The organism is Lacimonas salitolerans, from assembly GCF_042677865.1.
Classification (GTDB): domain Bacteria; phylum Pseudomonadota; class Alphaproteobacteria; order Rhodobacterales; family Rhodobacteraceae; genus Lutimaribacter; species Lutimaribacter salitolerans.
This window is the reverse complement of sequence record NZ_JBHUDD010000054.1, coordinates 1-52,291: the sequence shown is the minus strand read 5'-3', so window position 1 is coordinate 52,291 and position 52,291 is coordinate 1. Positions and strand designations below refer to the sequence as shown.

Here is a 52,291-nt window from a genome sequence, read left to right as displayed (position 1 = left end):
GGATCAAGGTCACCTCCCATTTGGCAACCTTGAATCACTTCGAAGCCGATATGGGAATCCTTAAACGTCAACAGACCCTAGTCTGAGAGGGGTCTTTTGCATATATCGGGACGGACCAAGGTAAGGAGCGTGCACATGTTCGCAGAACAGACATGGCTGGCCAAGGCGATCTGGGTGCTGCTGGCGCTGTTTTTTCTGGATGCGCTTTTCGTGCGCAACTGGCCGCTGGCTTTTGTGTCGCTGGCCACGTTGCTGTTGTCGATGGCGCCGGTTCTTGTGGCGCGGTGGGCGCAAATCCACATACCGCCCAGTTTTATCGCCGCGATCGTGATCTTCATCGGCAGCACGCTGTTTCTGGGCGAGGTGTTCGATTTCTACAACCGCTTCTGGTGGTGGGATGTCGCCATGCATGCAGGCAGCGCGGTTGGCTTCGGTCTGATCGGATTCGTGTTGGTGTTCATGATGTTCCAGGGCGACCGATACGCCGCACCGCATTATGCGATCGCGTTCTTTGCCTTCTGCTTTGCGCTGGCCATCGGCTCGATGTGGGAGATTTTCGAATTTGCCATGGATCAGCTTTTCGGGCTGAACATGCAGAAATCGGGGCTGGTGGACACGATGGGCGATCTGATCATGAACGCCCTTGGTGCGTTGATCGGGGCCGGGTCTGGCTGGGCCTATCTGAAGTGGCAGGGGCGCATCGGGCTGGGCCACCTGATCGAGGATTTCGTGGCCCGCAACCCGCGCTTTTTCAAACGCTTTCGCAAGTAACCCGCCTTGACGCCGGGCGGGCGATGCCGTCTGACTGCGGCCAATGGAACGCAAGCAACATATCGACCTGTTCGGCGCGGTATCGCTGGTGGGGTTCGCCGGGATCCTGGCCTTCAATCAAGTCGTCATCAAGGTCGGCACCGAAGGGTTCCAGCCGGTTTTCATGTCCGGCCTGCGTTCGGTCGGGGCGCTTGCGGTGCTGATCCTGTGGATGTGGGTGCGCGGCGTGCGCGCCGATTTCAGCCGCCGTTACTGGGCGTCTGGGCTGTTGCTTGGGTCGTTGTTTGCCTTCGAGTTCGTCTGCCTGTTCTGGGCGCTGGACAACACCACCGTGTCGCGCGCGTCGATCCTGTTCTACACCATGCCGATGATGCTGGCCGCGATCGCGCATTTCGTGCTGCCCGGCGAGCGGCTGACGCTGCGGCGCGCGGCGGGTCTCGCGCTGGCGATGGGCGGCGTGGCGCTGGTGCTGGCGGTGCGCCAGGGCGGCGAGGCCAGCGTGATGGGCGATATCGCAGCCCTTGGGGCGGCAGCAGGCTGGGCCGGGATCGCGCTGACGGTGCGGCTGACCCCGGTGTCCGAGCAGCGGCCTGAAATGCAGCTCATGTGGCAGTTGATCGTGTCGTCGGTGATGCTGATCGCGGCGGCGTTTTTCTTTGGGCCGTTCCTGCGCGATCCGCAGGCGGTGCATTTCCTGTCGCTGGCCTATCAGGTCGTCGTCGTGGCCAGCCTTGGCTACATGTTCTGGTTTTTCCTGATGTCGGTCTATCCGGCGTCAGGCGTGGCCAGCTTCAGCTTTCTGTCGCCGGTGATCAGCGTGTTCTTCGGCTGGGCCCTGCTGGGCGAGGATGTGGGCTGGAACACCATCGCGGCGCTGGTTCTGGTGGCGATCGGGCTGGTGCTGATCAACCGGCGGCACAGGCCGCAGGGCGGGGCCTGACGGGCAGGGCCGGAAGGTGGGTTGGCACCCACCCTACGATCAGCCACGCCAGATCCAGCCGCCGCCGAGGATGCGGCTGCCTTCGGTTTCATAGAACACGCAGGCCTGTCCGGGGCTGACGCCTTCCTCGGGGGTCAGCAGCTCGACCGTGGCGGTGGTGTCGGAAAGCGGGCGGATGATCGCGTCGCGTGGCGGACGGGTCGAACGCACCTTGACCGCCACGTGCCACTCCGCGCGCGATGTGAGCGGCGCATCCCCCAGCCAGTTGATCTCGCGCACCGGCACCTGCCGCGTGGCCAGCATGTCCTTGGGGCCGACGACCACGCGCCGCGTGTCCACATCCAGCCGCACCACATACAGCGGATCGGACAGCCCGCCGATGCCAAGCCCCCGGCGCTGTCCGATGGTGTAGTGGATCACGCCCTCATGAGTCCCCAGAACACGGCCATCCGCATGCACGATCTCGCCCGGCTCGGCTGCACCGGGGCGCAGTTTCTCGATCACGCTGGCGTAGTCGCCGTTGGGCACGAAGCAGATGTCCTGGCTGTCGGGCTTGTCCGCCACGGCCAGTCCGTATCTTGCCGCCAGTTCGCGCGTCGCCGCCTTTGACGGAAGATGCCCCAGAGGAAAGCGCAGATAGGCCAGTTGCTCGGGGGTGGTCGAGAACAGGAAATAGGACTGGTCGCGCGCCGCATCCGCCGCGCTGTGCAGTTCGGGGCCGGTGGCGCCCATCTTGCGCTGGATGTAATGCCCGGTGGCCATGCAGTCGGCCTCGAGATCGCGCGCTGTTTCCAGCAGGTCCTTGAACTTGACCCTCTCGTTGCAGCGGATGCAGGGCACCGGCGTGGCCCCGGCCAGATAGCTGTCGGCAAACTCGTCGATCACCGCATCCTTGAAGATGTTCTCGTAATCCAGAACGTAGTGGGGAAATCCCATTTCCTCGGCCACGCGGCGGGCGTCATGGATGTCGATGCCCGCACAGCACGCGCCTTTCTTGGCCAGCGCCGCACCGTGATCGTACAGTTGCAGGGTGACGCCCACCACATCATAGCCCTCGTCGGCCAGTTGTGCGGCCACGACCGAACTGTCCACGCCGCCCGACATGGCGACGACCACGCGGGTTTCTGACGGCGGTTTGGCAAAGCCCAGGGAATTGAGCGTCGTGTCGGTGTCGAGGGCCATCGCGGCCTCCCATGATCTGGATGAAACAAGCGGTGAATATAAGAAAATCCGACGCACTCTCAAGCCCCGGTTTCACCGGGCGTTAAGCCTGCCGCGGCCAGTTTGAACTGGTTCGACGAAAGGTGACTGCCATGTATCTGAAAAAGCTGGATGGCCCAAGGGCCGTGACGCTGCCGGATGGCACTGTGATGACGCGCGCCGATCTGCCGCCGCAGGATACCAGGCGCTGGGTGGCCAGCCGCAAGGCCGCGGTGGTGCGCGGTGTGTTGGCGGGGCTGATCACGCGGGACGAGGCTCTGGCCCGCTATGCGCTGAGCGCAGAGGAGTTCGACGAGTGGGTGAACGCCGTCACGCAGCACGGACTGGACGCGTTGAAGGCGACCGCGGTGCAAAAATATAGACAACCTTAGGAGGAGTGTCGTAAAGGTTGTGCCATGGTAACTTGTGGTTAACTATTTTTGTTCACGTTTGATTCCAACGCAAACTGACACATAACGGAGATCCTGGATGCGCGTGCTGCTGGTTGAAGACGATCCCACGACCTCGAAAAGCATCGAACTGATGCTGACCCATGCCAATCTCAACGTCTATACCACCGACCTGGGGGAGGAAGGGATCGATCTGGCCAAGCTGTACGATTACGATCTGATCCTGCTGGACATCGGCCTGCCAGATATGACCGGGCACGAGGTGCTGCGCCAGTTGCGGCTGGCACGGATCGCGACGCCGATCCTGATCCTGTCGGGCGCGGATGACACCGACAGCAAGATCAAGGGATTCGGGTTCGGGGCCGATGATTACCTGACCAAGCCGTTTCATCGCGACGAACTGGTGGCGCGAATCCATGCGATCATCCGTCGCTCCAAGGGGCATTCGCAATCGGTGATCCGCACCGGCAAGGTTAATGTGAACCTCGATGCCAAGACGGTGGATGTCGAGGGCAGCACGGTGCATCTGACCGGCAAGGAGTACCAGATGCTGGAACTGCTGTCGCTGCGCAAGGGCACGACCCTGACCAAGGAAATGTTCCTGAATCACCTGTACGGCGGCATGGATGAACCCGAGTTGAAGATCATCGACGTGTTCATCTGCAAGCTGCGCAAGAAGCTGAGCGTGGCCACTGGCGGCGACAGCTATATCGAAACGGTCTGGGGGCGCGGCTATGTTCTGCGCGATCCGCAACCCCTGACCGACCCTGCCGATAGCACCCGCCAGATCGCCATTGGCGCCTGAGGTCCGACACCGCCACTCACGGACTGGACCTTGACCGGCCGCGCCCCTATCACTTGCCCAAGGGTGACAGGGGCGCGACCATGGCGACGGACAAAGCGGTTGAGACACTGACGCAGGACGAAGCGGTGCAGGAACTGGCGCGGCTGGCGATGATACTGGAGGACGCCAATTCAGCCTATCACCGCGACGATGCGCCCGCGATTTCGGATGCCGAGTATGATCGGCTGAAATCCCGCAACATGGCGATCGAGGCGCGGTTTCCCGACCTCAAACGCACTGACAGCCCCAGCGATCAGGTGGGGGCAGCGCCGGCCGAGGGCTTTGGCAAGATACCCCACCGCGTGCGGATGATGAGCCTTGGCAACGCCTTTGACGCCGAGGAAGTGGCTGAATTCGACACATCGATTCGCAAGTACCTCGGTCTGGCGCCCGATGCGCCGCTGGCCTACACCGCCGAACCCAAGATCGACGGGCTGAGCCTGTCGTTGCGCTATGAAAACGGAACCCTGATCACCGCGGCCACGCGCGGCGACGGGGCGGTGGGTGAAAACGTCACCGAGAATGCCCACACCATCGCCGATATCCCCCAGCGCCTGAGCGGTGCGCCGGATATCCTTGAAGTCCGCGGCGAGGTCTACATGAGCCATGCGGATTTCAAGGCGCTGAACGCGCGGCAGGCGGCAGCTGGGCAAAAGACCTTTGCCAACCCGCGCAACGCCGCCGCCGGATCGCTGCGGCAGCTTGACCCGGGCATTACCCGCGCGCGACCTCTACGGTTCTTTGCCTATAGCTGGGGCGAGATTTCATCCCCTCTGGCAGACACCCAGATGAAGGCGCTTCAACGCCTGTCTGATTTGGGGTTTTCAACCAACCCTCTGACAAACCGCTGCGCCGATCTGGACGCAATGCTTGCGCATTACGCGCGCATCGAGCAGCAACGCGCCACGCTGGGCTATGACATCGACGGGGTCGTCTACAAGGTCGACGACCTGACCTATCAGGCGCGACTCGGGTTCCGCTCGACCACGCCCCGCTGGGCGATTGCGCATAAATTTCCCGCCGAACTGGCCTGGACCCGGCTGGAGGCGATCGACATTCAGGTCGGCCGCACCGGCGCGCTGTCGCCGGTGGCGCGGCTGACCCCGGTGACGGTGGGCGGCGTCGTGGTCAGCAACGCGACCCTGCACAACGAGGATTACATCGCCGGGCGTGACGCCAAGGGCAGCCCGATCCGCGACGGGCGCGACATCCGTCCGGGCGACTGGGTGCAGGTCTATCGTGCGGGTGATGTGATCCCCAAGATTGCCGATGTGGACCTGTCCAGACGGCCAGATGATGCGCAGCCCTTTGCGTTTCCCACCCTGTGCCCAGAATGTGGCTCCGAGGCGATCCGCGAAGAGGGCGACGCCGTGCGGCGGTGCAGCGGTGGCTTGATCTGCCCCGCGCAAGCAGTTGAAAAGCTGAAGCATTTCGTCAGTCGCGCGGCCTTTGACATCGAAGGTCTGGGTGCCAAACAGGTCGAGCAGTTCTACCGAGACGGCTGGATCACGGAACCTGCCGATATCTTCACGCTCAAGGACCGGTATGGCAGCGGCCTGCAGCAGTTGAAGAACCGTGAAGGCTGGGGCGAGAAAAGTGCGAACAATCTGTTCGAAGCGATTGAAGAGAAAAGGAAAATCCCGCTTGCGCGACTGCTGTTTTCGCTGGGTATCCGCCATGTCGGCGAGCAGGCCAGCAACCTGCTGGCGCGCAGCTATGGCAGTTGGGCCGAGTTCGAGCAGGCGATCACCGCCGCGGCCCCTCTTGAAGGGCCGGAATGGGAGCGGTTGCTGGGCATCGACGGTGTTGGTGCGGTGATGGCGCAAAGCCTGGTCACCGCCTTTGCGCAAGAGCACGAACGCGCCAGCATCGACCGGCTGGTCGCGCATCTTGACGTGCAGGACGCCGAGCGCCCCACGTCTGACAGCCCCGTGGCGGGCAAGACCGTGGTGTTCACCGGCACGCTGGAAAAGATGACCCGGGCAGAGGCCAAGGCCCGCGCCGAGGCGCTGGGGGCCAAGGTGTCGGGCAGCGTCAGCGCGCGCACCGACATACTGGTCGCCGGGCCGGGCGCGGGGTCAAAGGCGAAAAAGGCCGGTGAACTGGGCATCGAAACGCTGGACGAAGACGGTTGGCTGGCGCTGATCGGCGACGCATGAGCGGGCGGCCCGAGCAGCTTTTCCCGCTGTTTGCCGGGATCGAGACGCTGGATGGCGTCGGGCCGAAAACGGCGCAGTTGCTGGACCATATGGGCATCACCCGCCCGCGCGACCTGATCTTTACCCTGCCGCATACGGGCATCGACCGCCGCCGCCGCGACAGCGTAATGGGCGCGGATTTTCCCACCGTGGTCACGGTCGAGGTGACTGTGGGCCAGCACCGCGCGCCTGCGCGCAAGGGCGGGGCCTATCGCATCAATGTCGAGGATGCGCAGACCGCGTTCCAACTGGTGTTCTTTCACGCCCGCACCGATTACCTGCAAAAGCTGTTGCCGACCGGGCAGCGCCGGATCGTGTCGGGCCGGGTCGAGCTGTTCGACGGCATGGCGCAGATGGTGCATCCCGACCATGTCCTGCCGCTGACCGAGGCAGATGAAATTCCGGCGTTCGAACCTGTCTATCCGCTGACACAGGGGGTCAGCCTGAAACAGATGACCAAGGCCGTGCGCGGGGCGCTGACGCGGGTGCCGGAATTGCCCGAGTGGATCGACCCGTCGCAAAAGGCGCAGGCCGGTTGGCCCGACTGGCACGCCGCCATCGCCGCCGCCCATGCGCCCGAAACGCTGGCCGATCTGGCCGCCCATGCACCGGCGCGTGAACGTCTGGCCTATGACGAGTTGATGGCGCATCAGATGACGCTGGCCTTGGCGCGGTCGAAACTGCGCCGCGCCAAGGGGCGGCAGACCAAGGGCAACGGTGCATTGCAGGCCCGTGTGCTGACCGCGCTGCCCTATGCGCCCACGGGCGCACAGACCCGCGCGATTGCCGAAATCGCCGAGGATCTGGCCAATCCGTTGCGGATGAACCGGCTGTTGCAGGGCGATGTGGGCGCGGGCAAGACGCTGGTGGCCTTCATGGCGCTGCTGATCGCGGTCGAGGCGGGCGGGCAGGGCGTGATGATGGCTCCCACCGAAATCCTGGCCCGTCAGCATCTTGAGGGGCTGCGCCCTATGGCCGAAGAGGCCGGTGTTGTGCTGGAGATCCTGACCGGGCGCGACAAGGGGGCCGAGCGGCGTGCCAAGTTGGCCGCACTGGCGCGGGGCGACATTCACGTTCTGGTGGGCACTCATGCGGTGTTTCAGAAGGATGTGGAATTTGCCGATCTGCGGCTGGCGGTGGTGGATGAACAGCACCGGTTCGGCGTGCGCCAGCGGCTGGAGCTGGGACAGAAGGGACAGGCGGTCGATGTGCTGGTGATGACCGCCACGCCGATCCCGCGCAGCCTGGCACTGGCGCAGTATGGTGACATGGACGTCAGTGTGCTGGACGAAAAGCCGCCCGGGCGCAAACCTATCAAGACCGCGCTGGTCAGCACGGCGCGCATGGACGAGGTGGTCGAGAGCCTGCGCCGCGCGGTGGCCGAGGGGAAGCAGGCCTATTGGGTCTGCCCGCTGGTGGACGAATCCGAACTGGTGGACCTGACCGCCGCGGAAGAGCGGTTCAAACGCCTGCGTGCAGCATTGGGCGAGGGCGTCGTGGGGTTGGTGCATGGGCAAATGCCGCCTGCGGACAAGGACGCCGCGATGGCCGCGTTTCAGCGCGGCGAGACCTCGGTGCTGGTCGCCACCACGGTGATCGAGGTGGGGGTGAACGTGCCCAACGCCACCATCATGGTGATCGAACGGGCCGAAATCTTTGGTCTGGCGCAGCTGCACCAGTTGCGCGGGCGGGTCGGGCGCGGCGATGCGGCCTCGACCTGTCTGCTGATGTATCAGGCCCCCCTGGGCGATGCGGGCGAAAAGCGCCTGACCACCCTGCGCGACACCGAGGACGGGTTCCGCATCTCTGAGGTGGATCTGGAGATGCGCGGGGCGGGCGACCTGATCGGCACCGCGCAGTCGGGCCTGCCCCGGTTCCGGGTCGCCGATCTGGAACGACAGGCGGCGCTGATGGCGGTGGCGCAGTCGGATGCGCGCAAGCTGCTGGCGGATGACCCCGAGTTGCAGGGCGACCGGGGCCGTGCCGCGCGTGTTCTGCTGTGGCTGATGGAACAGGATCAGGCGATTCGTTTGATTTCAGTGGGTTAACTGAAAACCGCCTGCGCGTGTTCCAGAATGTTCCGAAATGTTCCTATAAAGTTCTTTACAGATGATTAAGGATATGAGAACAAAGAGGCAACACATAGGAACGAAGCAGGAGTAACCAAGATGCTGACCCAGATCGTTACCGCCGCGCGCCGCAACCGTGACACGCTGGCCTCCGATGCGCTTGGCATCGCTTCGCTTATGGTGATGCTGGTGGCCGGTCTGCACCTGCCCGTTCTGTCCTGAGTTTCTGCCTGCGCGACTGGCCCGAAGCGCGGCGCATCCCCATCCCCATAGGATGCGCTGCCGAGATATTGCCTGTCTCAATCCTGTCCCAGGGTCTCTGCCTCTGACCCGCCTTCGGATGACCAGATTGCGCCACTTTCCGCCGCCGTCCCTGTGACGCGCGGCGGTTTTTTTTTGTGTGGAGGCAGAGGGATCAGGCGGTGTGGTGTGCCTCGACCTCGGCCATCGCCTCGGCCAGCGCCTCGATCGACAGCAAGATCGAGGCATGGCGATTGCGGTATTCGCGTGCGGGGCGCAGCACCTCGAACCCTTCGAACGGGGCGGGTGGTGTCGGTCCGTCCTCTTTCAGCATGGCGCGCAGGGCATCGCGCGCCGCTTCGATCTGCGGCCGCGTGGCCCCGATCGCAGCCCCGCCGACGACAGCTGCGGCGGCCTGACCCAAGGCGCAGGCTTTGACATCCTGGCCGAACCGGACCAGCCTGCCATCCGCCAGGTCCACATCCACGGTGACCATCGACCCGCACACCGGCGAGCGTTTGCGCACCGTGGCCTGCGGATTGTCCAGCCTTTGATGATGGGGAATGTCCGCTGCCAGTTCCAGGATGCGCCCGGAATAGAGCTTGATCATATCGGTTTCGGCACTCATGGCTTTTCCTTCGTGGCTTGTCGCCATAGATAGGCCCTGCCGCGCCCGATGCCAAAGGAAAATGCCATGCCCTTCGATCCCGACAGTCTGACCTATGACGACCGTGGGCTGATCCCCGCCATTGCGCAAGACGCCGAAACCGGCGAAGTCCTGATGATGGCCTGGATGAACCGCGACGCCGTGTCGCGCACGCTGGAGACCGGGCGGGTGACCTACTGGAGCCGCTCGCGGCAGGCGTTCTGGATCAAGGGCGAAAGCAGCGGCCATGTGCAGGAGCTGGTTGAGATGCGGGTGGATTGCGACCGCGACTGCCTGCTTGTTCTGGTGCACCAGACCGGACCGGCCTGCCACACCAACCGGCGCAGTTGTTTCTATACCGCGCTGCGCGAGGGCGCAGAGGTCGAGATCATGACGCCGATGGCCTAGGGGGCGCTGCCCCCGGCGCGCGTTCCGCGCGACTCCCCCGGAGTTTACGGGCAAGATGAAGATCAGGACCCAACCATGCGGCGGATGTCCTGTGGGCTGGCCCCGTCGGCACGAAAGGTGGCGATGGCGCGGGCGTCGTCGCGCTTGGCCAGCCGTTTGCCTCCGTCATCGCGGATCAGCCTGTGATGGTGATAGACCGGGGTGGGCAGGCCCAGAAGCCGTTGCAGTAGGGCGTGGACCGGTGTGGCGCTGAACAGGTCGTGGCCGCGCGTCACATGGGAGATGGCCTGCGCCGCGTCATCGACGACCACCGACAGGTGATAGGAGGTGCCGAAATCGCGCCGTGCGATCACGACGTCGCCGATGGTGGTTTGTGCGGTGCCGGTGGCAAGGACGATGCGACCGGTCTCGCCTTTGGGGCCGCTGCCGGTTTCGGTGAAGCTGACCGGTCCGGCGCGCTCCATCGCGCGGGCCATGTCCAGGCGCAGGGCGCAATCTGTCGGTACAGGGCCTGTCGGCGGCGTGTCGGGGCGGCATGTGCCGGGGTAGACGATGCCATCGGGGCCAAGCATCGGCGCGCCTTCCTGCGGGGCGCTGGCGGCCTGGGCGATGTCGCGCCGGTTGCAGTGGCAGGGGTAAAGAAGGCCAGATTGCCACAGGGTATCAATGGCTTGGGCGTAGGCCTTCATGTTGTCGGACTGGCGCAGGACGGGCTGCGGCCAGGTCAGCCCCAGCCAATGCAGGTCGTCGTAGATCTGCGCCTCCCATTCAGGTCTGGCGCGGGTCTGGTCGATATCCTCGATCCGCAGCAGGCATCGCCCGCCCTGCGCCTGCGCCATGTCAAAGGCGACAAAGGCGGCATAGGCGTGGCCCAGATGCAGCGGGCCGGTGGGCGATGGGGCAAAGCGGGTGCGGATCGTCACGCTTTTTCAAGCACATAGACATTCGCGCCCAGATCGAGGGCGGCGATATGCGGGCCATGCTCGCGCATTTTCAGGCGGGCGGCGGCGGTGTCGAGCCACTCGTTCAGCTTGGCCTCGTACTCGGGGCGTTCCAGCGCATGATCGTTGAACGAAAAGGCAAACAGGCCGCCCATGGGCAACAGGTGCATGATGTCGTCAAACACCGACAAGGGCGCCGCTCCGACACCGATGACGCCGACGGCGGCAATCATCGGATAGCTTTCGGCGCTGACCGGGGGCGGGGTGTCAGGATCGGCCAGCAGAACATTGCGGTAGATGCCCTTGTCCCTTGCCACGTCCAGCATCTCGGGTGTCACGTCGAGCCCGTCAACACAGGTGAAGCCGGCCGTTGCAAAGGCGTCGCCCGACATCCCCGTGCCACAACCATAGTCCAGCAGAGGCATCGACGGGTCGGGGGTGAACCGCCTCAGCGCCTTGGCGATCCGCAGCGGTGTGGCATAGCCGTTGGCCTTCAGATCAGCCTCGTAGCTGGTGGCCCATTCGGCGTAGAGTTGGCGGGTATCCCCGTCCTCGGGGATGTCGTAGACGCGGTCAAAGAAAGTCTTGGTCATGCCCCCAGTATAGGCTGCAGGGTCAGGCTGCGTCCAGTGCGCCGTTCCCCAGCCACTCTGACCATGCCGCCTTGGCCCGGTCGGTATAGGCCTTGTAGCGGTCCTTGCGCCCCTTGCGCCCGCCTTTCAGCCCATCCAGCGGGCGGAACAGGCCGAAGTTCACGTTCATCGGCTGAAACGTCTTGGCCTCGGCCCCGCCGGTGATGTGATGGATCAGCGCCCCCATTGCGGTGTCCTGCGGCACCTCGGGCATGGGCCGACCCAGGATTTCGGCGGCGGCCATGCGCCCGGCCAGCAAGCCCATGGCCGAGGATTCCACATAGCCTTCGACCCCTGTGATCTGACCGGCAAAGCGGATGTTGGGCCGCGATTTCAGCCGCATCTGCGCATCCAGAAGGGTGGGCGAGTTGATAAAGGTGTTGCGGTGGATCCCGCCCAACCGTGCAAAGCTGGCATTCTGCAAACCCGGTATCATTTTGAAAACAGCGGTTTGCGCGCCGTATTTCATCTTGGTCTGGAAGCCCACGATATTGTACAGCGTCCCCAACGCGTTGTCGCGGCGTAGCTGCACCACGGCATAGGCCTTGGTGTCGGGATCATGCGCGTTGGTCAGGCCGATGGGCTTCATCGGGCCGTGGCGCAGGGTTTCGCGGCCGCGCTCGGCCATCACCTCGATCGGCAGGCATCCGTCGAAATACTTTGCCGTTTCGCCCTCGTGAAACTCGGTCTTGTCGGCGGCCAGCAGCGCGTCGATGAAGGCCTCGTACTGATCGCGGGTCATCGGGCAGTTGATATAGGCCTTTTGCTCTGCCTCGGTCTCGCCCTTGTCATAGCGCGACTGCTCCCACGCCACCGACATGTCGATGGTGTCGGCATAGACGATGGGCGCGATGGCGTCGAAAAAGGCCAGCCGTTCCGCCCCTGTCTCATCTGCTATGGCCTGCCCCAGCGCGTCCGAGGTCAGCGGCCCGGTGGCGATGATCCAGTGGCCATCGGTGGGCAGATCGGTGATTTCCTCGTGGCTGACGGTCACGTTGGGCAGGGCGTGCAGGGTATCGGTGACGGCCTGCGAGAACACGTCGCGATCCACCGCAAGCGCGCCGCCTGCGGGCAGGCGGTGGCGGTCGGCCATGGCCATGATCAGCCCGCCGGCGGCGCGCATTTCCCAATGCAGCAGCCCGACGGCGTTCTGTTCGTCATCGTCCGAGCGGAACGAGTTCGAGCAGACCATTTCGGCCAGATTGCCGGTGCGATGGGCAAAGGTTTCGACTTTGGGGCGCATTTCGTGGATCACCACGTCTACACCCGCCTGGGCGGCCTGCCATGCGGCCTCGGCACCGGCCATGCCGCCGCCTACGATATGCAATGTCTTTTTCATGCCTGTGATCTAGGGGATTGCGGACGATTTGGCAAAGGGTAAGCGATAATCGCCGTCAGCACCGGCGCGGTCGATCCAGCGCGGTCGCAGTGGTGTTTCAGCGGAGCTGACGTGGGTCGCCGTACATGGTTTCCCGGCAACCAGTGAGAGGCTGGCCTGGAGAGACGTAGGCCGACAATCCTGCCGGCAACCCACACACGCATACCCACCGAGCGCATCCGGAGCATGCTCCGAGCTCGATCGCTAAAGTTGTAGCAACAAAGGCCCGTACGGGAAAGCGCCGACGGTGGAAACTATGGGGCACAATTGTGGAAACAATGGCATCACTGCGGCCAGATTGGCGGGCGTTTTTCCAGAAACGCGGCGATGCCCTCGACCGTGTCGCGATACAGCATGTTCTGCACCATGACGTCCCCGGTATAGTCATAGGCGTCATCAAGGGTCATTTCGACCTGGGTGTAGAACGCCTCCTTGCCGATTCTGACCGCCGCGCCAAGTTTCGCGGCGACGGTTTCGGCCAGGTCCTGTGCAGCCTCGTCGAGTTGATCGGGCGCCACGACGCGGTTGACCAGCCCCAGCGCCTCGGCCCGCTCGGCGGGGATGAACTGTCCGGTGGTCAGCATCTCGAACGCGTGCTTGCGCGGGATGTTGCGGGTCAGCGCCACCATCGGGGTCGAGCAGAACAGCCCGATGTTGACACCGTTGACGCCGAATTTCGTGCCCTGCGCGGCCACGGCCATGTCGCAGCTTGCCACAAGCTGACAACCCGCCGCGGTGGCGATGCCGTGGACCTGCGCGATCACCGGCTGGGGCAGGGCCCGGATGCTGGTCATCATGGTGGCGCAGCGGTCGAACAGATCCTTGAAATAGGCGCGCTCGCCATCCTCGGCCTGTCGCCCGGCGGTCATTTCTTTGAGGTCGTGACCCGCGCAGAACGCCTTGCCCGCGCCCTTGATCACCACTGCACGAGTCGTGGCGTCGCCTTGCAGCGTGTCGAATTGTTCCTGCAAGGCGGCCAGCATCCCGTCGCTGAGCGCATTGAGCTTTTCCGGCGCGTTCAGCGTCAGGTGGGCGACCGCATTCGTGTCGTGACGTTCCAGCAGGGTCATCTTGTCCTCCGATCCAATTCCGGACAACTCTAGCTGCGGGACGGGACGGAGGACAAGATGACCCTGAAGATGGAAGTGGCGGAACTGACCGATTTCATGGCGGCGGAGTTTCCGCAGGTGGCCCCGGATTTCGCGATCGACCGGCTGGCACCGATGGAAATCGACCTGCGGCTGAAGGTCGAGGGGCGCCATCTGCGCCCGGGCGGCACGGTGTCGGGACCGTCGATGTTCTCGCTGGCCGATTGCGCGATCTACCTGGCCGTGCTGGCGATGATCGGCCCGCAGGGTCTGGCGGTGACGACCAATGGCAGCATCGATTTCATGCGCAAACCCGCGTCGGGCAAGGATATCGTCGCCCGCTGCCGGTTGCTGAAACTGGGCCGGGTCTTGGCGGTGGGCGATGTGCTGATGTATTCCGACGGGGTGGATCAGCCCGTGGCGCGGGCGTCGATGACCTATTCGATTCCGCCGCGCTAGGCGCGTCGGCCGGGCAGGGGGGCGCTGCCCCCCTCGGCCTTGCGGCCTCACCCCCCCCGGGATATTTTCAGAGAGAGGAAGACCCGGGCAGCAGCCGTGCGACATAGCCGGGTAGGGCAAAGGCCGCCTTGTGGACCTGCGGCGTGTAGTAGTAGGGGGCCAGCCCCGCCGCGTCGAACCGGCCTTGCAGCACATCCGGCGGCGTGGCGCGCGCGTCGCCATCGGTGCCCCAGCCAAAGGCCATCGGCCCGCCCGCGTAGGTCGGGATCGAGGCCAAGTAGCAGGTGGCATCGGCAAACAGAGCGGTAAAGGCGCGCATGGTGTTGGTCAGTTCCTGCGGCTGCAGGAAGGGCACGCCGTTCTGCGTGACAAGGATACCGTTCGGGGCCAGCGCGCGTTTGGCGTGGCCATAGAATGTGTCGGTGAACAGCACCTCGCCCGGGCCGACCGGATCGGTGGAATCGACGATGATGACGTCGAAGCCGCCCTTGGTGTCGCGCATGAAATCGGCACCATCGGCGATGACCAGATCAAGGCGCGGATCGTCGAATGCCCCCGCGCTGAGGCTGGGGAGGTACTGCCTGGAAAACGCCACCACGCCGCCGTCGATCTCGACCATGGTGACATGGCTGACGGTTGCGTGTTTCAGCACCTCGCGCGCCATGCCGCCATCGCCGCCGCCGATGATGCAGACCCGTGCCGCCGCGCCATGGGCGAGGATCGGCACATGGGTCAGCATCTCGTGGTAGATGGCGTTGTCGGCCTCGGTGGTCTGGACCACGTCATCGAGGGTGAGAACCCGGCCAAAGGTCGGATTCTCGAACACGCGCAGGCGCTGATGCGCGGTTTCGCTGTCATAGATCAGCTTGTCCACACGCAGGCTCTGGGCGTAGTCGGCATGCAGTGCCTCGGTTGACCAGTCGGTCATGCCGGTATGCCCGCCTCGGACACCACGCCCTCGCCACGGCGCAACTGGCGCACGCGGACATCGGCGGTGTTGAACGCGCGGGCCAGCACATCGACGGCCAGCCAGGGCTTGGCATCGCCACACATGAACACGTCGAACGCGCCATAGTCGATCTCGGGCCACGTGTGGACCGAGATGTGGCTTTCGGCCAGAACCGCCACGCCCGATACGCCCTGGGGCGAGAACTTGTGGGTGTGGATATGCAGCAGCGTCGCGCCACAGGTGGTGACGATATCGCGGAATGCGTTGGCAATGCGCGCCTCGTCATCCAGCCCTTCGCCCTGCACCACCTCGATGATCAGATGGGTGCCAGCGAAAACGCCGTTTTCGTCGCGGATGAAATGATCGTCGCGCGTATCGTCGAATACGTCGCGGTCGCATGCGGGGGTTACCCCTCGCGTGGTGTCTTCCTCTTGGGCGCCTGTCTCCAGACCGTACCCCAGTTGGAAGAGGTTTACGTCTTTCATGACGTGCCTCCTTCAAGCCAGCAGTGCGTTCCAGTCGGTCCCTTAGCGCCCCCCGGGAAGTCATCACGGGTTGGGATCGGTTCCGAAAGTAGGGGGCACTTAAGGCCTGCGGCTGACTCGATCAAGGTGTTTCTCGCAGGTGCGGCGAAAAATCATGGACCTATGGTTTTGCTGCGTCATCTAGGGCGGGTGCGCTTGTGTTCCGGCGGCGGGCAGGTGTTCATGGCGCAGGAGGCAAGACAGATGGATCAGGCAGCGGCAGATCACAGACGGGCGGTGCAGGCGGTGGGGCTGTTGTTGCTGGCATTGGTCTGTTTCGACCTGATGGGCGTTCTGGTGCGGCTGTTGTCGGCGCGCTATTCGCCTCTGGAACTGTCGGCCTATCGCAATGTTCTGGGGATCGTGCCCAGCCTGGCCTTGCTGGTGGCGACCGGAGAGCTGCGCCTGCGCGGCACCAACCTGCGGATCGAGAAGTGGCCGCTGGCGGTGGTCCGCGGCCTGGTCGTGGCCGTGGCGCAGGTGTTTTTCTACGGTGCCTTGGCGGTGCTGGAGCTGGCCACGGTGTCTGCGCTGGCGCAGACCAATGCGCTCTTTGTCGTGATGCTGTCGGTGGTGCTGCTGGGCGAACGGGTGGGCCCATGGCGCATCGCGGCGCTGGTCATCGGCTTTGCCGGGGCGGTGTGGATCATGCGCCCGGGCAGCGAGGCGTTCTCGGTCTATGCGCTTTTGCCGGTGGGGGCGGCGCTGTGCTATGCGTTCTCGATGATCTCGGTGCGGTTCTTTGGCCCGGGCACGTCGAACGGGTTGCTGTATCTTTACGCCTCGGGGTCGGCGGCGGTGGGCGCGATCATCCTTGCGGCTCTGACGACCGAGTTCACGGCGCTGGCAAGCTGGCAGGATGCGGGGATGATCTTTGTCATGTCCACTTTGGGCGGGACGGGGGTGCTGTTCATGATGCTGGCCTACCGGATGGGGGCGCCATCGCTGCTGGCGCCATTCGGGTATTTCGGGTTGATCACCGCCTTTGTCTTTGGCTGGGTGTTTTTCGGCGAGGCGCCGGTGGATACCCTGTTTCCGGGCGTGTTGCTGATCGTGGCTGCGGGGGCGCTGATCATCTGGCGCGAAAGGCGGGTCAAAACCGTGGTCTGAGCATCCGGTTTATTGGGGTAAAATAATACCTATTTTGCAAGATGCTGTTTTTGCAGTGATAAATCCCGTATTGTGCGCTTGACCGGAAACTTGCGGGGTATATAACCGCGCAATCCGAATAGGGCTGCGGGCGTGTTCCGTGGCCATGACCTGAAAACAGTGGTGATCCCGAATGAAAACCTTTTCTGCAACGCCTGCAGACATCGAGAAGAAATGGATCCTGATCGACGCCGAGGGCGTTGTTCTGGGCCGTCTCGCCTCGATCGTCGCGATGCGCCTGCGTGGCAAGCACAAGCCCAGCTTTACGCCGCACATGGACATGGGTGACAATGTCATCATCATCAACGCCGACAAGGTGCAGATGACTGGCAACAAGCGCACCGACAAGAAATACTACTGGCACACCGGCCACCCGGGCGGCATCAAGCACCGCACCGCAGGTGAACTGCTTGAGGGCAAGTACCCTGAGCGTGTCGTGACCGCCGCGATCAAGCGGATGCTGCCGGGCAATACCCTGGCACGCCAGCAGATGACCAACCTGCGCGTCTACGCCGGTGCCGCGCATCCGCACGAGGCGCAAAGCCCCGAGGTGCTGGATGTGAAATCCATGAACTCCAAGAACACGCGGGTGGCAAAATAATGGCTGATCAGATCAATTCCCTGGAAGAGCTGAAGGGCGCGGTTTCCGACGACCTGGCCACCATGGTCGAAGAAGCGCCGCGTGAACCCGTTCGCGACAGCCTTGGCCGGTCCTATGCCACCGGCAAGCGCAAGGATGCGGTTGCCCGCGTGTGGATCAAGCCCGGTTCGGGCAAGGTCACCGTGAACGGCAAGGAAATGCACGTCTATTTCGCGCGCCCGGTGCTGCAGATGATCCTGCGCCAGCCCTTCGATGTGGCCGGTGTCACGGGCGAGTTCGACGTGATGGCGACCGTCAAGGGCGGTGGCCTGTCCGGTCAGGCGGGTGCCGTGCGTCATGGTGTGTCCAAGGCGCTGCAGCTTTATGAACCGTCGCTGCGCGGCGCGCTGAAAGCGGCAGGCTTCCTGACCCGCGACAGCCGCGTGGTCGAGCGCAAGAAATACGGTCGTCGCAAGGCGCGCCGGAGTTTCCAGTTCTCCAAGCGCTGATTTTTCCGCGCAAAGTTTTGGCAAGGGGCCGTCCGGATGGGCGGCCCTTTTTCGTTCGGGTCTTGAACTGTCTGTGATGCGCGCACACGCAGTGAGGCTTGCAATCGCCATGCACCGGACCTGCGCTGTTCGCCTCAGTCGTCAGCCGGGATCAATCCCAGGCCACGCAGGTAGACGCCGATGGCCGATTCCAGCAATTCCTCGGGCGGGAAGGGGCTGGCGCGACCGGGTGAGTTGCGCGCGAACAACTCGACCACGCCATGCGACATGGCCCAGATATGCGCCGAGAACATCGCGGCCGGCGGGCGTTTTTCGGGCGGGATATGCTGGGACAGATCGCGCGCTGCCCGTTCCAGAACGTCCGAGGCGCGCATCGCCACGGCGGCCAAATCGGCGTTGCGGTTGATGCTAATGCCGCTTTCGAACATTGCGATGTAGTGGCCGGGATATTTGCGCGCAAAGGCCAGATAGGCGCGACCCGTCGCCTCGAACGCGGCAAGAGCCGAAGGCTGGCCGGTCTGATAGGCGTAATCCATCAGATCGGAAAAAATCTCGTAGCCTTGCCGTGCGGCCTCGGCGATCAGGTCTTCGCGGCCCTCGAAATGGCGATAGACGGCGGCGGGGGTCACGCCGGCCTGTTTTGCCGCCTCGGACAGGGTAAAGCCGGTCGGGCCTTTCTCCTCGATCAACGCCAATGCCGCATCGACAAGGGCCTGTCGCAGATTTCCGTGGTGATAGCCGCGTTTAGCCATCCCAGATACCCGGATCGCCGCAAATCGCGTCGTCGATCGGGCCGATGGCGGCGGCATCCTTGCGGTCATAATCCAGCGCATGCAGCACGGTGCGGATGGCGGCCAGCCGCGCGCGTTTCTTGTCATCCGAACGGATCACCGTCCAGGGCGCAAAGGTGGTGTGACTGCGTGCCAGCGTCTCCTTGATCGCCTCGGAATAGGCATCCCATTTCTGTAGCCCCTCGACGTCGATCCGGCTGAGTTTCCATTGCTTCAGCGGGTCGTTTTCGCGGTCAAGAAACCGCTGCAACTGTTCGGCCTGGCCAACGTTGAGCCAGAACTTGAACAGGTGAATCCCCTCGTCGACCAGCATGCGCTCGAAATCGGGGACTTGCGTAAAGAAATGCAGCCGCTGGTCCGGGGTGCAAAAGCCGAACACATGCTCGACCACGCCACGGTTGTACCAGCTGCGGTCATAGAACACGATTTCGCCGCCGGCGGGCAGGTGGTCGACATAGCGCTGGAAATACCATTGCGTCTGTTCCACGTCCGACGGTTTGGACAGCGCGACAACCCGTGCGCCGCGCGGGTTCAGGTTTTCGCGGAACCGCTTGATCGTGCCACCCTTGCCGGCGGCGTCGCGGCCTTCGAACACCATGGCGATGCGGGTGCCGGACGCCTTGACCCAGTGCTGCAGCTTGACCAGTTCGATCTGCAGCCGGTCCATGTCGCGATCATAGGTCTTGCCCTTCATCCGTTCGGAATGGGGGTAGTCGGGGTTCAGGATGTCATCCTTGTCGGCGCGCGCGATCGCTTCGCGTATCGGTCTGGGGGCGTCGTTGTGGTAGAAATCGCTGATCGCGCCGTCAAATGGCAGCTCCATAAGCCTCTCCTTTTTTCGGCACAGTATGAGATGTTAACCGGGTTAACGCAATCGCGCGCGGCGGGCGGCACGGTCAATCGCGGCCTCGACCGCCTCGGGGGCGGCATGGTGTGGCATGTGGCCGATGCCGTCCAAACGGGTCAGGTTGGCGCCTGGGATCTGGCGCGACAGCGGTTCAGAGTGGATGTCCAGCGGCACGGTGGTGTCTTCGGTGCCGTGCACGATCTCGACCGGCATTTGCAGCGTCGGATAACGTTCGCTCATCTCGACCAGGTGCGGGCGCAGGGTGTTGACCTGCCGCGCGTTGGCGCGAAAGCTTTCGCGCCGCAGGGTCAGCCCCGCGCCGATATGCCGGGAATAGCCGGGGGGAACGGGGTCGGGCGCAAAGATGCCGGCCAGCGCGTCGTCCACCCGGTCTTCGGGCGCCCAGGCGGTGATCAGCGGCGCGATCAGCGCGCCGCCCCAGCTTGACCCGATGACCCGGTACAGCGGCCCCAAACCACCTGGCCAGGGGTTGGAGGCACCCGCCACCACGATCAGCCCGGCGGTGTCATCGGGACGCGCCAACCCCCAGGCCAGCGCCACCGCACCCCCATAGGAATGGCCCAGCACAAGCGGTCGTTTGACACCCAGTTGATCCGCAGCAGCCTGCAACAGCGCGGCCTGCTCCATCGGGCTTTCGCCCTTCGGATTCCAAGGGCCATAGGTCTCGGAGGCGCGCTCGGACCAGCCAAGGCCCGGACGGTCAAAGGCGATGACGCGGTAATCGTCTTTCAGCCGGTCGATAAAGGAAAAGGTGAAATCGCGGGTGTTGCCACTGGCCCCGTGCAACAGCACCAGGTCGGGGCCGGACCCTTCGATATGGGCATGGATGGTGCGGCCCTGCACCTCGATCAGCTTGCCTGTCGGGGGATAGCGCGACTCCGCCGACGCCTCGCGCAGGTCGGCCTGACGGTCGACCACCACGCCACACCCCGCCAAGGCGGCGATGGTCAGGGCGGCGCCCAGCATTCTAAGTCCCGATCTGCGTGATGTCATATGGCGTGGTCTGGTATATCTGGTTGATCCAGTTGCCATATAGGAGATGTGCGTGGCTGCGCCACCTGTTCTGCGGCAGCATCAAGGGATTGTCATCGGGATAGTAGTTGACCGGCACCGTGACAGGCGTGCCGCTTGCGATATCCCGGTCATATTCTTCCTTCAGCGTGTAGCTGTCGTATTCCAGGTGGTTGAAGATATAAAGCGCGCGATGGTCCGTATCCTCGACCAGACATGGCCCCACCTCGTCGCTGCCCAGCAATGTGGTCAGCCCCGGCACCGCGTCGATATCGGGTTGGCGCACTTCGGTCCAGCGGCTGACGGGGATCACGCAATCGTCGGAAAATCCGCGCAGATAGGGCGAAGCCGGGTCAAGGTTGCGGTGCCGGAAACAGCCGAATGCCTTTGACCCAAGCATATGCTTGAGCACGCCGTTGAAATAGTTGATCATCGCCATCCCGCCCCAGCACACGCCAAAGGTGGACAACACGTTGGTCTGGGTCCAGTCGAACACGCGGGTCAGCTCGTCCCAGTATGTCACCTCGTCGAAGGGCAGATGCTCGACCGGGGCGCCGGTGATCACCAGCCCGTCGAATTTCTCGCCGGTATCGGCCACTTCGCAGAACGGGCGATAGAACGCCTCCATATGCTCGGCGGCGGTGTTGCGGGTGGCGTGCTCGCTCATGCGGATCAGGCTGAACTCGATCTGCAAGGGCGTGGCGCCGATCAGTCGGGCAAACTGGTTTTCGGTCTGGATCTTCTTGGGCATCAGGTTCAGCAGGCCGATGCGCAGCGGGCGGATGTCCTGCCGTGCGGCTGCATCCTCGGACATGACCATCACGCCCTCGCGCGTGAGCACGTCAAAGGCCGGCAGATCAGAGGGCAGTTTAATCGGCATGGGTCGGTCGAGTCCTTGTGTGGGTCAGCGTGTGGTCAGGGTATCTGCGATCAGCGTGTCGAAATCAGCAGCGGTTCTTACCCGTGCCACGTCATCGGCAGATATGGTGATGCCCCAGCGCGCAGCCATCTTTTCATAGCGCGGTTGACGATGTGCCAGCGCCTGCGCATAGGTCCAGCGGATGAAGGCATCAGGATCAACATCGCCTTCCTTCATGTTGTTTTCGTTCAGATACTGGTGCCAGACCCGGTTCAGGAATTCGGGCTGATACGACATCGGCTTGGGCGCGCGGTCAAAGCGGCGGATCAGTTCGGCGGTATGCGCCGCGTCTCCCTTGATCCAGACCATCAGCGTGTGCTGCGCCAGTTCCGTCATCAGCGGGTCATGCGGATCATCTGGATCGACCCATTCACAGATCGACCCGCCAGTATCGCAGACGAAATGCGGATAGCCATACAGCCGCTCGGCCCGTTCGATGAAATAGGCAGTGTCCATCAGTGCGTGAATTTCAGCCGTACGGAACTGCCCCTGCCGGCGGGTGTACTCGTCATAGGCCAGCCCGCCGCGTTCGGGATCGCCCGGCTTGCCCAGATAGGCCGAGACGGGCGCCAGATTGTCGAAGGTGATGTTGGAGCCGATATAGATCGAATCCGACAACAACAGCTTGCGCAGGAACGGCACCTTCATCGCGTGGGCCTTGGCGTTGTCGGCGATATACTCGCCCATGTAGCGCGTGCCGATGCGGTAATCGATCGAATAGTGGAACCAGTCGCCGCTGTCGCGCAGCATGCTGGACACATGGGTCTTGCCCAGCCCCGACATGGCAAAGAACAGCACCCGCCTGCGCGTTGCGCTGCGCCACTCATCGGCAGTCTGATACAGCATCGGCCATCCCCCGTGTCACCCGCCATCTGTTAGCGGGCGGGCGCGGGGGGGTCAAACGCTTGGCACCCGGCGGCGCGTTTCCGTCCAGATATTCAGGTAATTGCCCCCGAAAATGAACAAAGCGCCCAAAAACACGAACATGTCCAGCGGCTCGCCATAGAAGGCCATGCCCACCACGGCGATCAGCGGCAGGCGCACGAAATCCAGCGGCACCACGACGGTTGCCGGGGCCAGCGCCAGCGCGGTGGTCAGGCAGAAATGCGCCAGCAGCCCGGCGCATCCGATCAGCACCAGCAGGGGCAGGGTGCTGGCATCGGGCAGGGCGATGTCACCATCATACCCGGCACAGACCAGCCCCATCACCACCTGCATTGCCGTCATGTAGAACAGGATGCAGGTCAGGCTTTCGGTGCGCGTCAGCCGCTTGGTAAAGATGATCGAGACGGCAAAGCCGATCGCGGCCAGTGCGGCGGTCATCACGCCGATGTTCATGCTTTCCGGGCTGGGACGGGCGACGATCAGGATGCCGACGAACCCCAGCAGCGCGGCGATCACCCGCGCCTGCGTGAACCGCTCGCCCAGAACCAGCGGCGACAGCACCAGCACCCACAGCGGCGAGGTGAACTCCAGCGCAAAGACCTGCGCGAGCGGAATCATCGTGACCGCAAAGAACCAAAGGTTCTGCCCGGTGAAATGACCTACATTGCGGATCAGGTGCAGCCCCATGTGCCGCCGCGTGATCTGTCCCAGCGTGCCCGCCGCCGCGCCCACACCCAGCACGATCAGCAGCCCGACGATGCTGCGATACATCATGATTTCAAAAGTATCGAGCTGAAAGCTGACAGCACGCCCCGCAACGGCCATCGTGGAAAATGAGGCGATCGCCCCGGTCATCCACAACGCCGCGGTCAGCACGTTGCGCGTTCCGCCCTCAATCATGATGGACTGTTTCCAAGGGGCCGAAACAGCCTTGGGGTGTCAACGGCCCGTCAGGCCGGTCGGTGTGGCCGGTCAGGGTCACTCCCATTCGATCGTGCCCGGTGGCTTGCTGGTCACGTCATAGGTGACGCGGTTGATGCCACGCACCTCGTTGATGATCCGCGTCGCGGTTTCGCCAAGGAAATCATGGCTGAACGGGTAGTAATCCGCCGTCATTCCGTCGACCGATGTCACGGCGCGCAGCGCGCAGGCGAAATCATAGGTCCGCCCGTCGCCCATCACACCCACCGTGCGCACCGGCAGGATGGCAACAAAGGCCTGCCAGATATCATCATACAGGCCATGCTTGCGGATCTGGTCGATGAACACCGCGTCGGCCTTGCGCAGGATCGCCAGCTTTTCGCGGGTGATCTCGCCAGGGCAGCGAATGGCAAGACCGGGGCCGGGAAACGGATGGCGCCCGATAAAGCTGTCGGGCAGGCCCAGCTCGCGGCCCAGTGCGCGCACCTCGTCCTTGAACAGCTCGCGCAGGGGTTCAACCAGCTTCAGCCCCATCTTTTCGGGCAGGCCGCCGACATTGTGGTGGCTCTTGATCGTCACCGACGGCCCACCCGAAAAGCTGACCGATTCGATCACATCCGGGTAGAGCGTGCCCTGCGCCAGAAATTCGGCGCCCTCGATGTCGCTTGCGTATTTCTGGAACACGTCGATGAACAGCCGACCGATGATCTTGCGTTTGGTTTCGGGGTCCGACACACCGTCCAGCTCGCCCAGGAACAGCTCGGCCTCGTCGGCGTGGATCAGCGGGATGTTGTAGTGATCGCGGAACATGGTGACGACCTCGTCGGCCTCGTTCTGGCGCAACAGCCCGTGGTCGACGAACACGCAGGTCAGCTGGTCGCCGATCGCCTCGTGGATCAACACGGCGGCGACCGAGGAATCAACCCCGCCGGACAGGCCGCAAATGACCTTTTTGTCGCTCACCTGATCGCGGATCAGGCGGATCGCCTCGTCTCGATAGGCGTCCATGGTCCAGTCGCCGGTGAACCCCGCCAGCCGGATGAAGTTTTCATACAGCGTCTTGCCGTTCGGTGTGTGGTGCACCTCGGGGTGGAACTGCACCGCGAAAAACTGCCGGTCCAGATCGGCGGTGATCGCGAACGGGGCTCCTGGCGAGGTGCCCAGAACCTGAAAACCAGGTGCGATTTCAGACACATGATCGCCATGGCTCATCCAGACCTGCTCGCGGCCCGAGCCGTCCAGGAACCAGCCGTTCAGGAAATCGGGACGCGCCTCGGAGGGGCTGACCCAGGCGCGGCCAAACTCGGCCGTGGCATGCTCGCCCGCTTCGACCTTGCCGCCCAGATCGTGCATCATAACCTGCTGGCCATAGCAGATGCCAAGGATCGGCACGCCAAGGTCATAGGCCCGCGCGGGCGGGCGCGGGCTGCCTTCGCGCATCACCGAATCCGGCCCGCCGGAAAAGATGATCGCGCGCGGCGAGAACTCCTCCAGGAACGCGTCGGTCACGTTCTGATAGGGGTGGATTTCGCAATAGACATTCAACTCGCGCAGACGACGCGCGATAAGCTGCGTCACCTGGCTGCCAAAGTCGATGATAAGAAGGCGGTCATGCTGTGTCATGCCCGCCGAATACGGCCTTGCGCGCGGGCGCGCAAGCGGGTTGCGCGCCGTTGCGGCATGTCGCTTTCCCCCCTCAAGCGCCGCAAATCCGCAGCAGCGCCGTCGCATGCTGCGTTATGAGGTGACAAACCAAGCCGCGCAAGGACCACGCCGATGGAGGAAGTAACCATGACACAGGCAGATGCCCCCCGGAGACCTGCCCGCGGCGGTGGTGGGGCGGCGCGGCGCGCCTCGCGCAGCACGGTGTCGTTCGAAACCGCCCGGTTTATCGAGCGCAACATCCCCGATTTCGACATCCTGACCGAAGAGGCGCTAGAGATCATCGAGGCCAATGCCGAAACCGTGCTGGCCGAGATCGGGGTGAATTTCGTCAACAACGCCCCCGCGCTGGAGCTGTGGCGGCAGGCCGGGGCCGAGATCGAGGGTGAGCGCGTGCGCATCCCCCGCGGTCTGGCCCGGCAGCTTTGCGCCACGGCGCCCCGCCAGTTCACCCAGCACGCCCGCAATCCTGCGCGCAACGTCGAGATCGGCGGGCGCAACCTGGTGCTGGCCCCGGTCTACGGCCCGCCCTTCGTGCATGACGTCAACGGCGGGCGCCGCTATGCCACGATGGAGGATTTTCGCAAGTTCGTGAAGCTGGGCTATATGTCCAAATGGCTGCACCATTCCGGCGGCACGGTCTGCGAACCCACCGATGTCGCAGTGAACAAGCGCCATCTGGACATGCTGCACGCCCATATGACCCTGTCTGACAAGCCGTTCATGGGGTCTGTTACCGAAAAAAGCCGCGCGCAGGACAGCGTGGACATGTGCGAGATCCTGTTCGGGCGCGAGTTTGTCCAGAACAACACGGTGATGACCAGCCTGATCAACATCAACTCGCCGCTGACCTTCGACGACGTGATGATGGGCGCGCTCGAGGTCTATGCCGCCAACAACCAAGCCTGCATCATCAGCCCCTTCATCGTGGGCGGGGCCATGGCGCCTGTGTCCGTCGCAGGCACGCTGACGCAGGTTCTGGCCGAGGTGATGGCCGGGATCGCCTATTCCCAGCTGATCCGCCCCGGTGCGCCGGTGATCTTTGGCGCGTTCGTCACCTCGATCGACATGAACAGCGGCGCGCCCACGTTCGGCACGCCCGAGGCCGCGCAGATCACCTATGGCGCGGGGCAACTGGCGCGGCGACTGGGGCTGCCCTATCGCTCGGCCGGGTCGTTCAACGGCTCGAAACTGCCCGATGCGCAGGCGGCCTATGAAACCGCGAACACGCTGAACGTGGGCCTGTTGTCGGGCGTCAACTTCATGCTGCACGCCTGCGGCTGGCTTGAAGGCGGGCTGGTCGCCAGCTTCGAGAAATTCGTGATGGATGCCGACCAGCTTGGCGCGCTGCACAAGCTGGCGCAGGGCGTGTCCGTGGACCCAGACGCACAGGCCATGGATGCCCTGCGCGAGGTGGGCCCGGGCGGGCATTTCCTGGGCTGCGCCCATACGCAGGCGCATTTCAAATCCGCCTTCTGGAAATCCGACCTGCTGGATTACAAACCCTACGAGACATGGTCCGAAGAGGGTGCGCGCGACACCGTGATGCTGGCCGCTGCGCGTGTGGAAAAGATGCTGGGCGACTACCAGCAACCCGGCATGGACCCTGCCATCGCCGAGGCTCTGGCGGCTTTTGTCGCCGCCAGAAAAGCATCGGAGCCCGACGCCTTCAGTTGACCTCGCAGCCATGCGAGGTGCGGATCAGCCGCGCCTCGCCCATCATCGCGATCAGAACCGTGACATGGCGCAGCGGTGCATAAGCCGCGTCGCCCCGGCGGCGCTCCGCGTCGATCTCGTGCTCCAGGTCCAGCAGCGCCATAAGCGCGGCCCCATTGCCGGGCAGTGCGTTGCATTTCAGCAGGGGGCGCAGATGCACGCCCCTGCGATACTCCTTTACCCCCAGACGCGCGGCCCGCAGCAACAGGCGCGGACGACGCAGATTGCCCAGCATTGAGGTGATGTCGTGCATGATGTGCTCCTTCTGGATTGCAAGGCGCAGATAAGCACAACCTAAGGGCGCGTTGCGTGTTGCCACGCTTCACCGTTCGCAGGGTTTTCCCAACGTTCACCATTTCCTAACCAAACTTGCCAAATCGCAAATGGTTAACGGACAGGCAAGTTTTTCCCACCTAAATGCTTAACAAACTGGGGAGTTCGTGTGGATAAGTGGGGCAATGCCGTTGACCTTTTCTTGCGGAGGAAGTGGATCGAACCGATGCTGAAACACCAAGGCGCGCCCGTACCGGACTGGGTTCCGGTTTCTGCCACGCGCTATCTGGCGCATACCGAAGGGGGGTTGCCGATACGGGAACTGGCCCGCCATGCCGGATGCCACGCATCGACCGTTCTGCGCCAGATCCGGCGGCTGGAAAGTCGCCGGGAGGATACGCTGGTCGACGAGGCATTGCGCCATCTGGGCATGTCGCTGTTCCCGCCCGACCGGCCGGATTGCAACAAGGACACCAGCCGCATGACCGCCAAGACCATTCAGCCCGATCTGCCCCCTGATGAACAGACCCTTCACCGCGAGGCCGCGCGCATCCTGCGTCGCCTCTCGGAGGCCGGCGCGATCCTGGCCGTGGCCGCTGATATGGAAAAGGCCGTCGTGGTGCGCGACACCCCTGTCGGCAGCAACCGCACTGCGGTGGTTGCGCGCAACGTCGCGCAAGCCATGGCGCTGAAGGACTGGATCGCCTGCGAGGCGCCGGGCCGTGTATCGCGCTATTCGATCACCGCCGCCGGGCGCGCTGCGCTGTCGCAGATGGTGGCCCGGTCCGATCCGCCCCGAGGGTTCGCCGACGCGCAGACAGCCTTTGGCGATCAGCACCGCAGGTGGGACGACCGCACCGTGGACGAGGGCGGTGCGCGTCGCCGTATTCGCTACAATATCAATGAATCGCCTGTGACTCTTTTGGCGCGGCGCAAGGACCGTGATGGCAAACCGTTCCTGGGCCACGACCTGGTGGCCGCAGGCGACCGACTGCGCGAGGACTTCGAACTAGCACAGATGGGGCCGCGCGTGGCGCAGAACTGGGACAGGTTCCTGACCGGCTCAGATCGCGGCAGTTTCGGTTTTGCCGACGGGGCAGGGCGCGGATCCGAGGGCGCGCGCGACCGTGTGGCCGCCGCGCTGCGCGCGCTTGGTCCGGGGCTGGGGGATGTGGCTTTGCGCTGCTGCTGTTTTCTCGAAGGGCTGGAGACGGCGGAAAAACGCATGGGCTGGTCAGCGCGCTCGGGCAAGATCGTGCTGCGCATCGCGCTGCAACGGCTCAAGGCGCATTACGACCGTCAGGGGCCGGGCGGGTCGATGATCGGCTGACCGGATACGGTCAGCACCGCCTCTGCCCGGGCCAGATCCTGCGCGGTGTTGATGTTGAAGAACGGCGGAGGCTGTGCCGCGTCGAACCGCACCGGCACGGCCCCTGCCTGGTCGCAAAGGGCCCGCATGCGCCGCTCACCGCCTGCCAGTGCCACGCGCAGATCGACGGTCAGCGACACCGGCCACATCCCGCAGACCGGGTGCAGCCGCACCGTGCCATCGGGCTCGACCGTTTCCGCAACGGCGGCGGTCGCCTTGGCCGCACCAAGCCGCGCCACAAAATCACGGGGCAGAAACGGCGTGTCACCCGCCACCGTCACCACCCGATCGGCCCCTTGCGCGTGTGCCCAGTCCAGTGCTGCCAGAACGCCCGCCATCGGCCCCGGAAACCCGGGCACCGGATCGGGCAGCACTGGCAGGCCCAGCCCGGCCCAGCGGGCGGGATCGCCGTTGGCATTGATGGCGATCGCCCCGACCTGACCGCGCAGGCCCGACAGCAGATGGTCGATCACCCGCGCACCGCCCAAGGGCATCAGCGCCTTGTCGGCCCCACCCATACGGCGTGCCTGTCCACCGGCAAGGATCACGGCGGGAAAAAGGGGGATCATGCTGTCACATTGCCTCGGTCTGCGCTACGGACCTATCCTGACACGCCAGATGTTTCGGGAAAACCGCCCATGACGCTTTTCGCCATCGCCTGCACGCCGGACACAGACAGGCAACTCGCGCAGCTTTGCACAGACCTATCCGGGCAGGGGCACAGGCTGGCCGGCGTGGTGCAGATGCGCGGCCGTCTCGGCGAAATGATCCTGACCGATGCGGGCGGTCAGTTAAGCCACACAATCTCGCAAGACCTAGGGCCCGGCGCGGGCGGCTGCCGTCTGGACCCCGCCGCGCTGGAACAGTCCGTGCAGCAGGTCGCCGCCGCCTTGCCCCGAGCCGACGTCCTGTTCATCAACCGCTTCGGACGGCAGGAACAGGCCGGGCGCGGCTTTGTGCCGCTAATCGCGGATGCATTGGACGCCGGTAAGCCCGTCGTCATCGCTGTAGCCCAGGAAAAGCGTGCCGCTTTCGATGCCTTCGCAGGCGCGCTTGCCGACTGGATCACGCCAGACCAGCTGGCGCGGGCGGTCCCTCTTCATCTTGCCCGGAAAACTCCGGGGTGGATTGGGCCAACGNCAAGAGGGGCAGCGCCCCTCACACCGCCGCGCCGATGGCGCGGGAAAACCGGCGCCGCGCCCCGCGCGGCACCGCTGGATCACGCCGCCTGCCGCAAGCTCTCCGGCGGAAGGAACCGCGCGCCGTATTTCGCGGCCAGCTCCTCGCAGCGCGCCACGAACCTTGCGCGGCCATAGGTCTCGACGAACTGGGCATAGCCGCCGGTCCAGGTGGGCGCGCCTATTCCCATGATCGAGCCGATATTGGCGTCGGGCACGGATCGCAGCACGCCTTCGTCGAGGCAGCGCAGGGTTTCCAGCACGGCGCGGAACAGCATGCGGTCCTTGATGTCCTGATCCGGGATATTCACTCTGTCTTCGCGCCATTTGGCCAGACCCGGCCAGAATGCCTTGCCGTCCTCTGGGTAGTCAAAGAACCCGCCGCCCGCGCCGCGCCCCTTGCGCCCGGCCTGCACCATCTCGCGCAGCAGGGCGCGGGCCTCGGGCGTTGCGTCACCGTCGGTTGAGCGCAGGCCCATGCCCACCTGCGTGTCGAAGATGTCGACGGCCAGCGACAGCTTGACCTCGTCATACAGGCTCAGCATGCCCGTCGGAAATCCCACCGCACGGCCCAGGTTTTCCACCCGCACCGGGTCCAGCCCTTCGGCCACCATCTGCGCGGCCTCGTCCATCTTGGTGCCGATGGTGCGCGAGGTGTAGAACCCCGTGCTGTCGTTCACCACGATGGCGGTCTTGCCGATCTGGCGCGCGAAATCAAAGGCGCGGGCCAGCGTCTCGTCGTCGGTTTTCTCGCCCACCACGATCTCCAGCAGCGGCATCTTGTCCACCGGCGAAAAGAAATGCAGCCCGATGAATTTCTCAGGCCGCGCCGCCCCCTGCGCCAGCCGACCGATCGGCAGGGTCGAGGTGTTCGACCCCCAGAACCCCGCATCGCCCAACAGCGCCTCATGCTCGGCCAGTACCGCCTCTTTCACGTCGAGGCGTTCAAACACCGCCTCGATGATCAGATCGCAACCTTGCAGCGACTGCGCCTGATCTGTGGGCGTGATCCGCGCCAGCACCGCATCCGCCGCCGCCTGATCCATCCGGCCCTTCGCGATGCGCTTGTCCAACAGGCGTTTGGTGTACCCTTTGCCACGCTCCGCCGCTTCAAGGCTTGTGTCCTTCAGCACCACCTCGATCGCGGCCATGGCCGCCGAATAGGCAATGCCCTGACCCATCATGCCCGCGCCCAGGATGCCCAGTTTCGTAACCTTGGATTTCGGCACATCCTTTGGCCGCGCGGCGCCGCCGTTGACCTTGTTCAGGTCAAAGAAGAACGCCTGTATCATGTTCTTTGTCACCGGCAGCGGTACCAGCGAGGCGAACTGTCGGCTTTCATACCGCTGCGCGCTGTCGAAATCGACGTTCGACGCGGTGTTGGCCATGATGTCCATGATCTTGCCCGGCGCGGGCAGCAATCCACGGGTCTTCTTGAACAGCATGGCCGATCCTGCCGCCATGCGCGGCGCGGCAGAGGCGCTGTTCGACGGCCCGCCGGGGATGCGATAGGCGCGGTCGTCCCAGGGCTGGGTGTGCGCCGCCGCATCACCCTGCACGGATTTGATGTGATCCTTTGCGCGCGGCACCAGCGCCGCGATGCTGTCCACGAGTTCGTGGATCAGACCGGCCTTCAACGCGGCCTGCGCGGGCACCATCCGACCCTCCAGAACAAAGGGCATCGCGTCCTCGATCCCCAGCATGTAGGTCAGCCGCACCACGCCCCCGCCACCGGGCAGCAGGCCCAGCGTGACCTCGGGCAGGCCGATCTTGACCGCGGGCACGTCGGCGGCGATGCGGTGGTGGCAGGCCAGGCAGATTTCGAATCCGCCGCCCGCCGCCGCCCCGTTGATCGCGGCCACCACCGGCACGCCCAGACGCTCCAATCGGCGCTTGTTGGCCTTGGTGCGCTCGACGTTGTCGTAGATCTCCTGTTCCTGCCCGGGCTCAACCCCGATCAGCCATTTCAGGTCGCCCCCGGCAAAGAATGTCGGCTTGGCCGATGTCAGGACCACCCCGGTCAGGCCGGTTTCGGCGCAGAGCTTGTCGGTCATCTCCTGATACAGACCGTCGAACTCGGCGTTCATCGCGTTGACCGGCCCGTCCATGTCCATTGTGATGGTCACGATGCCATCAGCATCCTTTTCGTAACGAAATTCACCCATGCTCACACCCGTTCGATCAGTGTTGAAATGCCCATGCCGCCACCCACGCACAGCGAGATCATCGCGCGGCGCGCGCCGCGGCGTTCCAGCTCGTCCAGCATGGTGCTGACCAGCATCGCGCCGGTCGCGCCCAGCGGATGCCCCATGGCGATGGAGCCACCGCAGACATTGGTGATTTCCGCGTCGATATCCAGATCGCGCATGTAGCGCAGCGCGACCGAGGCGAAGGCCTCGTTTATCTCCCACAGGTCGATGTCGGCAGGCGTCAGCCCGGCCTTTGCCAGACATTTCTTGGCGGCGGGGCCGGGGCCGGTCAGCATGATCACCGGATCGGTGGCAAGGACAGCGGCCGACACGACCCGCCCGCGCGGGGCAAGGCCCAGATCGCGGCCCGCCTGTTCGCTGCCGATCATCACCGCCGCCGCGCCATCGACGATCCCCGAGGAATTGCCGGGCGTGTGCACGTGGTTGATGCGGTTGACCTGCGGATATTTCGCGATCGCCATCTCGTCCATTCCCAGCGCGCCCATTTGTGCAAAGCTGGGTTTCAGCGCGCCAAGCGTCTGCATGTCGGTGCCGGGTTTGATGAAATCGTCGCGCTCCAGCACCACCGCGCCATTCAGGTCGCGCACCGGCATCACCGAGCGGTCGAACCAGCCGTTGTCGCGGGCATGTGCGGCGCGGCGCTGGCTTTCGACGGCAAAGGCATCCACATCCTCGCGGCTGTAGCCATCCAGCGTGGCGATCAGGTCGGCCCCGATGCCCTGCGGGACCGAAGTGTGATCCAGCACGAACTCGGGGTCGGCGAACATCGGCCCGCCGCTGGAGCCGATGGGCACGCGGCTCATCGATTCGACGCCACCGGCGATCACCAGATCCTCCTGCCCCGATCCGACCTTGGCAGCGGCCATGTTCACCGCCTCAAGCCCCGAGGCGCAGAACCGGTCAAGCTGCACGCCCGGCACGCCCTCGTCCCAGCCCGCGCTGATAACGGCGGCCTTTGCGATGCAACTGCCCTGTTCCAGCACCGGGGCGACGCAGCCCATCACCACGTCATCGACGCGGGCGGTGTCCAGATCGTGGCGCGCCTGCAACCCTTCCAGTAGACCGGCCAGCAGGCGGATCGGTTTCACCTCGTTCAGCGTGCCGCCCTGCTTGCCCTTGGATCTGGGCGTGCGCACGGCATCGTAAATAAAGGCCTCGGCCATGGTCCCTGTCTCCTACTTCGGTTTGGCGACAGGGTAGGGGGCGCGCGCGGGCCATTTCAATCGGATGCGCGGCAAATGCCCCAACGTCACGGGGTTGCCGGTGGCGCGTGGCAAGGGCAGTCTGCTGGTCAAAAGGGAGCGATCCATGCAGATCAAGGCAAACGGCATCACGCTGGAGGTGCAGCGGCACGGCCCGCAGGACGGCGTGCCGCTGATCCTGATCCGGGGCCTTGGCAGCCAGTTGATCCACTGGCCGCGCGAGATGCTGTCGGGTTTGGTGGATCGTGGCTTTCGCGTTGTGATCTTCGACAACCGCGATGTCGGGCAAAGCGCGCGCTGCCCCGCCCCGGGTGTCGATGGAAGGGCCAAGACCATACTGGCCGATCTGGCGGCGGGCCGCGCACCGCAGGCGGCCTATACGCTGGACGACATGGCCGACGATGTCATCGGGCTGATGGATGCGCTGGGGATGGCCCGCGCGCATGTGTTCGGCATCTCCATGGGCGGGGGCATCGTGCAGGCGCTGGCTTTGCGCCATGCAAACCGGCTGCTGTCGGCCACGATCGTGATGTCGCGCGCGGCCTTTACCGGGCAGGGGCCGATCGACCAGTTGCTCAGCCATCCGCAGGATCGCGAAGGGTACATCGACGCGGCCCTGATCGGCGATCACGCCTGGGGCAGCCCCGGCTTTCCCGCGCCCGACAGCTATGTCCGCGACCTGGCGGGTCGCTCCTATGACCGGGGGGCCGAGCCCGAGGGCGTCAACCGGCAGCTTCTGGCGATCATTGCCAGCCCCGACCGCCGCCACGCGCTGCGCGCGATTGACCTGCCCTGTCTGGTGATCCACGGGGCCGATGACGCGCTGATCCCTGTGCAGGCGGGTGAAGAGATTGCCGCGCTGATCCCGGATGCTGTGTTGCGGATCGTGCCGGGCATGGGGCACATCATCACGCCCGCGCTGGCCCCGGTGATGGTCGACCTGCTGGCGGGTTTCATCGCGCAGATTGCACCGACATCCGACCCGCAGGGTTGATTTCACGTCGATTTTCGCCATCCGCGTCTTGGCAAGCGTAAAGCGGACCTTATCTGGTCACCAAATAATCACGAAACGCGTCCGGCAGGGCGGAAGGACAACGGCAATATACCGTAAACGGTGGATTGGGATTGTATTTCTCCCTGTCGTGTTTCACATGGCGGAAAATTTGGCTAAGAGCGTGAAAGCCAGATAACGACAGGGGATGGTATGGGCAGTGTCAGCAACCTTTTGCCGGTAATCGCGATTCTTCCGTTTCTGGGAGCATTGTTACCGGGGGTGATGATCCGCGCCGGGCGCAATGCCTGTGCCAGTTTCACCGCTGTGCCCACGGTGCTTGCACTTGTGCTGCTGGCCTCGCTGGCGCCCGACGTCCTGCGCGGCGAGGTGATCACGGCCGAGTTCGCATGGCTGCCGCAACTGGGTCTGTCGGTCAGCTTTTTCCTTGACGGTCTGGGTCTGCTGTTTGCCGGGATGATCCTTGGCGTGGGCCTGCTGATCATCCTTTATGCGCGGTTCTACCTGTCGGGCGACGATCCGATGGGGCAGTTCTATACCTATCTGCTGCTGTTTCAGGGCGCGATGCTGGGCATCGTTCTGTCCGACAACATCCTGCTTTTGCTGATCTTCTGGGAGCTGACAAGCCTGTCGTCCTTCCTGTTGATCGGCTATTGGAAGCATCTGCCCGAGGGGCGGCAGGGCGCGCGCATGGCGCTGGCCGTGACCGGCGGCGGAGGGCTGGCCCTGATCGGCGGCATGCTGATCCTTGGCAACATTGCGGGCAGTTACAACCTGACCGACATCCTGTCGCAGGGCGATCTGATCCGGGCATCCGACTGGTATCTGCCCGCGCTGATCCTGATCCTGCTTGGCGCGTTCACCAAATCGGCGCAGTTCCCGTTTCACTTCTGGTTGCCGCACGCCATGGCGGCGCCGACGCCGGTCTCGGCCTATCTGCACTCGGCCACCATGGTTAAGGCGGGGGTGTTCCTGCTGGCACGGCTATGGCCGGTGCTGTCGGGCACGCCCGAGTGGTTCTACATCGTGTCCACCGTGGGTCTGATCACGATGCTGATCGGGGCCAAGATCGCGCTGTTCAAGGATGACCTCAAGGCGCTGCTGGCATTTTCCACCGTGTCCCATCTGGGCCTGCTGACCATGCTGCTGGGCTTTGGCACCAAGGCGGCGGCCTTTGCGGCGGTGTTTCACATCATCAACCACCTGACGTTCAAGGCGGCACTGTTCATGACCGCCGGGATCGTCGATCACGAAACCCACACCCGCGACATCAAGCGGCTGGGCGGGCTGCGCCACCTGATGCCGATCACCTTTGGCATCGGCACCATCGCGGCGTTGTCTATGGCGGGTATTCCGCTGTTCAACGGGTTCCTGTCGAAAGAGCTGATGCTGGAAGAGGCCGCGCACACCACATGGGCGGGCAATCCGTGGGTCGTGGGCGGGCTGTCGACGCTGGCGGCGCTGTTCTCGGTCGCCTATTCGTTCCGCTTCATCTCGCATGTGTTCCTTGGCCCGCAACGGGATGATTACCCGGCCAAGCCGCATGACCCGCCCTTTGGCCTTTGGATTGCGCCTGCGTTTCTGGCCTTCTTCGTGGTGCTGATCGGGATCGCGCCGTTCCTGGCCGAGCCGCTGGTGAATGCTGCCGCCGGGGCCGTGACCGGCGCGCCAAGCGACAAGTACCTGAGCATCTGGCACGGGGTGACCCCGGCGCTGATCATGTCGATCATCGCGGTGCTGGGCGGTCTGCTGCTGCTGGCCCTTCATGCACCGCTGATGCGGCTGTGGAACGCCACACCGCGCCCCGAGGCCAAGGTGATGTTCGACGCCGTGGTCGCCGCCGTCGTGGCGCTGGTGCGCAGCATCACATACGGGCTGCACAACGGCTCGATGAGCCGCTATCTGGCCATCTTTGTCGCGGCCACCGTGGCGCTGGGATATGCGGCCTGGTCGGGGGGCGGTCATCTGCCAGCCACGCGTGCCATCCAGCCGATCCCGCCCGTGGTGGCGGTGGGCTGGCTGATGCTGATCGTGTCGACGGCGACGGTGGTGATTCTGCACCGCCAAAGGTTCCGCGCGCTGGTGGTGATCGGCGTGCTGGGGCTGATGATCTCCAGCGGCTTCGTGTATCTGTCCGCCCCGGACCTGGCGCTGACACAGATTTCGGTGGAAACCGTGACCATCATGCTGCTGCTGCTGGCGCTGTATTTCCTGCCAAAGGACTCGCCCCTTGAGAGCAGCGCGGCCCGGCGGGTGCGTGACGGGGTGATCGCCTTGGTTGCGGGCGGGGCGGTGACCGCGCTGGCCATGGCCTTCATGCTGCGCGACGTGGCCGATCCGATTTCCGCCTTTCACCTTGAAAACGCCAAGACCGGCGGCGGCGGCACCAATGTCGTCAACGTGATCCTTGTGGATTTCCGGGGCTACGACACCTATGGCGAGATCATCGTTCTGGGCATCGCCGGGCTTGCCATCTTTGCGCTGATGGACGCGGTGCTGAACGGCCCCGCCTCGCGTCGCCTGCGCAACATGACACCGGTCGAGAACTGCGCGCGCGACCGTCACCCGATGATGATGGTGGTGGCGACGCGGGCAATGATGCCGATTGCCGTGGTGGTCGGGGCCTACTTCTTTCTGCGCGGGCACAACCAGCCGGGTGGCGGGTTCGTGGCCGGGCTGGTCATCTCGATCGCCTTGCTGATGCAGTACATGGCCTCGGGCTTTGCCTGGGCGCAGTCGCGTCAGCGCATCGAGTATCACGCGATGATCGGCTGGGGGGCCTTGATCGCCGGGCTGACCGGCGTGGGTTCATGGCTGTTCGGCAAGCCCTTCCTGACATCGGATTTCGGGTATTTCGAGATCCCGCCGATCGAGGAGTTCGAGCTGGCCACAGCCCTGCTGTTCGATCTGGGCGTGTTCCTGACCGTTCTGGGGTCGGTGATGCTGATGCTGTACAGCCTGTCGCGCATGGCGCGCTATGCCGGTGAAACCGTCAATACCGAGCCGATGGATTACGACCCGTCGCGAAACGTGGCCGACACCACGGGCAAGGAGAGCTGAGATGGAATTCGTTGTCGCAAGCTCGGTCGGTGCGCTGACCGCCGCCGGAGTGTACCTGATCCTGCGCCTGCGGGCCTTTGCCGTGATCCTGGGGCTGGCGCTGCTGTCCTATGCGGTGAATGTGTTCCTGTTCTCGACAGGGCGTCTGATGGTGGATGCAGCACCTGTGCTTCAGCCCTATGGCGGCGAGGTGGTCTATTCCGACCCGCTGCCGCAGGCGCTGGTGCTGACCGCCATCGTGATCTCGTTCGGGATGATGGCGGTGCTGGTGATGTTCGCGCTGGGGGCGTTTCTGGAAACCGGCTCGGACCGCATCGACATGATCGACGAGGATGACGATACCACCGGACCGGAGGACCGCGCATGACCCATTGGATCATTGCCCCGGTCATCCTGCCGGCCCTGCTGGCCCCGGTGATCGCCTTTGTGATGCGCCACGACATCGTGCTGGCGCGAGCGGCCTCGTTTGTCGGTGCGATTGGCCTTCTGGTGATCTCCGTCGGCCTGCTGGTTATGTCGGCAAGCGGCGAGACCTTTGTCTACTACCTGGGCAACTGGCCCGCACCCTTCGGCATCGTTCTGGTGATCGACCGGCTGTCGGCAATGATGCTGGTGCTGACCAGCGTGCTGGGGCTGGTGGTGCTGTATCATGCCAGCGCCACCGGATGGGACAACCGTGGTCGACATTTCCACGCCCTGTTCCAGTTCCAGTTGATGGGGGTCAACGGGGCGTTCCTGACCGGCGACGCCTTCAACCTGTTCGTGTTCTTCGAGATCCTGCTGATCGCCTCTTACGGGCTGATGATCCACAGCGGCGGCAAGCGCCGGCTTCAGGCTGGCTTGCAATACGTGGTGATGAACCTTGCCGGGTCCACACTGTTCCTGTTCGCGCTTGGGACGCTCTATGCGACCACCGGCACGCTGAACATCGCGGACATGGCCGTGCGCCTGCGCGAGATCCCGGTCGAGGATGCGGCGCTGGCGCGGGTCGCCGGCCTGCTGTTGCTGGTGGTCTTCGCGGTCAAGGCGGCGTTGTTTCCGGTGCAGCTCTGGCTGCCCGCGACCTATGCCAACGCGCCCGCCCCGGTGGCCGCCCTGTTCGCCATCATGACCAAGGTGGGGGCCTATGCCATCCTGCGGGTGCATGTGGTGGCGTTTGGCCCCGATGTGCCCGCCATTGGCAGCCTGGTGGGCGACTGGCTGTGGCCTGCGGCTGTGATCACGCTGGCCGTGGGGGCGTTCGGCGTGCTGGGGGCCAAGCGTCTGATGCCCTTGCTGGCCTTCTCGGTTGTGGGCTCCATGGGCACGCTGATGCTGGCGGTTTCGGCCTTCACGCCGCAGGCAACGGCGGCGGCGCTGTATTATACCGTGCATTCCACATTCGCGGCGGCGGCACTGTTCCTGATGGCCGACCTTGTGCTGACGCGGCGCGCCGGGGGCGACGCGCTGAGCGCGCAACCGCCCACGGTGCAGAACGGGCTGTTCGCGGCTCTGTTCTTTGGCGGTGCGATCGCGATGGCCGGGATGCCACCGCTCAGCGGGTTCCTGGGCAAGCTTCTGGTGATGGACGTGCTGCGCGAGACGCCGACGATGGCAATCTCGTGGGCCGCGATCCTGATCGGCTCGCTGCTGATCATCGTGGGCTTTGCCCGCGCGGGCAGCATGCTGTTCTGGAAATCCACGGCGGTTGATCCTGGCCCCGACCCGCAGGACGAGTCGGCCCGCCCGTCCGTGCGCGCTGCGAGCTTTTCCGAGGTCGCGCCGACCATGGCGGTTCTGGGTTTGCTGGCGGTGTTCACGGCGCTGTCAGGCCCGGCGATGGATTTCTTTGACCAGACCGCCGCGCAGCTCTTCGACTATCAGGGTTATGTCGATGCCGTTCTCGGGCAGGAGGACCAGTCATGATGCGCCGAATCCTACCCCACCCGATGCTCAGCCTGCTGCTGACGATCGTGTGGCTGATGCTGGTGAACAAGGTGACGCTGGGCAATCTGATACTGGGCGGCACGCTTGGCATACTGGTGCCGATCATCACCTCCGCATACTGGCCCGACCGCGCGGTCATCAGCCATCCCTTGCGCGCCACCAGCTATGTGTTTCTTGTGATGTGGGATATCGTCATCGCCAATATCGAGGTGGCGCGGATCATCCTGTTCAAACCGAACAAGAACATCCGTTCGCGCTGGGTGACCGTGCCCTTGAGCCTGAAATCGCCCGAGGCAATCACCGTTCTGGCAGGCACGATCACGATGACCCCGGGCACCGTGTCGACCATGCTGTCGGCGGATGGCGCGGCGATCCTTGTGCATTGCCTGCACACCGACGACCCCGACGCGGTGCGCGACCAGATCAAGACGCGCTATGAATCCCGGCTGAAGGAGATTTTCGAATGATTGCATATGCGCTGTATTTCGCCCTTGGGTCCTTTGGTCTGGGGCTGTTGTTCAGCCTGTGGCGGCTGACGTTCGGGCCAAGCTCGGCCGACCGTATCCTGGCGCTGGACACGATGGTGATCAACATCATCGCGCTGCTTGTGCTGTACGGCATCGTGCTGGGCACATCGGTGTATTACGAAGCGGCAATGCTGGTGGCCATGGTGGGCTTTGTGTCGACCGTGGCCTATTGCCGGTTCGTCCTGCGTGGCAACATCATCGAATAGGAGCCAGGGACATGGACACAGGATTGATCATTGAAATCGCGATCAGCGCCTTTCTGGTCATTGCGGGAATTTTCGGGCTGGTCGGATCCTACGGGTTGATCAAGCTGCCCGATACGCTGCAACGTCTGCACGCGCCGACCAAGGCCACGACGCTGGGCGTGGGCGGTGTTCTGATCGCCTCGATGCTGTATTTCTGGCTGTACCTCGGGGATTTCAGCTTTCACGAGTTGATGATCACGCTGTTCCTGTTCCTGACCGCGCCGATCTCGGCCAGTTTCATCGCCAAGTCATTCATGCAGACCAATGTGTCCGAAGAGGATGTACCGGAAACCGGGGGCGATGTGGGCTGGTCCAGCTATGCCGACCGTCCGATCGGACCCGGGGGGGAGTGACCGGGACAGCGTCGCGCTGTGCGGCGTCACCTGCATCTCATCCCGCTGAACGCAGCACAGCGCGGAGCGGCCAGACCTTCGATACGGCCCGTTTCGCGCCCTGACTAACTGTTGCCGCCGGTGAACCGATGCGCATCTGCGGCGGCGCGTCGGATCGCGTTCGATTTGTGCACGGTTTCCTGATACTCGGCCTCGGGGTCGCTGTCGTAGACGACGCCGCCACCGGCCTGAATGTACAGCACCTGATCCTTGACCACCGCCGTGCGCAGGGCGATGCACATGTCCATGTCGCCACCCGCGCTGAAATACCCCAGTCCGCCGCCATAGACGCCGCGCTTTTCGGGTTCCAGCTCGTCAATGATCTGCATCGCGCGGACCTTGGGCGCGCCTGACACGGTGCCTGCGGGCATGCCCGCGAAAAACGCATCCAGCGCGTCCTTGTCCGGGGCAAGCTCGCCCACCACGTTCGACACGATGTGCATGACGTGGCTGTAGCGTTCGATGATGAACTTCTCGGTCGGGCGCACGGTGCCGATGCTGGCCACGCGGCCCACGTCGTTGCGGCCCAGATCCAGCAGCATCAGATGCTCGGCCAGTTCCTTGGGATCGCCCAGCAGGTCGGCCTCCAGCGCGCGATCCTGCTCGGGCGTGGTGCCTCTGGGACGTGTGCCCGCAATGGGGCGGATCGTGACCTGACGGCCGAACACGCGCACAAGGATTTCGGGGCTGGCGCCCACCACCTGAAAGCCACCGAAGTTGAAATAGAACATAAAAGGCGACGGGTTGGTGCGTCGCAGACTGCGGTAAAGCGTGAAGGGCGGCAGCGGAAACTCCTGCGCCCAACGCTGGCTTGGCACCACCTGAAAGATATCGCCGGCGCGGATGTAGTCCTTGGCTTTCTCGACAGCCGCCAGATAGTCGGGCTTGCTGAAATTCGATTGCGGCGGGGCGATATCGCGGGCCTCGCCCATCTCCCGCGTTGCCTGGGGCAGGGCGCGTTCCAGATCGCGCAGCGCGTCCGTCACCCGCTCGGCGGCCTGCGCATAGGCCGCGCGCGCCGATTGCCCGTCGCTGACCCATGCGGGGGATACCACCGTGACCTCGCCCTTGACCCCATCCAGCACCGCCACCACCGTCGGGCGCAGCATGACCGCATCGGGCAGGCCCAGCGGATCGGGGTTCACGTCGGGCAGGTGTTCCACCAGCCGGATCATGTCATAGCCCAGATAGCCATACAGACCGGCGGCGGCCTGCGGCAGATCCTCGGGCATGTCGATGCGCGACTCGGCGATCAGCGCGCGCAGATTGACCAGTGGCGCGCCTGGCTGATCCTCGTAGGCGTCGGGATCGAACCGTGCATGGCGGTTCAGTCGGCTGCGCTCACCGTGGCATTGCCAGACCAGATCGGGTTTCAGACCGATGATGGAATAGCGCCCGCGGACCTCGCCGCCCGTCACCGACTCCAGCATGAAGGCATCCTTGGCCGCCCCTGCCAGCTTCAGCATCAGCGACACCGGCGTGTCCAGATCTGCGGCCAGACGGGCATAGACAAGCTGGTTCTGGCCGGCCTCGTAGGCGCGGGCAAAGCTGTCGAAACTGGGTGTCAGGTCCACGATGAGCGGTCCTTTGGATTACTGAAAATTGGTGTGCACGGCATTGAGCGCGGCCTGATCCAGTTGCACGCCCGCGCGATTCTGGATGTCGGTCGCAAAGGCCTGGAACAGATCCTGCGCCAGGCCCTGATTGGCCTGTTCGGCCAGTTGCGCGCGCAGATCGGCAACCTGCGGCTGGTCCGTGTCGGGCGGCAGGATGTCATCCATCCGCACCAGATAGACCGCGCCCAGACCGTCGATCACACGCAGCTCGCCGCGCGACATGGCAAAGACCTGCTCCATGAAAGTTCGCGGCGTGCCTTGGATAAACTGGCCGCGCGTGACCTCCTGCTCTTGCGTCACGTCATAGCCCAGCGTGGTCATTTCCCGCACCTCGGACAGTTGCGACACCATACCATCGGCCAGTTCGCGCAGGCGGCGGTCGGTCTCGGTCGCCTGCCATCCGGCGATCACATCGGCGCGCACCTCGTCCAGCGTCAGCGCGCGAGGTTCGATCACCCCGTCCAGACGCAGGGCAAAGATGCCGCCGTCCTCCATCTCGGTGATCTCGGGAAAATCGTCTGCGGCAACGGCCCGGGCGGCCTGCCGGAAACTCTCATAGCTGGCCGGACCCTCGCCGCTTTCACGGAACCAGTCGATCTGGCCCACCTGCATCTCGGCCTCTTGCCCCAGCTCTTCCAGCGTGGCGCCACCGGCCAGCAGGCTGTCGATCCCGGTCAGGCGGGATTCGATCACGCGGCGGGCGCGGTCCATCGCCAGCTCGTCGCGCAATTGCTGTTCGACGTCCTCGAACGGGGTTTCCTGTGCGGCCAGAACGGCGTTGATGCGGTACAGCACGGGGCCAATGTTGCTGTCGACCGGGCCGACGATATCACCCGATTGCGCGTCAAACACGGTGTCCGCAGCGGCCCCAAGATCGGCGCGGCTGACATCGCCCATGTCCACATCGGCCAGATCAAGCCCGCGATCGGCCACCAGCGCGTCAAACGTCACCTCGCCATTGTCGATGCGCGCCTTGGCATCCTCGGCCGCGTCCTCGCTGGCAAAGCCCAGACGCTCGATCAGCCGACGCTCGGGCACGTTATACTCGGCTGAACGGCGCTCGTACTCGGTGCGCAGGGCGTCCTCGGGCAGGTCGATCTGGTTGACCATCATTTCCGGGCTGAGCCAGGCATAGGTGATCTGCTTCATTTCGGGGGTGGTGTAGGAGTCGGCATTGGCCTCGTAGTGGTCGCGCAGTTGCGCATCGTCGGGCAGCCCGACCGGCGTTTCCAGAGCGGCCTGATCCAGCCGGATATGCGAAAAGCTGCGCCGCTCGGCGGCATAGGTCAGGATGGTGTCGGCCAGGGTGTCGGGCATCCGCACGCCGCGCACCAACGCGCCTTGCAACAGGGTGCGGGCGGTTTCCTTGCGCAGCTGTTCCTCGAACTGCGGCTCGGTCAGGCCCGCGCGGTCGAGGGCGAACTGATACGCCTGCCGGTCGAACGTGCCGCCGGACCCCTGGAATCCCGAAATCTGGGTGATCTGACGCGCCAGGTTCTCGTCGCCGATGGACAGGCCCAGAGTTGCCGCCTCGTTGTCCAGTGCGGCCCCGGTGACAAGACGGCCCAGAACGGCGCGGTCGATGCCCATTTCACGCGCCTGCGGAAAGGGCAGGGGCTGGCCGGTCTCGGCCTCGATCGCGCTGATTTCCTGTTGCAGCGCGCGGGCATATTCGTCGATCTCGATTTCCTCGTCGCCGACGTAGCCCACGGGGCTGACTCCGCCCGACAGGTTGGTGACGCCAAAGCCGCCAAGCCCCAGGATCAACAGGCCCAAAAGGACCCAGACCGCCATTTTCGAGATGCTGTTGCCGCGCGCCATAGGGCCCCCCAGTTTTCGATTTTGCCTTGTCTACGCTGCGCCAAGGCCCCGTGCAAGCGGTGCTAGGCGGTGAACCCGGCCAGCCGCTGGTAAAGCTGCGCGATGCCTGCGCGGTCCACGTTGGCAAAGGCGATGCGCAACTGGCGCGAGCCGTTTTCGTCGCCTTCGGGCATGAACATGGTGCCGGGCAGGGCAAGGATGCCGGCCTGCTGCACAAGCTGTTGCGCCAACCTGTCCGAGGGTAGGTCGAACGGGTGACGGAAATAGGCGAAATAGGCCCCTGCGCCCATAAGCTGCCAGCCACGGTCGGCCAGTTGCGGCAACCCGTCGGTGATGGCGGCGCGGCGGTCAAGGATTTCGGCCCGTTCACCGGCCAGCCATTGCGACAGGTTGCGCATGCCCCACAGGGCGGCACGCTGGCCCAGCTGTGGTGCGCAGATGGCGACGGTATCCAGGAACTTCTCGACCTCGGCCAGCAGGGCGGTGCCCGCGACGATCGCGCCGGTACGATGCCCCGTCAGGCGGTAGGATTTTGAGAACGAATACAGCTGCACCACCGTTTCCGCCCAGTCGGGATCGGTGAAAAGCGCATGAGGCGCGCCGGCCAAGCTGTGGAAATCGCGGTAGGTTTCGTCGATTATCAGCTTGATGCCATGCGCCTGCGCCAGTTCGGCAAAGCCTGTCACCAGATCGGCGGGGTATTCCACGCCGCCGGGGTTGTTCGGGGTGACCAGCACGATGGCGCGGGTCCGGGGCGTGATCAGCCGCGCGGCATGGTCGGGATCGGGCAGCAGGGCGGCATCGGTGGGCAGCGGCACGGCCTGCACACCTGCCATGTCCAGCCACATCTTGTGATTGAAATACCACGGCGTTGGCAGGATCACCTGATCGCCCTGACCTGTCAGGGCGGCGATGGTTGCGGCGAAGGCCTGATTGCAACCCGCTGTAATCGCGACATTTTCCGGCGCGATCCGGCCATCGTAGGCGGTGCTGAACTGTGCCACGACCTCGGCCCGCAGCTCGGGCAGGCCCAGCACGGGACCATAAAGATGCGTGCCCGGATCCTCTTGCACCAGCCGCGCCATTTCGGCGCGCAGACCCGCGGGCGGCGGATCGACCGGGGCGGCATGGCTGACGTTGATCAGCGGGCGGTCCTGGGGAAAGGTGACGCCCTCCAGCCAGCGGCGGGCCTCCATCACCGGGGGGGCGAAGGTGGATTGCGTGCGTGTCAGCGTCATGTCAAATCTGCCTTGAATCCGGGTGTCACATCCCATGCACACATCATGCACATGCCATGCATACGGCGGTCAGTCCTTGCCGCGATAGGGTTCGACGTATTGCAGGGCCATGTCCCACGGGAAAAAGATCCACGTGTCCTGGCTGACCTCGGTGATGAAGGTGTCGACCTGATCGCGGCCCTTGGGCTTGGCATAGACGGTGGCGAAATGCGCGCGCGGGTAGATCTGGCGCACCAGTTCCAGCGTCTTGCCGCTGTCGACCAGATCATCGACGATCAGGATGCCCTCGCCGTCGCCGCCCATCAGCGCCGAGTCCGGTGCCTTGAGCACCTCGGCGCGGCCCTGTGCCTGATGGTGATAGGATTTGACGCTGACCGTATCGACCAGCCGAATGTCCAGCTCGCGCGCGACGATCATCGCGGGGGCCATGCCGCCCCGGGTGATCGCCACCAGCCCGCGCCATGCGCCATCATCGGGGCCCTGACCATCCAGCCGCCACGCCAGCGCGCGGCTGTCGCGGTGAAGCTGATCCCAACTGACGTGAAAGCCTTTTTCATGGGGCAGGCGGTCGGTCATGGCGTGATCCTTTCGGGTCTAGCGGGACATCAGCAGGCGCAGGCCCAGCAGGCCAAGCACACCGGCCGCGATCCGGTCGAAGATGGGTTTGAGGCGCAGATACCCGTCGCGCGCCCGGCGAGTCGACAGCAGACCGGCAAACAGGGTGTAGACCGCCAGCTCGACCACAAGGTGATTGCCCACGATCAGCGCCTTTTGCGCGACGCTCAGATCCGGGGGGAAGATCACCACCAGAACCGAGGCGGCAAAGAGCACCGACTTGGGGTTGGCAAGATTCACCAGCAGCCCGCCGACAAAGGCGCGGCGACCGGGTTGGGCGCTGTCGGCCACAGGTTTGCTGGCGTCGCGCCAGATGTGATACGCGATCCAGAGCAGATAGGCGGCCCCGGCCAGTTTCATCGCCAGATAGAGCCAAGGCACCAGCGCGAACAAGGCCGCCAGCCCGAGCAGGGCGGCCCCGGTCCAGGCGGCGGCCATCAGGCCCAGACCCGCGCCGGTCGCCACCCCTGTCCAGAAGCCGCCTCGCACGGTCTGGCGCAGGGCGAACAGCAGTGCCGGGCCGGGGCTGGCCATGGCGGCCAGCAGCGTCACGTTGAAGGCCAGAAGATGCGCGGCCTCCATCGGATCAGCGGTCCTTGTGGTTGGCGGTGGCGTCGATGTCGGGCGCATCGACCGCCTTCATGCCGACCACGTGATAGCCCGCATCGACATGCAGGTTTTCGCCCGTCACGCCGCTGCCCAGATCGGACAGCAGGTAGAGCGCGGATTTGCCCACATCGTCGATGGTCACGTTGCGGCGCAGGGGCGAGTTCAGCTCGTTCCATTTCAGGATGTAGCGGAAATCGCCGATCCCGCTGGCGGCCAGCGTCTTGATCGGGCCCGCGCTGATGGCGTTGACGCGGATGCCGTCCTTGCCAAGATCCTCGGCCAGGTATTTCACCGATGCCTCGAGCGCTGCCTTGGCCACGCCCATCACGTTGTAATGCGGCATCACCTGCTCGGCCCCGTAATAGGTCATCGTCAGGGCCGAGCCGCCATCGGTCATCAGCTTTTCGGCGCGCTGCATGACGGCGGTAAAGCTGTAGCAGCTGACATCCATCGTCATCAGGAAATTGTCGCGGCTGGTTTCCAGATAGCGCCCGCGCAGTTCGGACTTGTCGGAAAAGCCGATGGCATGGACAAGGAAATCCAGCTTGCCCCATTTTTCCTGCAATTCGGCAAAGGCCGCGTCGATCGAGGCGGCGTCGGACACGTCGCAATTGATCAGCGTGGTCACGCCCAACTGGTCGGCCAGCGGCGCGACACGCTTGCGGAACGGTTCGCCCAGATATGTGAAGGCCATTTCGGCCCCCGCCTCGGCGCAGGCGCGGGCGATGCCCCATGCGATCGACTTGTCATTGGCGAGACCCATGATCAGACCGCGCTTGCCGGCCATCAGGTTATTTGACATTTCCGCAACCTTACCCAATTCGTGCTTCAATTGGTTGTCCTTTAGGCGATGGCTTGCGCTGCATCAAGGCCGCTTGGCCCCGGTCCGCTGTGAGAGTGGCAGGTAAAGCGATGTGGCGCGGGGGTTCCTGCCGGACTTCTTTTGACACAAGGATCACGCAAGATGACTGACCGCACCGGGATTTTCGCCGGGGATGACCCGTTTCAGATCGCCCGCCGCTGGCTGGGCGAGGCCGGGGATGCCGAGATCAACGACGCCAATGCCATTGCCCTGTCGACCGTCGATGCCGATGGCCTGCCCAATGCGCGCATGGTGCTGCTGAAGGAGATCGAGGATGACGCCTTTGTCTTTTACACCAATTACGAAAGCGCCAAGGCGGGCGAGATCGAGCAGGCGGGCAAGGCGGCCTTTGTCATGCACTGGAAATCCCTGCGCCGGCAGATCCGGGTGCGCGGCATCGTCGAGCGCGAGGACGGGCCGAAGGCGGATGAATACTACAAGTCCCGCAGTCTCAAGAGCCGTCTGGGTGCGTGGGCCAGCCAGCAATCGCGCCCCCTTGGGTCGCGTGCGGCGCTGATGGCGGAGGTTGCGAAAGTAACGGCACGTCACGGTGCAAATCCGCCCAGACCCTCCTTTTGGGGGGGTTACAGAATCAAACCTGTTGAGGTCGAATTCTGGGCGGATGGGGCGTTTCGTCTGCACGACCGTTTCGTGTGGCGCAGATCGAGCAGTGAAGAGACATGGGAAATACAGCGGCTGAACCCGTGAATTTCATGTCGCGTGAAATGCAAGCGGCCTGAAGACTGAAGGAAATACCTTGAAACTCATCCGTTTTATGACGCATGAGTTAAAGGGCTTACGTGAGGAAAGCTTGTGGGTGGCAACCTTGGACAATGATACAGACATCACCCGGAGGGTGATCGGGCAGGTCAAGTGGTTCGATCCGGTCAAGGGGTTTGGTTTCGTGATCGCCGATGAGGGCGGACCGGACATTTTGCTGCATGCCAATGTGCTCAGGAATTTCGGCCAGAGTTCGGTCGCCGACGGGGCCCGCGTCGAGATCGGCGTGCAGGATACCCCGCGCGGCGTGCAGGCCGTCGAGGTCATGTCGATCGCGCCGCCCGAGGGGACCGGCACGGCGACGCTGGCCGATTTCGAGGATATCGACCCTGAAACCATCGCCTCGGCCCCGCTGGAGCCTGCGCGGGTCAAATGGTTCGACAAGGGCAAGGGCTTTGGCTTTGGCAACGTGTTCGGGCGCCACGAGGATGTGTTCATTCACATCGAGGTGTTGCGCCGCTCGGGTTTGGCCGATCTGCAACCCGGCGAGGCGGTCTGCCTCCGGGTGATCCAGGGCAAGCGTGGGCGCATGGCGACCGAGGTTCTGGCCTGGGAGGCCGCCCTGAAGAAAGACTCCGACGCATGACCGGCACCGCGCGTGTGCTGTGGATGGCGATCTGGCTGGCGCTGGCCGGTGTGATGCTGCCTGCGGCGCCGGTGCGGGCCGAGGCATCGGTCTGCGCCGAAAACGTCGTGCACCTGCGCGGCGACTGGGGGCAGGCGCGGTTCGCCGTCGATCTGGCCCAGACGGCGCAGGAGCGGTCGCGGGGGCTGATGTTCGTGGAACAGATGCCGCGGGGCAAGGGCATGCTGTTCGTCTATCCGCGCCCCGGCCCGGTGGCGTTCTGGATGAAGAACACGCTGATCCCGCTGGACATGATATTCATGGATGCCACGGGCACCGTACGGCACGTGCATCACGACGCGGTGCCCGGCGATCTGACGTCGATCGAAGGCGGGCGCGACACGCTGGCGGTGCTGGAAATCAACGGCGGTCTGGCCCGTGCCATCGGCATCGTGCCGGGCAGCCAGATGCGCCATCCGGCCTTTGATGCAGAAAACGCAGCCTGGCCTTGCTAAGCCCTTTTCAATCGCAATCGACCGCGCTATTGGGGCGCATGGTTCGGGACGTGGCGCAGTCTGGTAGCGCACCTGTTTTGGGTACAGGGGGTCGTAGGTTCGAATCCTGCCGTCCCGACCATCTAGTTCAGCCTCTGGGCCTGTAGCACCTGACCACAGCGGGCCACGCATGACATCATCCGAGATCCTTCTGGACGGCGTGAGCCTGTCGCATGGCACCAACAGGGTGTTTGACGGGCTGAGCCTGCGCCTGCCCGAGCGGCGGGTTGCGCTGATCGGGCGCAACGGCGCGGGCAAGACTCAGGCCGCGCGGCTGATCGCCGGGCTGCTGGCGCCAGACTCGGGCCGCGTGACGGTGCACGGGGTCGAGGTGGCACGCGACCGGCGCGCGGCGCTGGCGACCGTCGGCATCCTGTTCCAGAATCCCGATCATCAGATCATCTTTCCCACGGTCGAGGAAGAACTTGCATTCGGCCTGCGCAATCAGGGCCATGACGCGGCCAGTACGGCGCAACAGGTGGCCGACATGCTGGCGCGGTTCGGCCGCGCCGGTTGGGCCACGCAGGCGGTGCATGAGCTGAGCCAGGGCCAGCGCCATCTGGTCTGCCTGATGGCGGTGCTGCTGATGCGCCCGCGCGTGATCGTACTGGACGAGCCCTTTGCCGGGCTCGACATGGCCACGGTGCTGCGGCTGACCCGGTATCTGGAGGCGGTGGAGCAGCAGGTCATCCACATCACCCACGATCTGGACGCGGTGGCGGGCTATGACCGCGCGATCTGGATGCAGGGCGGTGCCGTGCAGGCCGATGGCGCGCCGGGGACGGTGATCGACGGCTATCGCACGGCGATGCGCGATCTGGGGGGCAGCGATGCTTTCACTGACCTCTGAGGTGCGCACGCCCTGGCACGGTGTATCGGCGCGGGCCAAGCTGCTGGGGCTGCTGGCAGCGACGGTGGCGGCGTTCTGGCTGGCGACGCCCGCGCAGGCGCTGGCCTTCGCGGCGTTGGTGGCGGGGATGCATCTACCCGGCGGCGCGCGGTTTGCCCGTCAGGGCGCGCGGATGCTTTGGCCTCTGTGGCCCTTCGTGGCGGTGATCCTGATCTGGCACGCGGTGACGGGCGCGTTTGCGCAGGGCGTGGTGATCGTGGCGCGGATGGTGGCGCTGGTGGGGCTGGCCAATCTGGTCACGATGACCACGCGGTTGCAGGACATCCTGGCACAGGTGGATGCGGCACTGGCGCTGATCCGGCTGCCTGCGCGGGCGCGGACCCGGCTGGCGCTGGCGGTGGCGTTGGTGATCCGCTTCACCCCTGTGCTGATGCAGCGCGGATCGGCTCTGGCGCAGGCGTGGCGGGCGCGCAGCGCGCGCAGGCCTGGCTGGCGTCTGGTGCTGCCCTTTGCGTTGAGCGCCATCGACGATGCCGAACAGGTGGCCGAGGCCTTGCGCGCAAGGTCCGGCGGGCTGTAGAAGGCCCGGAACTTCGCAGAAAAGGGACACTGACATGGAACGCAACATCACCCTGATCGCCCTGTTTGCCGCGCTGATCGCGGCGCTGGGGCTGGTGCCGAAATTCGATCTGGCGGGCGGCGTTCCGATCACCGCGCAAAGCATGGGCGTGATGCTGGCCGGGTCGTTGCTGGGCGCGCGCCGGGGGGCGCTGGCGGTTCTGTTGTTCCTGTTTCTGGTGGCGCTTGGCCTGCCGCTGCTGGCCGGCGGGCGCGGGGGCCTGGGCGTCTTTGCCGGGCCGACCGTGGGCTTTCTGATCGGCTGGCCCGCGGCGGCCTTTGTCACCGGCTGGCTGGTCGGGGTCTGGCGCGATGGGCTGTTTGGCCGGATGCCGGTGGCAGGCACGGCGCTGGCCGCGTTGGTGGGCGGTGTCGGTGTGCTTTATGCCTTTGGCATCGGGGGCTTTGCGCTGATCACCGAGCAATCCCTGACCGCCAGCGCGGCGATCATGCTGGTGTTCATCCCCGGTGACATCATCAAGGCGGTGCTGACCGGCTTCATCACCCAGGGCGTGCTGCGGGCGCGGCCCGGTCTGCTGCGCGCCTAAACCGCGCCGCGCCGGATCAGGTGGCGCTGGTGGCCTTCGGTTTCGGTCACTGACAGGTGATCATGCCCGGCCTGCGCGCAGAAATGCGGCAGATCGACCAGCGCCATCGCGTCATCGGCCAGCACGGCCACAACCGTGCCGGGGGCCAGCGCCAGCAACCGCTTGCGCGCGCGCAGCACGGGCAGGGGGCACAGCAGGCCGCGGGCGTCGATCTCGATCTCGGGTGTGTCCATGCGGGCCGGATAACGCGACCCTCGCGCGCTGTCCACGGGCATGTGACCATGCGTCCCGCGCAATCGGCGTGACGCGCGGCCAAAGCCGGGCTAAGCAGAGGTCATGTTCGGAATCGAGATCATAGACGCGGCGCTGTTGCCCGCGATGTTCGTGGCGCTGGCGGCAGGGGTCGTGTCGTTCCTGTCGCCTTGCGTGTTGCCCATCGTGCCACCCTATCTGGCCTATATGAGCGGCGTATCCCTGGCAGACCTGAACCGCGACGACGGGCGGCGCAGCGCGATCATGCCCGCGCTGTTCTTCGTTCTGGGCCTGTCCACGGTGTTCCTGATGCTGGGCTTTGCGGCCAGCGCCGTGGGCACGATGTTTTTGCAGTATCAGGGCTGGTTCAACACCATTGCGGGCGTGATCGTCATGGTGTTCGGCGCGCATTTCGTCGGCGTCTATCGCATCGGGTTCCTGGACCGCGAGGCGCGGCTGGATGCAGGCGACCGGGGCGGCAGCGCCTTCGGGGCCTATGTGCTGGGGCTGGCGTTCGCCTTTGGCTGGACGCCCTGCATCGGCCCGCAACTGGGCGCGATCCTGTCGCTGGCGGCGGGCGAGGCGTCGGTGGCGCGGGGCACCTTGCTGCTGGGGGTCTATGCCGCCGGTCTGGGCATTCCGTTTCTGCTGGTCGCGGCCTACCTGCCGCGACTGGGCGGGGTCATGGGCTGGATGAAGCGCCACATGGAGCAGATCGAGCGCGTGATGGGCCTGTTGCTGTGGACCATCGGCCTGCTGATGCTGACCGGCGGGTTCTCGGCCTTTTCCTATTGGCTGCTTGAGACATTCCCGGCGCTGGCGGTTCTGGGCTGAGCGTGATCCAGTTGTGCGCTGCCGCGCGCATTTATGCAGATTTGGCCGAGGCGACGTGCATAACCGGCGTTTCGTTGGGTTGTGCGGTTAGGGGTTTCTGCCGAGAGGCGGTTCTGGGCCAGTGTTATGTGAGTCGCGCCGCCGTCAAGGACACGCCGCGCGATGGGCGGTGGTCCGATCTTTTCTGTGGTCATCCCTGACTGCGTCCCGACGCGCGCTGGTGCGCACATTCGCGCCTTACGCTTGCCGGATTCGGGCGGTATGTTTCCGGCCAAACGAGGTGCGGTATGGGCAGTGACAGCGAGGGCCAGGTGCGCAGGCGGCGGGTGTTCTACATCCCCGGCTCAGGGCAATCGCTTTTGGCATTAAGCCATTGCTATGTTTGTGAGAATCGAGCGCAGGAAGGTGTCATCCCAGCCTGCGCGCT

Annotated in this window: 55 protein-coding genes and 1 tRNA gene; 30 read left to right on the top strand and 26 right to left on the bottom strand. The window is 64.5% G+C overall.

The genetic code is table 11. The annotated features are described in order from the left end of the window. The first annotated feature begins 135 nt into the window (after positions 1-135). A complete protein-coding gene (locus ACFTOW_RS10255; RefSeq protein WP_379915303.1) occupies positions 136-771 on the top strand; it encodes a DUF2238 domain-containing protein in 636 nt (211 codons plus the stop codon). Between the two features lie 43 nt (positions 772-814). After that, positions 815-1,711: a DMT family transporter gene (locus ACFTOW_RS10250; RefSeq protein WP_379915301.1), complete on the top strand. Its 897-nt coding sequence runs from the start codon at positions 815-817 to the stop codon at positions 1,709-1,711. Between the two features lie 39 nt (positions 1,712-1,750). Here the strand turns inward: ACFTOW_RS10250 and mnmA are convergent, their stop codons facing one another. Further along, complete coding sequence (gene mnmA, locus ACFTOW_RS10245; RefSeq protein WP_379915299.1) at positions 1,751-2,893, bottom strand: tRNA 2-thiouridine(34) synthase MnmA; 1,143 nt, start codon at positions 2,891-2,893, stop codon at positions 1,751-1,753. A 131-nt stretch (positions 2,894-3,024) separates the two neighbouring features. Between mnmA and sciP the strand changes: the two genes are divergently transcribed. From sciP to ACFTOW_RS10220, 5 genes are all read left to right on the top strand, one after another. After that, positions 3,025-3,303 (top strand): CtrA inhibitor SciP, encoded by a 279-nt coding sequence (gene sciP / locus ACFTOW_RS10240; protein ID WP_379915297.1) that lies wholly within the window; start codon positions 3,025-3,027, stop codon positions 3,301-3,303. Positions 3,304-3,400: 97 nt separating this feature from the next. Then, positions 3,401-4,126 carry a response regulator transcription factor CtrA gene (ctrA, locus tag ACFTOW_RS10235; RefSeq protein WP_379915295.1) on the top strand — a complete coding sequence of 242 codons (726 nt, stop codon included), beginning with the start codon at positions 3,401-3,403 and terminating at the stop codon, positions 4,124-4,126. Between the two features lie 80 nt (positions 4,127-4,206). Then, positions 4,207-6,324 carry an NAD-dependent DNA ligase LigA gene (gene ligA, locus ACFTOW_RS10230; RefSeq protein ID WP_379915293.1) on the top strand — a complete coding sequence of 706 codons (2,118 nt, stop codon included), beginning with the start codon at positions 4,207-4,209 and terminating at the stop codon, positions 6,322-6,324. Next, positions 6,321-8,411, top strand: a complete 2,091-nt coding sequence (gene recG, locus ACFTOW_RS10225) for an ATP-dependent DNA helicase RecG (protein ID WP_379915291.1) — start codon at positions 6,321-6,323, stop codon at positions 8,409-8,411. Before ligA ends, recG begins: the two co-directional genes overlap by 4 nt. A 120-nt stretch (positions 8,412-8,531) precedes the next feature. After that, entirely contained in the window at positions 8,532-8,654 is a 123-nt protein-coding gene (locus ACFTOW_RS10220; RefSeq protein ID WP_379915289.1) for a hypothetical protein, read from the top strand. Between the two features lie 193 nt (positions 8,655-8,847). On the opposite strand, the gene ACFTOW_RS10215 is transcribed toward ACFTOW_RS10220, so the two are convergent. Next, the gene (locus ACFTOW_RS10215) at positions 8,848-9,300 is read right to left on the bottom strand and encodes an iron-sulfur cluster assembly scaffold protein (RefSeq protein WP_379915287.1); all 453 of its coding nucleotides are present in this window, start codon (positions 9,298-9,300) and stop codon (positions 8,848-8,850) included. Between the two features lie 66 nt (positions 9,301-9,366). On the opposite strand from ACFTOW_RS10215, the gene hisI reads away from it, so the two are divergent. Beyond that, positions 9,367-9,726: a phosphoribosyl-AMP cyclohydrolase gene (hisI, locus tag ACFTOW_RS10210; RefSeq protein ID WP_379915285.1), complete on the top strand. Its 360-nt coding sequence runs from the start codon at positions 9,367-9,369 to the stop codon at positions 9,724-9,726. Between the two features lie 62 nt (positions 9,727-9,788). Here the strand turns inward: hisI and gluQRS are convergent, their stop codons facing one another. The 4 genes from gluQRS to ACFTOW_RS10190 form a co-directional block, all read right to left on the bottom strand. Further along, a complete protein-coding gene (gluQRS, locus tag ACFTOW_RS10205; protein ID WP_379915283.1) occupies positions 9,789-10,649 on the bottom strand; it encodes a tRNA glutamyl-Q(34) synthetase GluQRS in 861 nt (286 codons plus the stop codon). Then, positions 10,646-11,260 (bottom strand): class I SAM-dependent DNA methyltransferase, encoded by a 615-nt coding sequence (locus ACFTOW_RS10200; protein ID WP_379915281.1) that lies wholly within the window; start codon positions 11,258-11,260, stop codon positions 10,646-10,648. Before ACFTOW_RS10200 ends, gluQRS begins: the two co-directional genes overlap by 4 nt. Before the next feature lie 22 nt (positions 11,261-11,282). Then, positions 11,283-12,638, bottom strand: coding sequence for a methylenetetrahydrofolate--tRNA-(uracil(54)-C(5))-methyltransferase (FADH(2)-oxidizing) TrmFO (gene trmFO, locus ACFTOW_RS10195; protein ID WP_379915279.1), 1,356 nt, complete (start codon positions 12,636-12,638; stop codon positions 11,283-11,285). A 323-nt stretch (positions 12,639-12,961) separates the two neighbouring features. Further along, on the bottom strand, positions 12,962-13,747 hold the full coding sequence (locus ACFTOW_RS10190; RefSeq protein ID WP_379915277.1) for an enoyl-CoA hydratase: 786 nt from the start codon (positions 13,745-13,747) through the stop codon (positions 12,962-12,964). Between the two features lie 57 nt (positions 13,748-13,804). On the opposite strand from ACFTOW_RS10190, the gene ACFTOW_RS10185 reads away from it, so the two are divergent. Continuing rightward, positions 13,805-14,224 carry a PaaI family thioesterase gene (locus ACFTOW_RS10185; protein ID WP_379915275.1) on the top strand — a complete coding sequence of 140 codons (420 nt, stop codon included), beginning with the start codon at positions 13,805-13,807 and terminating at the stop codon, positions 14,222-14,224. A gap of 67 nt (positions 14,225-14,291) precedes the next feature. Here the strand turns inward: ACFTOW_RS10185 and speE are convergent, their stop codons facing one another. Beyond that, the gene (speE, locus tag ACFTOW_RS10180; RefSeq protein WP_379915274.1) at positions 14,292-15,152 is read right to left on the bottom strand and encodes a polyamine aminopropyltransferase; all 861 of its coding nucleotides are present in this window, start codon (positions 15,150-15,152) and stop codon (positions 14,292-14,294) included. Next, entirely contained in the window at positions 15,149-15,658 is a 510-nt protein-coding gene (gene speD, locus ACFTOW_RS10175) for an adenosylmethionine decarboxylase (RefSeq protein ID WP_379915271.1), read from the bottom strand. The genes speE and speD overlap by 4 nt, the downstream gene beginning before the upstream one ends. A 243-nt stretch (positions 15,659-15,901) precedes the next feature. Between speD and ACFTOW_RS10170 the strand changes: the two genes are divergently transcribed. From ACFTOW_RS10170 to rpsI, 3 genes are all read left to right on the top strand, one after another. Beyond that, on the top strand, positions 15,902-16,807 hold the full coding sequence (locus ACFTOW_RS10170; RefSeq protein ID WP_379915269.1) for a DMT family transporter: 906 nt from the start codon (positions 15,902-15,904) through the stop codon (positions 16,805-16,807). Between the two features lie 172 nt (positions 16,808-16,979). Beyond that, positions 16,980-17,447 (top strand): 50S ribosomal protein L13, encoded by a 468-nt coding sequence (gene rplM, locus ACFTOW_RS10165; RefSeq protein ID WP_379915267.1) that lies wholly within the window; start codon positions 16,980-16,982, stop codon positions 17,445-17,447. Further along, a complete protein-coding gene (gene rpsI, locus ACFTOW_RS10160) occupies positions 17,447-17,935 on the top strand; it encodes a 30S ribosomal protein S9 (RefSeq protein WP_379915265.1) in 489 nt (162 codons plus the stop codon). The genes rplM and rpsI overlap by 1 nt, the downstream gene beginning before the upstream one ends. Before the next feature lie 134 nt (positions 17,936-18,069). Here rpsI and ACFTOW_RS10155 read toward each other — a convergent pair whose 3' ends face one another. From ACFTOW_RS10155 to guaA, 7 genes are all read right to left on the bottom strand, one after another. Next, on the bottom strand, positions 18,070-18,687 hold the full coding sequence (locus ACFTOW_RS10155) for a TetR/AcrR family transcriptional regulator (RefSeq protein ID WP_379915263.1): 618 nt from the start codon (positions 18,685-18,687) through the stop codon (positions 18,070-18,072). Then, complete coding sequence (gene ppk2 / locus ACFTOW_RS10150) at positions 18,680-19,549, bottom strand: polyphosphate kinase 2 (protein ID WP_379915261.1); 870 nt, start codon at positions 19,547-19,549, stop codon at positions 18,680-18,682. The genes ACFTOW_RS10155 and ppk2 overlap by 8 nt, the downstream gene beginning before the upstream one ends. Before the next feature lie 42 nt (positions 19,550-19,591). After that, positions 19,592-20,560 carry an alpha/beta fold hydrolase gene (locus ACFTOW_RS10145; protein WP_379915259.1) on the bottom strand — a complete coding sequence of 323 codons (969 nt, stop codon included), beginning with the start codon at positions 20,558-20,560 and terminating at the stop codon, positions 19,592-19,594. Between the two features lies 1 nt (position 20,561). After that, positions 20,562-21,485: a homoserine O-succinyltransferase gene (locus tag ACFTOW_RS10140; protein WP_379915257.1), complete on the bottom strand. Its 924-nt coding sequence runs from the start codon at positions 21,483-21,485 to the stop codon at positions 20,562-20,564. A gap of 24 nt (positions 21,486-21,509) precedes the next feature. Continuing rightward, positions 21,510-22,370, bottom strand: coding sequence for an ATPase (locus tag ACFTOW_RS10135; RefSeq protein WP_379915255.1), 861 nt, complete (start codon positions 22,368-22,370; stop codon positions 21,510-21,512). A 51-nt stretch (positions 22,371-22,421) separates the two neighbouring features. Beyond that, complete coding sequence (locus tag ACFTOW_RS10130) at positions 22,422-23,309, bottom strand: DMT family transporter (protein ID WP_379915253.1); 888 nt, start codon at positions 23,307-23,309, stop codon at positions 22,422-22,424. Positions 23,310-23,387: 78 nt separating this feature from the next. Then, the gene (gene guaA / locus ACFTOW_RS10125) at positions 23,388-24,953 is read right to left on the bottom strand and encodes a glutamine-hydrolyzing GMP synthase (RefSeq protein WP_379915251.1); all 1,566 of its coding nucleotides are present in this window, start codon (positions 24,951-24,953) and stop codon (positions 23,388-23,390) included. A gap of 168 nt (positions 24,954-25,121) precedes the next feature. Here guaA and ACFTOW_RS10120 point away from each other — a divergent pair, with 168 nt between their 5' ends. Beyond that, positions 25,122-26,669 carry a trimethylamine methyltransferase family protein gene (locus ACFTOW_RS10120; RefSeq protein WP_379915249.1) on the top strand — a complete coding sequence of 516 codons (1,548 nt, stop codon included), beginning with the start codon at positions 25,122-25,124 and terminating at the stop codon, positions 26,667-26,669. On the opposite strand, the gene ACFTOW_RS10115 is transcribed toward ACFTOW_RS10120, so the two are convergent. Beyond that, entirely contained in the window at positions 26,662-26,961 is a 300-nt protein-coding gene (locus ACFTOW_RS10115; protein WP_379915247.1) for a DUF6477 family protein, read from the bottom strand. The genes ACFTOW_RS10120 and ACFTOW_RS10115 overlap by 8 nt on opposite strands. Positions 26,962-27,207: 246 nt before the next feature. Between ACFTOW_RS10115 and ACFTOW_RS10110 the strand changes: the two genes are divergently transcribed. Next, positions 27,208-28,311 carry a DUF6456 domain-containing protein gene (locus ACFTOW_RS10110; protein ID WP_379915245.1) on the top strand — a complete coding sequence of 368 codons (1,104 nt, stop codon included), beginning with the start codon at positions 27,208-27,210 and terminating at the stop codon, positions 28,309-28,311. Here the strand turns inward: ACFTOW_RS10110 and mobA are convergent. Then, positions 28,281-28,919, bottom strand: a complete 639-nt coding sequence (gene mobA / locus ACFTOW_RS10105) for a molybdenum cofactor guanylyltransferase MobA (protein ID WP_379915243.1) — start codon at positions 28,917-28,919, stop codon at positions 28,281-28,283. The genes ACFTOW_RS10110 and mobA overlap by 31 nt on opposite strands. Here mobA and ACFTOW_RS10100 point away from each other — a divergent pair. Beyond that, entirely contained in the window at positions 28,812-29,666 is an 855-nt protein-coding gene (locus ACFTOW_RS10100; protein ID WP_465261608.1) for a DUF2478 domain-containing protein, read from the top strand. The genes mobA and ACFTOW_RS10100 overlap by 108 nt on opposite strands. On the opposite strand, the gene ACFTOW_RS10095 is transcribed toward ACFTOW_RS10100, so the two are convergent. Further along, a complete protein-coding gene (locus tag ACFTOW_RS10095) occupies positions 29,570-31,693 on the bottom strand; it encodes a 3-hydroxyacyl-CoA dehydrogenase NAD-binding domain-containing protein (RefSeq protein ID WP_379915239.1) in 2,124 nt (707 codons plus the stop codon). The two genes, ACFTOW_RS10100 and ACFTOW_RS10095, sit on opposite strands and share 97 nt — an antisense overlap. A 2-nt stretch (positions 31,694-31,695) precedes the next feature. Further along, the gene (locus tag ACFTOW_RS10090; protein ID WP_379915237.1) at positions 31,696-32,901 is read right to left on the bottom strand and encodes an acetyl-CoA C-acetyltransferase; all 1,206 of its coding nucleotides are present in this window, start codon (positions 32,899-32,901) and stop codon (positions 31,696-31,698) included. Positions 32,902-33,046: 145 nt separating this feature from the next. On the opposite strand from ACFTOW_RS10090, the gene ACFTOW_RS10085 reads away from it, so the two are divergent. The 7 genes from ACFTOW_RS10085 (at position 33,047) to ACFTOW_RS10055 (ending at position 40,063) form a co-directional block, all read left to right on the top strand. Then, complete coding sequence (locus tag ACFTOW_RS10085) at positions 33,047-33,934, top strand: alpha/beta fold hydrolase (protein WP_379915236.1); 888 nt, start codon at positions 33,047-33,049, stop codon at positions 33,932-33,934. 210 nt (positions 33,935-34,144) lie between these two features. Then, positions 34,145-37,012 carry a monovalent cation/H+ antiporter subunit A gene (locus tag ACFTOW_RS10080; protein ID WP_379915234.1) on the top strand — a complete coding sequence of 956 codons (2,868 nt, stop codon included), beginning with the start codon at positions 34,145-34,147 and terminating at the stop codon, positions 37,010-37,012. A 1-nt stretch (position 37,013) separates the two neighbouring features. Further along, a complete protein-coding gene (locus ACFTOW_RS10075; RefSeq protein WP_379915232.1) occupies positions 37,014-37,379 on the top strand; it encodes a Na+/H+ antiporter subunit C in 366 nt (121 codons plus the stop codon). Beyond that, complete coding sequence (locus tag ACFTOW_RS10070; RefSeq protein WP_379915230.1) at positions 37,376-38,917, top strand: monovalent cation/H+ antiporter subunit D; 1,542 nt, start codon at positions 37,376-37,378, stop codon at positions 38,915-38,917. The genes ACFTOW_RS10075 and ACFTOW_RS10070 overlap by 4 nt, the downstream gene beginning before the upstream one ends. Then, positions 38,914-39,405, top strand: coding sequence for a Na+/H+ antiporter subunit E (locus ACFTOW_RS10065; protein ID WP_379915228.1), 492 nt, complete (start codon positions 38,914-38,916; stop codon positions 39,403-39,405). Before ACFTOW_RS10070 ends, ACFTOW_RS10065 begins: the two co-directional genes overlap by 4 nt. Continuing rightward, positions 39,402-39,671 (top strand): K+/H+ antiporter subunit F, encoded by a 270-nt coding sequence (locus ACFTOW_RS10060; RefSeq protein WP_379915226.1) that lies wholly within the window; start codon positions 39,402-39,404, stop codon positions 39,669-39,671. Before ACFTOW_RS10065 ends, ACFTOW_RS10060 begins: the two co-directional genes overlap by 4 nt. 11 nt (positions 39,672-39,682) lie before the next feature. Further along, positions 39,683-40,063: a Na+/H+ antiporter subunit G gene (locus ACFTOW_RS10055; RefSeq protein WP_379915224.1), complete on the top strand. Its 381-nt coding sequence runs from the start codon at positions 39,683-39,685 to the stop codon at positions 40,061-40,063. Between the two features lie 104 nt (positions 40,064-40,167). Here the strand turns inward: ACFTOW_RS10055 and trpE are convergent, their stop codons facing one another. The 6 genes from trpE to fabI all read right to left on the bottom strand — a co-directional run bounded on the left by trpE (position 40,168) and on the right by fabI (position 46,803). Beyond that, positions 40,168-41,676: an anthranilate synthase component I gene (gene trpE, locus ACFTOW_RS10050; RefSeq protein ID WP_379915222.1), complete on the bottom strand. Its 1,509-nt coding sequence runs from the start codon at positions 41,674-41,676 to the stop codon at positions 40,168-40,170. Between the two features lie 18 nt (positions 41,677-41,694). Then, entirely contained in the window at positions 41,695-43,539 is a 1,845-nt protein-coding gene (locus tag ACFTOW_RS10045; protein ID WP_379915220.1) for a SurA N-terminal domain-containing protein, read from the bottom strand. Positions 43,540-43,601: 62 nt separating this feature from the next. Next, complete coding sequence (locus ACFTOW_RS10040; RefSeq protein ID WP_379915217.1) at positions 43,602-44,777, bottom strand: aminotransferase; 1,176 nt, start codon at positions 44,775-44,777, stop codon at positions 43,602-43,604. A gap of 69 nt (positions 44,778-44,846) precedes the next feature. Then, a complete protein-coding gene (gene gpt / locus ACFTOW_RS10035; RefSeq protein WP_379915215.1) occupies positions 44,847-45,353 on the bottom strand; it encodes a xanthine phosphoribosyltransferase in 507 nt (168 codons plus the stop codon). A gap of 18 nt (positions 45,354-45,371) precedes the next feature. Further along, positions 45,372-45,974: a LysE family translocator gene (locus ACFTOW_RS10030; RefSeq protein WP_379915213.1), complete on the bottom strand. Its 603-nt coding sequence runs from the start codon at positions 45,972-45,974 to the stop codon at positions 45,372-45,374. A gap of 4 nt (positions 45,975-45,978) precedes the next feature. Then, a complete protein-coding gene (fabI, locus tag ACFTOW_RS10025; RefSeq protein WP_379915211.1) occupies positions 45,979-46,803 on the bottom strand; it encodes an enoyl-ACP reductase FabI in 825 nt (274 codons plus the stop codon). Positions 46,804-46,965: 162 nt separating this feature from the next. Between fabI and pdxH the strand changes: the two genes are divergently transcribed. From pdxH to ACFTOW_RS09990, 7 genes are all read left to right on the top strand, one after another. After that, positions 46,966-47,571 carry a pyridoxamine 5'-phosphate oxidase gene (gene pdxH / locus ACFTOW_RS10020; RefSeq protein WP_379915209.1) on the top strand — a complete coding sequence of 202 codons (606 nt, stop codon included), beginning with the start codon at positions 46,966-46,968 and terminating at the stop codon, positions 47,569-47,571. Positions 47,572-47,689: 118 nt separating this feature from the next. Continuing rightward, positions 47,690-48,229 (top strand): cold-shock protein, encoded by a 540-nt coding sequence (locus ACFTOW_RS10015; protein WP_379915207.1) that lies wholly within the window; start codon positions 47,690-47,692, stop codon positions 48,227-48,229. Then, on the top strand, positions 48,226-48,723 hold the full coding sequence (locus ACFTOW_RS10010; RefSeq protein WP_379915205.1) for a DUF192 domain-containing protein: 498 nt from the start codon (positions 48,226-48,228) through the stop codon (positions 48,721-48,723). Before ACFTOW_RS10015 ends, ACFTOW_RS10010 begins: the two co-directional genes overlap by 4 nt. A 44-nt stretch (positions 48,724-48,767) precedes the next feature. Further along, a tRNA-Pro gene (locus ACFTOW_RS10005) sits at positions 48,768-48,844 on the top strand. A 48-nt stretch (positions 48,845-48,892) separates the two neighbouring features. Beyond that, positions 48,893-49,612 carry an energy-coupling factor ABC transporter ATP-binding protein gene (locus ACFTOW_RS10000; protein WP_379915203.1) on the top strand — a complete coding sequence of 240 codons (720 nt, stop codon included), beginning with the start codon at positions 48,893-48,895 and terminating at the stop codon, positions 49,610-49,612. After that, complete coding sequence (locus ACFTOW_RS09995) at positions 49,593-50,192, top strand: energy-coupling factor transporter transmembrane component T family protein (RefSeq protein WP_379915201.1); 600 nt, start codon at positions 49,593-49,595, stop codon at positions 50,190-50,192. Before ACFTOW_RS10000 ends, ACFTOW_RS09995 begins: the two co-directional genes overlap by 20 nt. Positions 50,193-50,226: 34 nt before the next feature. Beyond that, entirely contained in the window at positions 50,227-50,778 is a 552-nt protein-coding gene (locus ACFTOW_RS09990) for a biotin transporter BioY (protein ID WP_379915199.1), read from the top strand. On the opposite strand, the gene ACFTOW_RS09985 is transcribed toward ACFTOW_RS09990, so the two are convergent. Beyond that, positions 50,775-51,011, bottom strand: a complete 237-nt coding sequence (locus ACFTOW_RS09985; RefSeq protein ID WP_379915197.1) for a sulfurtransferase TusA family protein — start codon at positions 51,009-51,011, stop codon at positions 50,775-50,777. The two genes, ACFTOW_RS09990 and ACFTOW_RS09985, sit on opposite strands and share 4 nt — an antisense overlap. Positions 51,012-51,114: 103 nt before the next feature. On the opposite strand from ACFTOW_RS09985, the gene ACFTOW_RS09980 reads away from it, so the two are divergent. Then, positions 51,115-51,864, top strand: coding sequence for a cytochrome c biogenesis CcdA family protein (locus ACFTOW_RS09980; protein ID WP_379915195.1), 750 nt, complete (start codon positions 51,115-51,117; stop codon positions 51,862-51,864). Positions 51,865-52,291 lie beyond the last annotated feature (427 nt).

Bases quoted from the DNA above. Each gene is read 5' to 3' on its own strand.
- ACFTOW_RS10255 (WP_379915303.1), top strand. From the start codon at position 136: ATGTTCGCAGAACAGACATGGCTGGCCAAGGCGATCTGGGTGCTGCTG.
- ACFTOW_RS10250 (WP_379915301.1), top strand. From the start codon at position 815: ATGGAACGCAAGCAACATATCGACCTGTTCGGCGCGGTATCGCTGGTG.
- mnmA (WP_379915299.1), bottom strand. From the start codon at position 2,893: ATGGCCCTCGACACCGACACGACGCTCAATTCCCTGGGCTTTGCCAAA.
- sciP (WP_379915297.1), top strand. From the start codon at position 3,025: ATGTATCTGAAAAAGCTGGATGGCCCAAGGGCCGTGACGCTGCCGGAT.
- ctrA (WP_379915295.1), top strand. From the start codon at position 3,401: ATGCGCGTGCTGCTGGTTGAAGACGATCCCACGACCTCGAAAAGCATC.
- ligA (WP_379915293.1), top strand. From the start codon at position 4,207: ATGGCGACGGACAAAGCGGTTGAGACACTGACGCAGGACGAAGCGGTG.
- recG (WP_379915291.1), top strand. From the start codon at position 6,321: ATGAGCGGGCGGCCCGAGCAGCTTTTCCCGCTGTTTGCCGGGATCGAG.
- ACFTOW_RS10220 (WP_379915289.1), top strand. From the start codon at position 8,532: ATGCTGACCCAGATCGTTACCGCCGCGCGCCGCAACCGTGACACGCTG.
- ACFTOW_RS10215 (WP_379915287.1), bottom strand. From the start codon at position 9,300: ATGAGTGCCGAAACCGATATGATCAAGCTCTATTCCGGGCGCATCCTG.
- hisI (WP_379915285.1), top strand. From the start codon at position 9,367: ATGCCCTTCGATCCCGACAGTCTGACCTATGACGACCGTGGGCTGATC.
- ACFTOW_RS10200 (WP_379915281.1), bottom strand. From the start codon at position 11,260: ATGACCAAGACTTTCTTTGACCGCGTCTACGACATCCCCGAGGACGGG.
- trmFO (WP_379915279.1), bottom strand. From the start codon at position 12,638: ATGAAAAAGACATTGCATATCGTAGGCGGCGGCATGGCCGGTGCCGAG.
- ACFTOW_RS10190 (WP_379915277.1), bottom strand. From the start codon at position 13,747: ATGACCCTGCTGGAACGTCACGACACGAATGCGGTCGCCCACCTGACG.
- ACFTOW_RS10185 (WP_379915275.1), top strand. From the start codon at position 13,805: ATGACCCTGAAGATGGAAGTGGCGGAACTGACCGATTTCATGGCGGCG.
- speE (WP_379915274.1), bottom strand. From the start codon at position 15,152: ATGACCGACTGGTCAACCGAGGCACTGCATGCCGACTACGCCCAGAGC.
- speD (WP_379915271.1), bottom strand. From the start codon at position 15,658: ATGAAAGACGTAAACCTCTTCCAACTGGGGTACGGTCTGGAGACAGGC.
- ACFTOW_RS10170 (WP_379915269.1), top strand. From the start codon at position 15,902: ATGGATCAGGCAGCGGCAGATCACAGACGGGCGGTGCAGGCGGTGGGG.
- rplM (WP_379915267.1), top strand. From the start codon at position 16,980: ATGAAAACCTTTTCTGCAACGCCTGCAGACATCGAGAAGAAATGGATC.
- rpsI (WP_379915265.1), top strand. From the start codon at position 17,447: ATGGCTGATCAGATCAATTCCCTGGAAGAGCTGAAGGGCGCGGTTTCC.
- ACFTOW_RS10155 (WP_379915263.1), bottom strand. From the start codon at position 18,687: ATGGCTAAACGCGGCTATCACCACGGAAATCTGCGACAGGCCCTTGTC.
- ppk2 (WP_379915261.1), bottom strand. From the start codon at position 19,549: ATGGAGCTGCCATTTGACGGCGCGATCAGCGATTTCTACCACAACGAC.
- ACFTOW_RS10145 (WP_379915259.1), bottom strand. From the start codon at position 20,560: ATGCTGGGCGCCGCCCTGACCATCGCCGCCTTGGCGGGGTGTGGCGTG.
- ACFTOW_RS10140 (WP_379915257.1), bottom strand. From the start codon at position 21,485: ATGCCGATTAAACTGCCCTCTGATCTGCCGGCCTTTGACGTGCTCACG.
- ACFTOW_RS10135 (WP_379915255.1), bottom strand. From the start codon at position 22,370: ATGCTGTATCAGACTGCCGATGAGTGGCGCAGCGCAACGCGCAGGCGG.
- ACFTOW_RS10130 (WP_379915253.1), bottom strand. From the start codon at position 23,309: ATGATTGAGGGCGGAACGCGCAACGTGCTGACCGCGGCGTTGTGGATG.
- guaA (WP_379915251.1), bottom strand. From the start codon at position 24,953: ATGACACAGCATGACCGCCTTCTTATCATCGACTTTGGCAGCCAGGTG.
- ACFTOW_RS10120 (WP_379915249.1), top strand. From the start codon at position 25,122: ATGACACAGGCAGATGCCCCCCGGAGACCTGCCCGCGGCGGTGGTGGG.
- ACFTOW_RS10115 (WP_379915247.1), bottom strand. From the start codon at position 26,961: ATGCACGACATCACCTCAATGCTGGGCAATCTGCGTCGTCCGCGCCTG.
- ACFTOW_RS10110 (WP_379915245.1), top strand. From the start codon at position 27,208: ATGCTGAAACACCAAGGCGCGCCCGTACCGGACTGGGTTCCGGTTTCT.
- mobA (WP_379915243.1), bottom strand. From the start codon at position 28,919: ATGATCCCCCTTTTTCCCGCCGTGATCCTTGCCGGTGGACAGGCACGC.
- ACFTOW_RS10095 (WP_379915239.1), bottom strand. From the start codon at position 31,693: ATGGGTGAATTTCGTTACGAAAAGGATGCTGATGGCATCGTGACCATC.
- ACFTOW_RS10090 (WP_379915237.1), bottom strand. From the start codon at position 32,901: ATGGCCGAGGCCTTTATTTACGATGCCGTGCGCACGCCCAGATCCAAG.
- ACFTOW_RS10085 (WP_379915236.1), top strand. From the start codon at position 33,047: ATGCAGATCAAGGCAAACGGCATCACGCTGGAGGTGCAGCGGCACGGC.
- ACFTOW_RS10080 (WP_379915234.1), top strand. From the start codon at position 34,145: ATGGGCAGTGTCAGCAACCTTTTGCCGGTAATCGCGATTCTTCCGTTT.
- ACFTOW_RS10075 (WP_379915232.1), top strand. From the start codon at position 37,014: ATGGAATTCGTTGTCGCAAGCTCGGTCGGTGCGCTGACCGCCGCCGGA.
- ACFTOW_RS10070 (WP_379915230.1), top strand. From the start codon at position 37,376: ATGACCCATTGGATCATTGCCCCGGTCATCCTGCCGGCCCTGCTGGCC.
- ACFTOW_RS10065 (WP_379915228.1), top strand. From the start codon at position 38,914: ATGATGCGCCGAATCCTACCCCACCCGATGCTCAGCCTGCTGCTGACG.
- ACFTOW_RS10060 (WP_379915226.1), top strand. From the start codon at position 39,402: ATGATTGCATATGCGCTGTATTTCGCCCTTGGGTCCTTTGGTCTGGGG.
- ACFTOW_RS10055 (WP_379915224.1), top strand. From the start codon at position 39,683: ATGGACACAGGATTGATCATTGAAATCGCGATCAGCGCCTTTCTGGTC.
- ACFTOW_RS10045 (WP_379915220.1), bottom strand. From the start codon at position 43,539: ATGGCGCGCGGCAACAGCATCTCGAAAATGGCGGTCTGGGTCCTTTTG.
- ACFTOW_RS10040 (WP_379915217.1), bottom strand. From the start codon at position 44,777: ATGACGCTGACACGCACGCAATCCACCTTCGCCCCCCCGGTGATGGAG.
- gpt (WP_379915215.1), bottom strand. From the start codon at position 45,353: ATGACCGACCGCCTGCCCCATGAAAAAGGCTTTCACGTCAGTTGGGAT.
- ACFTOW_RS10030 (WP_379915213.1), bottom strand. From the start codon at position 45,974: ATGGAGGCCGCGCATCTTCTGGCCTTCAACGTGACGCTGCTGGCCGCC.
- fabI (WP_379915211.1), bottom strand. From the start codon at position 46,803: ATGTCAAATAACCTGATGGCCGGCAAGCGCGGTCTGATCATGGGTCTC.
- pdxH (WP_379915209.1), top strand. From the start codon at position 46,966: ATGACTGACCGCACCGGGATTTTCGCCGGGGATGACCCGTTTCAGATC.
- ACFTOW_RS10010 (WP_379915205.1), top strand. From the start codon at position 48,226: ATGACCGGCACCGCGCGTGTGCTGTGGATGGCGATCTGGCTGGCGCTG.
- ACFTOW_RS10000 (WP_379915203.1), top strand. From the start codon at position 48,893: ATGACATCATCCGAGATCCTTCTGGACGGCGTGAGCCTGTCGCATGGC.
- ACFTOW_RS09995 (WP_379915201.1), top strand. From the start codon at position 49,593: ATGCTTTCACTGACCTCTGAGGTGCGCACGCCCTGGCACGGTGTATCG.
- ACFTOW_RS09990 (WP_379915199.1), top strand. From the start codon at position 50,227: ATGGAACGCAACATCACCCTGATCGCCCTGTTTGCCGCGCTGATCGCG.
- ACFTOW_RS09985 (WP_379915197.1), bottom strand. From the start codon at position 51,011: ATGGACACACCCGAGATCGAGATCGACGCCCGCGGCCTGCTGTGCCCC.
- ACFTOW_RS09980 (WP_379915195.1), top strand. From the start codon at position 51,115: ATGTTCGGAATCGAGATCATAGACGCGGCGCTGTTGCCCGCGATGTTC.